Annotated in this window: 54 protein-coding genes (1 of these 54 only partly in view); 31 read left to right on the top strand and 23 right to left on the bottom strand. The window is 70.7% G+C overall.

The genetic code is table 11. The features are described 5' to 3' along the window. On the bottom strand, positions 1 to 769 hold the 5' portion of the coding sequence (locus tag AB0H93_RS10390; RefSeq protein WP_358570459.1) for a leucyl aminopeptidase. 725 nt of this gene lie to the left of the window's left edge; 769 of the gene's 1,494 nt are visible here — the first part of the coding sequence; it begins with the start codon at positions 767 to 769; the stop codon falls past the left edge of the window. Positions 770 to 966: 197 nt separating this feature from the next. Here AB0H93_RS10390 and AB0H93_RS10385 point away from each other — a divergent pair, with 197 nt between their 5' ends. Then, the gene (locus AB0H93_RS10385; RefSeq protein WP_358570456.1) at positions 967 to 2,214 is read left to right on the top strand and encodes an amino acid permease; all 1,248 of its coding nucleotides are present in this window, start codon (positions 967 to 969) and stop codon (positions 2,212 to 2,214) included. Positions 2,215 to 2,222: 8 nt separating this feature from the next. Beyond that, a complete protein-coding gene (locus AB0H93_RS10380) occupies positions 2,223 to 2,897 on the top strand; it encodes a DUF402 domain-containing protein (protein WP_358570453.1) in 675 nt (224 codons plus the stop codon). A 56-nt stretch (positions 2,898 to 2,953) separates the two neighbouring features. Here AB0H93_RS10380 and AB0H93_RS10375 read toward each other — a convergent pair whose 3' ends face one another. Next, the gene (locus AB0H93_RS10375) at positions 2,954 to 3,250 is read right to left on the bottom strand and encodes a hypothetical protein (RefSeq protein ID WP_132482717.1); all 297 of its coding nucleotides are present in this window, start codon (positions 3,248 to 3,250) and stop codon (positions 2,954 to 2,956) included. A 156-nt stretch (positions 3,251 to 3,406) separates the two neighbouring features. Here AB0H93_RS10375 and AB0H93_RS10370 point away from each other — a divergent pair, with 156 nt between their 5' ends. Next, positions 3,407 to 4,510 carry a branched-chain amino acid aminotransferase gene (locus tag AB0H93_RS10370; RefSeq protein ID WP_358570449.1) on the top strand — a complete coding sequence of 368 codons (1,104 nt, stop codon included), beginning with the start codon at positions 3,407 to 3,409 and terminating at the stop codon, positions 4,508 to 4,510. A 130-nt stretch (positions 4,511 to 4,640) separates the two neighbouring features. Here AB0H93_RS10370 and cobS read toward each other — a convergent pair whose 3' ends face one another. From cobS to AB0H93_RS10350, 4 genes are all read right to left on the bottom strand, one after another. Then, complete coding sequence (gene cobS, locus AB0H93_RS10365; RefSeq protein WP_358570446.1) at positions 4,641 to 5,396, bottom strand: adenosylcobinamide-GDP ribazoletransferase; 756 nt, start codon at positions 5,394 to 5,396, stop codon at positions 4,641 to 4,643. Further along, complete coding sequence (cobT, locus tag AB0H93_RS10360; RefSeq protein ID WP_358570443.1) at positions 5,393 to 6,490, bottom strand: nicotinate-nucleotide--dimethylbenzimidazole phosphoribosyltransferase; 1,098 nt, start codon at positions 6,488 to 6,490, stop codon at positions 5,393 to 5,395. Before cobT ends, cobS begins: the two co-directional genes overlap by 4 nt. A gap of 18 nt (positions 6,491 to 6,508) precedes the next feature. After that, positions 6,509 to 7,054: a bifunctional adenosylcobinamide kinase/adenosylcobinamide-phosphate guanylyltransferase gene (cobU, locus tag AB0H93_RS10355; protein WP_358570440.1), complete on the bottom strand. Its 546-nt coding sequence runs from the start codon at positions 7,052 to 7,054 to the stop codon at positions 6,509 to 6,511. A gap of 111 nt (positions 7,055 to 7,165) precedes the next feature. Further along, a complete protein-coding gene (locus AB0H93_RS10350) occupies positions 7,166 to 7,804 on the bottom strand; it encodes a DUF3043 domain-containing protein (RefSeq protein ID WP_358570437.1) in 639 nt (212 codons plus the stop codon). A gap of 227 nt (positions 7,805 to 8,031) precedes the next feature. On the opposite strand from AB0H93_RS10350, the gene AB0H93_RS10345 reads away from it, so the two are divergent. Beyond that, positions 8,032 to 8,397: an iron-sulfur cluster assembly accessory protein gene (locus tag AB0H93_RS10345; protein ID WP_093277650.1), complete on the top strand. Its 366-nt coding sequence runs from the start codon at positions 8,032 to 8,034 to the stop codon at positions 8,395 to 8,397. Positions 8,398 to 8,460: 63 nt separating this feature from the next. Here AB0H93_RS10345 and AB0H93_RS10340 read toward each other — a convergent pair whose 3' ends face one another. Both AB0H93_RS10340 and AB0H93_RS10335 read right to left on the bottom strand, forming a co-directional pair. Then, complete coding sequence (locus tag AB0H93_RS10340; protein WP_358570434.1) at positions 8,461 to 8,793, bottom strand: glyoxalase superfamily protein; 333 nt, start codon at positions 8,791 to 8,793, stop codon at positions 8,461 to 8,463. A gap of 29 nt (positions 8,794 to 8,822) precedes the next feature. After that, positions 8,823 to 9,425, bottom strand: coding sequence for a TetR family transcriptional regulator (locus tag AB0H93_RS10335; protein WP_358570431.1), 603 nt, complete (start codon positions 9,423 to 9,425; stop codon positions 8,823 to 8,825). Between the two features lie 182 nt (positions 9,426 to 9,607). On the opposite strand from AB0H93_RS10335, the gene AB0H93_RS10330 reads away from it, so the two are divergent. Beyond that, positions 9,608 to 11,107, top strand: a complete 1,500-nt coding sequence (locus tag AB0H93_RS10330; RefSeq protein ID WP_358570428.1) for an APC family permease — start codon at positions 9,608 to 9,610, stop codon at positions 11,105 to 11,107. Next, a complete protein-coding gene (locus tag AB0H93_RS10325; protein ID WP_358570425.1) occupies positions 11,104 to 12,705 on the top strand; it encodes an amidohydrolase in 1,602 nt (533 codons plus the stop codon). Before AB0H93_RS10330 ends, AB0H93_RS10325 begins: the two co-directional genes overlap by 4 nt. Positions 12,706 to 12,772: 67 nt before the next feature. Here the strand turns inward: AB0H93_RS10325 and AB0H93_RS10320 are convergent, their stop codons facing one another. Then, on the bottom strand, positions 12,773 to 12,985 hold the full coding sequence (locus tag AB0H93_RS10320; protein ID WP_132482729.1) for an RNA-binding S4 domain-containing protein: 213 nt from the start codon (positions 12,983 to 12,985) through the stop codon (positions 12,773 to 12,775). A gap of 369 nt (positions 12,986 to 13,354) precedes the next feature. Here AB0H93_RS10320 and AB0H93_RS10315 point away from each other — a divergent pair, with 369 nt between their 5' ends. Continuing rightward, complete coding sequence (locus AB0H93_RS10315; protein ID WP_358570421.1) at positions 13,355 to 14,803, top strand: alpha-amylase family protein; 1,449 nt, start codon at positions 13,355 to 13,357, stop codon at positions 14,801 to 14,803. 225 nt (positions 14,804 to 15,028) lie between these two features. On the opposite strand, the gene AB0H93_RS10310 is transcribed toward AB0H93_RS10315, so the two are convergent. From AB0H93_RS10310 to AB0H93_RS10290, 5 genes are all read right to left on the bottom strand, one after another. Next, positions 15,029 to 16,228 carry a sialidase family protein gene (locus AB0H93_RS10310; RefSeq protein ID WP_358570418.1) on the bottom strand — a complete coding sequence of 400 codons (1,200 nt, stop codon included), beginning with the start codon at positions 16,226 to 16,228 and terminating at the stop codon, positions 15,029 to 15,031. 123 nt (positions 16,229 to 16,351) lie between these two features. Next, positions 16,352 to 17,251, bottom strand: coding sequence for a homocysteine S-methyltransferase (mmuM, locus tag AB0H93_RS10305; protein ID WP_358570415.1), 900 nt, complete (start codon positions 17,249 to 17,251; stop codon positions 16,352 to 16,354). Positions 17,252 to 17,354: 103 nt separating this feature from the next. Then, complete coding sequence (locus AB0H93_RS10300) at positions 17,355 to 18,251, bottom strand: carbohydrate ABC transporter permease (RefSeq protein WP_358570412.1); 897 nt, start codon at positions 18,249 to 18,251, stop codon at positions 17,355 to 17,357. A gap of 1 nt (position 18,252) precedes the next feature. Continuing rightward, a complete protein-coding gene (locus AB0H93_RS10295; protein ID WP_358570409.1) occupies positions 18,253 to 19,176 on the bottom strand; it encodes a sugar ABC transporter permease in 924 nt (307 codons plus the stop codon). 226 nt (positions 19,177 to 19,402) lie between these two features. Continuing rightward, positions 19,403 to 20,635, bottom strand: coding sequence for an extracellular solute-binding protein (locus AB0H93_RS10290; protein WP_358570406.1), 1,233 nt, complete (start codon positions 20,633 to 20,635; stop codon positions 19,403 to 19,405). A 193-nt stretch (positions 20,636 to 20,828) separates the two neighbouring features. Here AB0H93_RS10290 and AB0H93_RS10285 point away from each other — a divergent pair, with 193 nt between their 5' ends. The 3 genes from AB0H93_RS10285 (at position 20,829) to AB0H93_RS10275 (ending at position 24,602) form a co-directional block, all read left to right on the top strand. Then, a complete protein-coding gene (locus AB0H93_RS10285) occupies positions 20,829 to 21,851 on the top strand; it encodes a LacI family DNA-binding transcriptional regulator (RefSeq protein ID WP_132482741.1) in 1,023 nt (340 codons plus the stop codon). Positions 21,852 to 22,107: 256 nt separating this feature from the next. Beyond that, positions 22,108 to 23,694 carry a glycoside hydrolase family 13 protein gene (locus AB0H93_RS10280; protein ID WP_358570402.1) on the top strand — a complete coding sequence of 529 codons (1,587 nt, stop codon included), beginning with the start codon at positions 22,108 to 22,110 and terminating at the stop codon, positions 23,692 to 23,694. 62 nt (positions 23,695 to 23,756) lie between these two features. Beyond that, positions 23,757 to 24,602: a M23 family metallopeptidase gene (locus AB0H93_RS10275; RefSeq protein ID WP_358570399.1), complete on the top strand. Its 846-nt coding sequence runs from the start codon at positions 23,757 to 23,759 to the stop codon at positions 24,600 to 24,602. Between the two features lie 149 nt (positions 24,603 to 24,751). On the opposite strand, the gene asnB is transcribed toward AB0H93_RS10275, so the two are convergent. Continuing rightward, on the bottom strand, positions 24,752 to 26,680 hold the full coding sequence (gene asnB / locus AB0H93_RS10270) for an asparagine synthase (glutamine-hydrolyzing) (RefSeq protein WP_358570397.1): 1,929 nt from the start codon (positions 26,678 to 26,680) through the stop codon (positions 24,752 to 24,754). 276 nt (positions 26,681 to 26,956) lie between these two features. Between asnB and coxB the strand changes: the two genes are divergently transcribed. The 3 genes from coxB to AB0H93_RS10255 all read left to right on the top strand — a co-directional run bounded on the left by coxB (position 26,957) and on the right by AB0H93_RS10255 (position 28,733). After that, positions 26,957 to 27,895, top strand: a complete 939-nt coding sequence (gene coxB / locus AB0H93_RS10265; protein WP_358570395.1) for a cytochrome c oxidase subunit II — start codon at positions 26,957 to 26,959, stop codon at positions 27,893 to 27,895. A gap of 42 nt (positions 27,896 to 27,937) precedes the next feature. Next, entirely contained in the window at positions 27,938 to 28,336 is a 399-nt protein-coding gene (locus AB0H93_RS10260) for a cytochrome c oxidase subunit 4 (protein ID WP_132482754.1), read from the top strand. 112 nt (positions 28,337 to 28,448) lie between these two features. Further along, positions 28,449 to 28,733 (top strand): Lrp/AsnC ligand binding domain-containing protein, encoded by a 285-nt coding sequence (locus tag AB0H93_RS10255; protein WP_132482756.1) that lies wholly within the window; start codon positions 28,449 to 28,451, stop codon positions 28,731 to 28,733. 114 nt (positions 28,734 to 28,847) lie between these two features. On the opposite strand, the gene trpD is transcribed toward AB0H93_RS10255, so the two are convergent. From trpD to AB0H93_RS10240, 3 genes are all read right to left on the bottom strand, one after another. Then, positions 28,848 to 29,906, bottom strand: coding sequence for an anthranilate phosphoribosyltransferase (gene trpD / locus AB0H93_RS10250; RefSeq protein ID WP_358570391.1), 1,059 nt, complete (start codon positions 29,904 to 29,906; stop codon positions 28,848 to 28,850). Between the two features lie 126 nt (positions 29,907 to 30,032). After that, positions 30,033 to 30,440, bottom strand: a complete 408-nt coding sequence (locus tag AB0H93_RS10245) for a hypothetical protein (RefSeq protein ID WP_132482761.1) — start codon at positions 30,438 to 30,440, stop codon at positions 30,033 to 30,035. 103 nt (positions 30,441 to 30,543) lie between these two features. Next, positions 30,544 to 30,927 carry a hypothetical protein gene (locus tag AB0H93_RS10240; RefSeq protein ID WP_358570388.1) on the bottom strand — a complete coding sequence of 128 codons (384 nt, stop codon included), beginning with the start codon at positions 30,925 to 30,927 and terminating at the stop codon, positions 30,544 to 30,546. Between the two features lie 148 nt (positions 30,928 to 31,075). On the opposite strand from AB0H93_RS10240, the gene AB0H93_RS10235 reads away from it, so the two are divergent. The 5 genes from AB0H93_RS10235 to AB0H93_RS10215 all read left to right on the top strand — a co-directional run bounded on the left by AB0H93_RS10235 (position 31,076) and on the right by AB0H93_RS10215 (position 35,893). Further along, positions 31,076 to 31,687, top strand: a complete 612-nt coding sequence (locus tag AB0H93_RS10235) for a heme-copper oxidase subunit III (RefSeq protein ID WP_093265192.1) — start codon at positions 31,076 to 31,078, stop codon at positions 31,685 to 31,687. Positions 31,688 to 31,793: 106 nt separating this feature from the next. Beyond that, on the top strand, positions 31,794 to 32,600 hold the full coding sequence (locus tag AB0H93_RS10230) for a cytochrome c (protein ID WP_358570385.1): 807 nt from the start codon (positions 31,794 to 31,796) through the stop codon (positions 32,598 to 32,600). Next, on the top strand, positions 32,597 to 33,721 hold the full coding sequence (locus tag AB0H93_RS10225; RefSeq protein ID WP_358570382.1) for a ubiquinol-cytochrome c reductase iron-sulfur subunit: 1,125 nt from the start codon (positions 32,597 to 32,599) through the stop codon (positions 33,719 to 33,721). Before AB0H93_RS10230 ends, AB0H93_RS10225 begins: the two co-directional genes overlap by 4 nt. After that, complete coding sequence (locus AB0H93_RS10220) at positions 33,718 to 35,370, top strand: cytochrome bc complex cytochrome b subunit (RefSeq protein ID WP_358570379.1); 1,653 nt, start codon at positions 33,718 to 33,720, stop codon at positions 35,368 to 35,370. Before AB0H93_RS10225 ends, AB0H93_RS10220 begins: the two co-directional genes overlap by 4 nt. Positions 35,371 to 35,467: 97 nt before the next feature. Beyond that, positions 35,468 to 35,893: a PPOX class F420-dependent oxidoreductase gene (locus AB0H93_RS10215; protein WP_132482773.1), complete on the top strand. Its 426-nt coding sequence runs from the start codon at positions 35,468 to 35,470 to the stop codon at positions 35,891 to 35,893. A 9-nt stretch (positions 35,894 to 35,902) separates the two neighbouring features. On the opposite strand, the gene AB0H93_RS10210 is transcribed toward AB0H93_RS10215, so the two are convergent. Further along, positions 35,903 to 37,621, bottom strand: coding sequence for a DEDD exonuclease domain-containing protein (locus tag AB0H93_RS10210; protein ID WP_358570376.1), 1,719 nt, complete (start codon positions 37,619 to 37,621; stop codon positions 35,903 to 35,905). Positions 37,622 to 37,753: 132 nt separating this feature from the next. On the opposite strand from AB0H93_RS10210, the gene AB0H93_RS10205 reads away from it, so the two are divergent. The 3 genes from AB0H93_RS10205 to AB0H93_RS10195 all read left to right on the top strand — a co-directional run bounded on the left by AB0H93_RS10205 (position 37,754) and on the right by AB0H93_RS10195 (position 41,863). Continuing rightward, positions 37,754 to 39,070: an NYN domain-containing protein gene (locus AB0H93_RS10205; protein WP_358570373.1), complete on the top strand. Its 1,317-nt coding sequence runs from the start codon at positions 37,754 to 37,756 to the stop codon at positions 39,068 to 39,070. A gap of 451 nt (positions 39,071 to 39,521) precedes the next feature. Next, positions 39,522 to 40,493: an NlpC/P60 family protein gene (locus AB0H93_RS10200; RefSeq protein ID WP_358570370.1), complete on the top strand. Its 972-nt coding sequence runs from the start codon at positions 39,522 to 39,524 to the stop codon at positions 40,491 to 40,493. 104 nt (positions 40,494 to 40,597) lie between these two features. Next, positions 40,598 to 41,863 (top strand): basic secretory protein-like protein, encoded by a 1,266-nt coding sequence (locus tag AB0H93_RS10195; protein WP_358570366.1) that lies wholly within the window; start codon positions 40,598 to 40,600, stop codon positions 41,861 to 41,863. Positions 41,864 to 41,872: 9 nt separating this feature from the next. Here the strand turns inward: AB0H93_RS10195 and AB0H93_RS10190 are convergent, their stop codons facing one another. Further along, positions 41,873 to 42,790, bottom strand: coding sequence for a LysR family transcriptional regulator (locus tag AB0H93_RS10190; protein WP_358570363.1), 918 nt, complete (start codon positions 42,788 to 42,790; stop codon positions 41,873 to 41,875). Positions 42,791 to 42,927: 137 nt separating this feature from the next. On the opposite strand from AB0H93_RS10190, the gene AB0H93_RS10185 reads away from it, so the two are divergent. Together AB0H93_RS10185 and AB0H93_RS10180 are read left to right on the top strand one after the other, a co-directional pair. Further along, positions 42,928 to 44,235, top strand: coding sequence for an MFS transporter (locus AB0H93_RS10185; RefSeq protein WP_358570360.1), 1,308 nt, complete (start codon positions 42,928 to 42,930; stop codon positions 44,233 to 44,235). Further along, positions 44,235 to 45,884, top strand: a complete 1,650-nt coding sequence (locus AB0H93_RS10180; protein ID WP_358570357.1) for an amidohydrolase — start codon at positions 44,235 to 44,237, stop codon at positions 45,882 to 45,884. The genes AB0H93_RS10185 and AB0H93_RS10180 overlap by 1 nt, the downstream gene beginning before the upstream one ends. A 70-nt stretch (positions 45,885 to 45,954) precedes the next feature. Here AB0H93_RS10180 and AB0H93_RS10175 read toward each other — a convergent pair whose 3' ends face one another. After that, positions 45,955 to 47,763, bottom strand: a complete 1,809-nt coding sequence (locus AB0H93_RS10175; protein WP_358570354.1) for a long-chain fatty acid--CoA ligase — start codon at positions 47,761 to 47,763, stop codon at positions 45,955 to 45,957. 244 nt (positions 47,764 to 48,007) lie between these two features. On the opposite strand from AB0H93_RS10175, the gene AB0H93_RS10170 reads away from it, so the two are divergent. The 5 genes from AB0H93_RS10170 (at position 48,008) to AB0H93_RS10150 (ending at position 51,845) form a co-directional block, all read left to right on the top strand. Then, complete coding sequence (locus AB0H93_RS10170) at positions 48,008 to 48,796, top strand: metallophosphoesterase (protein ID WP_358570577.1); 789 nt, start codon at positions 48,008 to 48,010, stop codon at positions 48,794 to 48,796. Between the two features lie 64 nt (positions 48,797 to 48,860). Further along, positions 48,861 to 49,304 (top strand): SRPBCC family protein, encoded by a 444-nt coding sequence (locus AB0H93_RS10165; RefSeq protein WP_358570351.1) that lies wholly within the window; start codon positions 48,861 to 48,863, stop codon positions 49,302 to 49,304. An 11-nt stretch (positions 49,305 to 49,315) separates the two neighbouring features. Beyond that, positions 49,316 to 50,533, top strand: a complete 1,218-nt coding sequence (locus AB0H93_RS10160) for an ArsA family ATPase (protein WP_358570348.1) — start codon at positions 49,316 to 49,318, stop codon at positions 50,531 to 50,533. 14 nt (positions 50,534 to 50,547) lie between these two features. Then, positions 50,548 to 50,916: a hypothetical protein gene (locus AB0H93_RS10155; RefSeq protein WP_358570574.1), complete on the top strand. Its 369-nt coding sequence runs from the start codon at positions 50,548 to 50,550 to the stop codon at positions 50,914 to 50,916. Next, positions 50,910 to 51,845 carry an ROK family protein gene (locus AB0H93_RS10150; protein ID WP_358570345.1) on the top strand — a complete coding sequence of 312 codons (936 nt, stop codon included), beginning with the start codon at positions 50,910 to 50,912 and terminating at the stop codon, positions 51,843 to 51,845. The genes AB0H93_RS10155 and AB0H93_RS10150 overlap by 7 nt, the downstream gene beginning before the upstream one ends. Before the next feature lie 124 nt (positions 51,846 to 51,969). Here the strand turns inward: AB0H93_RS10150 and AB0H93_RS10145 are convergent, their stop codons facing one another. Beyond that, positions 51,970 to 52,449: a DUF308 domain-containing protein gene (locus AB0H93_RS10145; protein WP_358570342.1), complete on the bottom strand. Its 480-nt coding sequence runs from the start codon at positions 52,447 to 52,449 to the stop codon at positions 51,970 to 51,972. Further along, complete coding sequence (locus tag AB0H93_RS10140) at positions 52,446 to 53,213, bottom strand: alpha/beta fold hydrolase (protein ID WP_358570339.1); 768 nt, start codon at positions 53,211 to 53,213, stop codon at positions 52,446 to 52,448. The genes AB0H93_RS10145 and AB0H93_RS10140 overlap by 4 nt, the downstream gene beginning before the upstream one ends. 198 nt (positions 53,214 to 53,411) lie before the next feature. Here AB0H93_RS10140 and AB0H93_RS10135 point away from each other — a divergent pair, with 198 nt between their 5' ends. The 3 genes from AB0H93_RS10135 (at position 53,412) to AB0H93_RS10125 (ending at position 55,900) form a co-directional block, all read left to right on the top strand. Next, the gene (locus AB0H93_RS10135; RefSeq protein ID WP_358570336.1) at positions 53,412 to 54,161 is read left to right on the top strand and encodes a lysophospholipid acyltransferase family protein; all 750 of its coding nucleotides are present in this window, start codon (positions 53,412 to 53,414) and stop codon (positions 54,159 to 54,161) included. Positions 54,162 to 54,206: 45 nt separating this feature from the next. Then, positions 54,207 to 54,707: a polyadenylate-specific 3'-exoribonuclease AS gene (locus tag AB0H93_RS10130; protein WP_132482799.1), complete on the top strand. Its 501-nt coding sequence runs from the start codon at positions 54,207 to 54,209 to the stop codon at positions 54,705 to 54,707. Between the two features lie 167 nt (positions 54,708 to 54,874). Then, positions 54,875 to 55,900: a 6-phosphofructokinase gene (locus AB0H93_RS10125; RefSeq protein ID WP_358570333.1), complete on the top strand. Its 1,026-nt coding sequence runs from the start codon at positions 54,875 to 54,877 to the stop codon at positions 55,898 to 55,900. Positions 55,901 to 56,084: the final 184 nt, after the last annotated feature.

Below are 56,084 nucleotides of genomic sequence, written 5' to 3'. Positions count from 1 at the left end.
CGACCTTCTTGGCGGCCTTCGGGCCCTTGTGCCGCAGCCGCACCAGGCGCGGCGGGCGGGAGGAACCGGCGCCGACGCCGAGGATGCCGCCGAAGCCCTGCTTGCGCAGCGCGTTGTCGTCGAGCACCTCGACCTCGAGGCCGGCGGAGCGCCCCAGCTCGGCGGCGCGCTCGGCGAAGGACGCCGGGAACAGGTCGTTGGGCGGGGTGTTGATGAAGTCGCGGGCGGTGTTGACGGCCTCGCCGATCGCGGTGGCGCCCTTCAGCGCGTGCACGTTCCCGTCCGCCTTGGCGTCGGCGACCAGGAAGTCCACCTTGGACACCGGGGCGTCGCCCGACTGCGACTTGTACGCGGTGTAGCCGTAGGCGCCCATCACCGTGCCCTGCACGGCGGCCGAGAGGTCCACAGCGGACAGCGTGGTGGCGGCGTGCTCGACGCCGCCGAGCGTGCGGGCCGCGGCACCGGACGCCCGGCGCACCGCCTCGCCGGAAACCCCGCCGTTGGCCGCGGGCTTGCCCAGCCCGACCGCGACCAGGATGCCGGCGCGCAGCTTGCCGCCCGCGGGCAGCTTGACGACCTCGTCCGCCTTGCCGGTCGCGCCCAGCGAGACGAGGACCTTCGCCAGGTCTCCGTCGTACGCGGCGGCGACCTGATCGGTGCCGGGCGCGAGCTGCAGGCCGTCGGTGCCCTGGACGGTTCCGACGACGAGCGCGTCCGCGGTCAGCTTGGCCACCGCCGTGTCGGTGAGGGCGAGTTTCGGGGTCGTCACGTGGTCATCCTCCGGGTAACGCATCAACGCTGCGGTGTCAGCAAAGCTCTTCGCACTCTAGAACGCTCGGCAACCGGGAATCAGACCAGGACATCGGTCGGCGTTGCGGTGCGCTCGGGCACCCCCCGGTCGTGACTGCCCTCGCGTCAGCCGACAGGCGGCTGCACGCATCGGTGTTCGTCTGTAAGGGTGGTCCCGTGGCCCAACAGGTTGAATCGGCCGGCCGGCTCGCATCCGGTGCCGGTGCGGTCCCGCTCGCGCTCGGCGGGATGCTCGGTGCCGGGGTGTTCGTGGGACCGTCGCCCGCGGCCGCCGCGGCCGGGCCGTGGCTGCCGTTCGGGCTGCTGATCGCGCTGGCGGCCGTCGTGTGTTCGGCGTCGTCGACCGCGTACCAGTCCGAGGCCTACCGCGTGCCAGGCGCGGCTTACGTGTGCGTGCGGGCCCGGGTGGGCGTGGTGCCGTCGCGGGTCGGGGCCAGCGCGTACCTGGCCGGACAGGTCGCCGGGATGGCCGCGATCGCACGGGTGCTGGGCGACTTCTTCCTGCCCTCGGCCGCGCCGCAGGTCGCCGCGGCGGCGCTGCTGCTGGTCGTGCTCTCGGCGACGGCGGGGCTGCGTATCCGGGGCGCGGCCGCCTGGATCTGGCTCGCGCTGACCGTCGCGGTGCTCGGGCTCGTGGTGGTCACCTGCTTCGCGATCGAACCCGTGCCGCCGATCCCGGCCGGGCGCCCGCTGTCCGACAGCGCGGTGGGCATCATCGGTGCCGCCGCGGTGCTGTTCTTCGCGTTCCTCGGCTTCGAGCGGTTGACCGCGCCCGCCGCCGAGCAGGACCGGTTCGCCTGGTCGTCGATGAAGCGCGGCCTCGTGATCTCGCTGGTCGCGCTCGTCGTGGTGCTGTCGGCGGTGACCGCTGCACTGGTCCACCAGCTGGGCTGGTCGCGGCTGGCGTTGTCGCCGATGCCGATCCGCGAGGTGCTGACCGCCGCCGCGGCCGCCGATCTCGCGCCGCTGGTCGGCGTCGGCGCGGCGGTGGCGCTGCTGCCGGTGCTGCTTGGCGCGCTGGAGTCGTTCCGCGGGACGGCGCTGGCCCTCGTGCACGACCGAGACCTGCCGAGCCTCTTGGGACGCACCGGCAGCGCCGGAACGCCATACGTGCTGGACTTGGTCGCCGGCGTCGCCGCAGCGGCGGTTGCACTGCTGGTGGAGCCCATTCCGGCGATGGCGTTCGCGGCCTGTTGCCTGCTCGTGCACTACGCCTTCGCGAACGCCGGTGCCCGGCTGCTGCTGACGGACGGCGGGACCTGGCCGATGCGCGGGGCGTGCCTGGGGATGGGGCTCTCGGTCGTACTGGCTATGAGCATGCCGATTTCTGCGATGCTTGCGACGCTTGTTGTCGTTGTTGTCGGTCCTTTGGCGACGGGAGGTGTGTCCCGTCGCTGGAGATGAGGCGGGTCATGCTCAAGACGAGTGTTGCCAACATTTCCCTGAAATCCACCACCGAATCGCACAAGTGGGCGCCCGGCGACGAAGTCCACTACAACTTCTGGCGGCTGGACGGTTCGCTCGGCACCGTCCACCCGGCACGGGTGGTCGAGGACGACGGTGCCCACCTGCTCTGCTGGGTCCTGGACGGGACGCCGATCCGGGTCACCACCTCCCCCGACGGCCGCTCGCCGCGCCAGATGCCGTTGGCCGAGCGCTTCAACGGACCGCGGGTGCCGGCCAGGTCGACCTGGCGCGGCACTTCGACGCTGCGCCTGGTGTACGAGCACCGCTGGGCGTCGGTCTGGTGGTTCTTCGAGCCGGACGGCACCTTCCGCAACTGGTACGTCAACCTCGAAGTGCCGTTGGGTCGGGACGCCACCGGCGTCCGGCGCGTCGACGGCGTGCTCGACGTCGAGGTGTTCCCCGACGGGTGCTGGTCCTGGAAGGACGAACACGAGTTGGCCGACGCGCTGGCCGCCGGCCGGTTCGACGAGCAGCACCTGGACCGGCTGCGGTCGGAGGGTGAGCACATGATCGCGTTGGCCGAGGCGGGCCGGTTCCCGTTCGACGGGACCTACTGCGACGCCACGCCCGATCCGAAGTGGGCACTTCCGTCCCTCCCGGAGGGACTGCTGATCGCCTGATGCACCGGGGCCGGGTGCCTTCCGGGTCGCCCCGGAAAAGCACCCGGCCCGCGGTGTCAGAGCGAGATGAACAGCAGGATGCCGATGACGGCGACCAGGGCGCCGATCCCGCCGACCGAGCCGCCGCGCAGGTCCTTCGGGAAGAACGTCTTGTGCTTGTTGCGCCACCAGAAGGCCCAGCCGGCCGCTCCGGCGACGCCCAGGATCAAGCCGAAGATGTCGAGCCACGAGTAGCCGAGCATCACCAGCATGCCGCCGCCCAGCGGCAGCAGCGCCGCCAGGGTGGCGGCCAGCGCGTCTTGCGACGTCGTCGTGGGCCCCGCCGGGACCGGGGTGTTCTGGGCGTGCGTCATGGTCACATCATAGGCGTCGGCCGGTCCGGCTCCACCGCCTCGCGTCACGAACTGTGGCGTTCCTTCAGCGTTGAGTAAGCGGACGACGGATATTTGGACGACCAAGTTCCGTAGATCGGGTTTCCACTGCTCCGAGGCGCGCGATACGGTACGCGCATGACTGGAGCACTGTCGTTCACCCGGACCCCCAACCCGCAACCGGCCAGCGACGAGCGCCGCGCGGAAGTATTGGCGAATCCGGGATTCGGACGGTACTTCACCGACCACATGGTGACCATCAAGTGGTCCGAGGAACGCGGCTGGCACGACGCTGCCGTGGAGCCCTACCACTCGCTGCAGCTCGACCCGGCGACCTCGGTCCTGCACTACGCGCAGGCGATCTTCGAGGGGCTCAAGGCGTACCGCCAGCCCGACGGTTCGATCGCGGCGTTCCGGCCCGACGCGAACGCGCGGCGGTTCCAGCGTTCGGCGCAGCGGATCGCGATGGCCCAGCTGCCCGAGGAGCTGTTCGTCGAGTCGCTGCGCGAGCTGATCGCGGTGGACGGCGCCTGGGTGCCGAGCGCCGAGGAGAGCTCGCTCTACCTGCGGCCGTTCATGATCTCCACCGAGATCGGCCTCGGGGTCAACAACCCGGCCAACGCCTACCTCTACGCGGTGATCGCCTCCCCGGCCGGCTCGTACTTCGCCGGCGGCATCAAGCCGGTCACCGTGTGGTTGAGCCACGAGTACGTGCGCGCGGCCCCCGGCGGCACCGGTGCGGCGAAGTTCGCGGGCAACTACGCGGCGTCGTTCGCCGCGCAGGCCGAAGCCGTGGAGAAGGGCTGCGACCAGGTGGTGTGGCTCGACGCGTGCGAGCGGCACGTCGTCGAGGAAATGGGCGGCATGAACCTGTTCTTCGTGTTCGGCTCGGGTTCGGACGCCCGCCTGGTGACCCCGGCGCTCAGCGGCAGCCTGCTGCCCGGCGTGACCCGCTCGTCGCTGCTGGAGCTGGGCAAGGAGCTCGGCATGCAGGTGGAGGAGCGGAAGGTCACCGTCGAGGAGTGGGAGAAGAAGGCCGCGACCGGTGAGCTCACCGAGGTCTTCGCCTGCGGCACCGCCGCGGTGATCACCCCGGTCGGCCACGTCAAGCACCGCGACGGCGAGTTCACCGTCGCCGACGGCAAGCCGGGAGAGGTGACGATGAAGCTGCGCGAGCGCCTCACCGGCATCCAGCACGGCACGGTCGCCGACACCCACGGCTGGATGACCAAGCTCGGCTGACGGCCCAGGTCCGCAATTTCCATTGAAATTGCGGGAGTTGTCCACAACCTTCGGCGTGTCGGGTGGCCGGCACGCCGAAGGTCCGCAATTTCCATTGAAATCGAACCTTCGATTTCAATGGAAATTGCGGTCAGGCGATGGCCGTGGTGGCGAGGACCGCCGTGGTGGCGAGGACTGTGGTGGTCGCGAGTTCGGAGGCGGCGCCCAGGACGTCTCCGGTGATTCCGCCGAAACGGCGCCGGGTGTGCCAGGTGAAGGCGAGCAGCAGGGCCGCGGCGAGGACCACGGCGAGGGCCGCGTGCCAGCCGAAGCCGACAGTGGCCACCGCGAGCAGCGCGAGCCACCAGGCGGCGACGAGCCACGTCGGTTGGCTGCCCGCCACGAGCGCCCCCATGCCTTCCGGGCGCGCGGCAGGCACGCCGGTCCGGCAGCACAGCACGAATCCGGCGCGGCCGACCGCGCAGGCCAGGACGAGCGTCAGCGGCGCATTCGCCAGCTCGGCGAGGCTGGCCGCCTGGACGCCGAGGACGAGGATCAGCGCGACCACCGCGAACGGTCCGGCCCCGCCGTCGCGCATCACGGTCAGCGCGCGCTCCGGCGGCCCGTAGCAACCGAGACCGTCCACCGTGTCCGCCAGGCCGTCCACGTGCATGCCCCGCGTGACCAGCACCAGGACGCCGACGGTGAGCAGCCCGGCCAGCAGCGGGGGAGCGCCGAGCGCGGTCAGCGCCCAGAGCACGGCGGCGCCGAAGGCGCCGACCAGCGCGCCGACGAGCGGAGCGAAGGAGATCGCCTGGCGGCAGGTGCGGTCGTCGACGCGCTGCGCGGGCACCGGCAGCACGCTCAGCCACGACACCGCCAGGCGCAGGCCGTCCAGCACCGTCACACCGTCGGGCCGGTGGCCTCGGCCTCGGTCGGACCGACGACGCCGGCCTCGGCGAAGGTGGCCATTTCCCGCAGCACCCGCACCGCGGCGGTGACCACCGGCAGCGCGGTGAGCGCCCCGGAACCTTCGCCGAGCCGCATCTGCAGGTCGAGGATCGGGGTGAGGTCGAGGTGGTCGAGCACCAGCGGCCCGCCCGGTTCGGCGGAGCGGTGCCCGGCGAGCCACCACTGCCGGGCGCCGGGCGCGAGCTCCTCGGCGACCAGCGCCGCCGCGCCCACCACGACGCCGTCCAGCAGCACCGGCGTGCGCCGCACCGCCGCCTGCGCGAGGAATCCGGCCAGCGCGGCGATGTCGGCGCCGCTGGAGGTCCGCAGCAGCGCCACCGGGTCGTGGAGCACCTTCCTGGCACGGCGCAGCGCGTCGCGGATCGCGGCGGTCTTGCGCATCCAGGCGTTGTCGTCGATGCCGGTGCCGCGGCCGACGACCGCCACCGGCTCGGTCCCGGTGAGCGCGGAGATCAGCACCGCGGCCGGGGTGGTGTTGCCGATGCCCATGTCCCCGGCGATGAGCAGGTCGGCGCCGGAGTCGATCTCCTCGTCGGCGATGGTGCGCCCGGCGTTGATCGCGGCGTCCACCTCGGCGGCGGTGAGGGCGTCCTCCCGGTCGATCGAGCCCGACCCGCGCCGCACCTTGTGCGCGCTGACCACCGGAGGTGTGTCGGTGTTGACCGCCATGTCCACCACGCGCACCGTCGCGCCGGACCCGGCGGCCAGCGCGTTGACCGCCGCGCCGCCGCTGAGGAAGTTGCCGACCATCTGGCCGGTCACGTCGCTGGGGTAGGCCGAGACGCCGTGCGCCGCGATGCCGTGGTCCCCGGCGAAGACGATCACGCGGGGGCGGGCGAACGGGCGCGGCGGGCACGCGCCCTGCCGGGCCGCCACCCAGACGCCGAGTTCCTCCAACCGCCCCAGCGAGCCGGCGGGCTTGGTGAGCTGCTCGTGCCGGGCGACAGCCTGCCGGCGGGCCTGCTCGTCGGGCGCCGGTACCGCCGGGAACCCGATCGGGCCGGACTGGTTCTGGTCGTCGGTGGACAAGCGAAAACCTCCGTTGAATCAGCGCAGCCGGAGCGGGAGCCCGGCGACGAGCAGGACGACCTCGTCGCAAACCTCGGCCAGCCGGGCGTTGAGCGAGCCGAGTTCGTCCCGGAACAGCCTTCCAGACCTGGTCGCGGGAACGACCCCGAGGCCGACCTCGGCGGAAACGAGCACGACCCGCGCGCAACACCGGGCGACGGCCTCGACGAGCGCGGCGCAGTGCCCGGCCACGACGTCGAGCGCGGCCGGATCCCGATCCCACGCACCGGCGTCGTCGAGCACCCCGGTCAGCCAGGTGGCCAGGTCATCGACCAGCACCGTCGCTCCGGGGGATGCCCCGGTCAGCGCGTGCAGCAGTGCATCGGCGTCCCCGGCCTCGACGGTCCGCCAGGTGTCGGGCCGGCGGGCGACGTGCGAGGCGATCCGCTCGGCCCACTCGAGGTCCTCCGGATCCCGCCGCGCGGTGGCGACGTAGGTGACGGGCGCAGCGGCCGGCACCAATCCCTCGGCATGCGCGGACTTGCCGGACCGAGCCCCACCGAGCACCAGAGTGCGCCCACCCACCAGGAAAACCTCCGGTCCCCGTGCCTACGACGTCGCCGCGACGCTACCCGGAACCGGACGTGGAAGATCGATTCGCCCCGGCCGGGTGCGGCGCCCGCGGAAGTGCCGGGATCAGGCGATCTTGGCGATGTCCTTGGGGGTGTAGCGGGGGCGGGGGACCCGGAGCTTGCGGATCTGCATCGCCCGGGTGAAGGCGTACCAGCCCAGGGAGAACGGGCGGTCCTTGGCGTCCGGGAACTTCGCGCGCACCCGCTTGTTCACGTAGCGGCCGAGCAGGGTGCCCTCGACGACCATCATCACCAGCAGCACCATGCAGAACAGCGTCGCGTACTGCTGGACCACCAGGTTCTGCGCCAGCGTGGTGGCGAACACGATCAGCACCAGCGGCATGAACAGGCCCATCAGGTGCCGCCGGGTGTCGACGAGGTCGCGGACGTACGCGCGCACCGGGCCCTTGTCGCGGGGCATCAGGTAGCGGTCGTCGCCCTGCATCATCCGCTCGCGGCGTTCCTTCGCCGCCTGGCGGCGCTCGTCCTTGTTGCCGCGTGCCCGCTTGACCGCCTCGCGCTGGGTCTTCGGCGGCGGCGGGACCGGGCCACGTCGCTTGCCTTCCGCTTCCCGGCGCTTCGGCGTCGGCTTCCCCTTCTTGGGGGTGTGATTGGGGGCATGCTCCGCCGCAGCCGGACCGGTCTCGGTGTCGGACTCGGTGGTGGCGGTCTGCTCAGCGCTGTTACGGCGAAGGAACCTCACTCCAACAGGGTATTCGACGCCACTGCCGGGGCTGCAGCAGACCGGACACCTGCGGCGGAACAGACATCGGGCGGCCACATCACACCAGCTAGGCGGGTGGCTGTGCCACCATGGGCGGAGGAGACAAGACACAGCTCCCCCGGGCGGCGCCCGTGGGAATAGCCCGAGCCCGGGTGGGGTTGCACCTCACGCCGGAATCGGATGAGCGAGACCTCTAGGGAGAGTCCATGACCGCCCCGAACACCACGACCGAGAGCGAGGCGCCCGCCCACGGTGTCACGTTGACCGACTCGGCTGCTCACAAGGCCAAGGCCCTGCTGGAGCAGGAGGGCCGCGACGACATGCACCTGCGCATCGCCGTGCAGCCCGGCGGTTGCGCGGGCCTGCGCTACCAGCTCTTCTTCGACGAGCGGAGCCTCGACGGCGACGTCCGGCGCGACTTCGAGGGCCTGGGCGTGGTCGTCGACCGGATGAGCGCTCCCTACCTGCAGGGCGCTGTGATCGACTTCGTCGACTCGATCGAGAAGCAGGGCTTCACCATCGACAACCCGAACGCCGGCGGGTCGTGCGCCTGCGGCGACTCGTTCCACTGATCGAGCAAGCCGATCTGGCATGAGGCCGGTGCCCGCGGGCACCGGCCTCCTTGCTGTCCGGGCTCATGCCGGCGGCGCGCCCACCCGCAGCCGGTTGCCGTCGGGATCGTGCAGTTCGATCTCGCGCCCCCAGTCGGCGTGCTCGATCTGGACGCCGAACGCGTCCGCGATGGCATCCAGGTCGCGGACGCGGAGGTACACCAGCGTGTCGGGGCGGGCGTCGCCCTCGTGCTCGGACAGGAACAGCTTCAACGCGCCGCGGGCCACCTCGACGAAGGCGGGCAGCCCGGGTTCGAAGCGGTGTTCCCACTGCGCGGCGAAGCCCAGCCGCTCGTACCAGGCGACCGCGGCGGCGGCATCCGCGACGCGGAGGATCGGGATGACTTCCTCGTTCATGCCGCCATCGTCCCAGCCCGCACCGCCGGTCACGCGGGTTCGGGCAGGCCCGCGATGTAGGCCGTGATGGCGTCCCGGAACGCTTCGGCGTCGACCTGCGCCGCGTCGACGGCGCGGACCGCGGTGCGCAGGGCCGGGTACTCGTCGCCGGGCGGTTGGTCGAAGCCGGGGGAGAACGGCGCGAGGATCGAGCCGAGGACCACGTAGTCGATGCCGAAGGCCACGCGCAGCGCGGCCGCGTGGGTCCAGCCCACGGCGGTGAGCATCTCGATCACGTCGTCGTAGGCCTTTCGCGAATCGCTGATCGTCACCGCGCGGCGGGCGATGATCGCCACCGCGTTCGGGTGCTTGGCGAACGCCGTCCGGTAGCCGGTCGCCCAGTGCAGCAGGCCGCCGCGCCAGTCCTGCGGGCGCAGGTCCGATGGCGGGATGTCCGCGACGATGATCTCGGTGACCAGTTCGAGGATGTCGTCCTTGCCGTCGACGTGCGTGTACAGGGACGGGGCCTGGACTCCGAGTCTCGCCGCGATGCGCCGGACGGTCAGCGCCTCGGCGCCTTCCTCGTCGATCACCGCGAGCGCGGCGATGCCGATGTCCTGCCGGGTCAGCGCGCCGCGCTTCCTCTGGGTCACCAGCTCCTCCTCGAGTCGTCGCGGTCATTTTCCCCGAACCTGTGCGGCCGGATCCGGGCGGTTGATCGGGTGGGTCGCGCCGGTCGGATCCTCGGTTCCGCGGTCTTCCCAAACGGTCCGGTGGACGTCTGCAGTCCCTGCCTAACTTAGTTAGGTGCGCCCGTCCGAGGGAGGACGCAGGCATGAATTCCCCGACACCGCAGCAAGATCCGGACGCCGACGCCGATTCCGCGCGGTTGCGCGAGCTCGGCTACGAACCCGAGCTCCGCCGCGGGCTCGGCGTCCTCGGCAACGTCATGATGGGCTTCGCGACGATCTCCCCGGTCGTCGGGCTCTACGCGGTGGTGCTGGTCGGCGCGACGATCGCCGGGCCCCGCTGGGTGTGGGCGCTGCCGGTCTGCCTGGCCGGGCAATGCCTGCTGCTGGCGCTCTACGCCGAGCTCTCCTCGGAATTCCCGATCTCCGGCGGCGCCTACCAGTGGACCCGGCGGCTGCTCGGCCCGTCCTACGCCTGGCTGACCGGCTGGATCTCGTTGTGCTCCAGCCTGCTCGCCAACACCACGATCGCCTACCTCGCCTCTCCCTGGGTGTTCACCCTCGTCGGCGTCGTCCCGACGCCGAACCAGCTGGTCGTCGCGGCGGCGGTGTTCGTAGTGGTGTGCTCGCTGGTCAACATGCTCGGCGTCGACGTGCTGCGCCGCGCGCTGGCGGTCGGCGTCGTCGCGGAGGCCATCGCGTCGGTGCTGGTCGGCATCGCGCTGCTGCTGGCGTTCCGGTCGCAGCCGTGGTCCATCCTCACCGACGGGTTCGGCACCGAGGAGCTGTTCGGCGGGTCGGGCTTCGCCGCGTTCGTCGCGGCGCTGGCCGTCGGCGGCTGGGCGTTCATCGGGTTCGACGCGTGCGTGTCGACCTCGGAGGAAACCCGCAACGCGACCCGGCACGTGCCGCGCGCGATCTGGATCGCGCTGCTGAGCGTGGGCGGGCTGGTCATCCTCAACGCCTTCGCGGTCGTGCTCGCGCACCCCGACCCCGCGAGCGTCGTGGCCGGCGCCGACCTGGACCCGGTGACCACCGCCGTCGTCGCGTCCTTCGGCGACTGGACCGCGAAGCCGTTCGTTCTCGTGTTGCTGATCGCGTTCCTGGCCTGCGGCATGGCGGCGCAGGGCGCGACGGCGCGGGCGCTGTACTCCGTCGCGCGCGACGGCGTGCTGCCGATGTCGAAGTTCCTGCGGAAGGTCAGCCGGAACCAGGCGCCGGTCGGCGGCGCGGTCGCGGTGACCGTGGTGGCCTGCGTGGGCCTGCTGCTGGCGCTCAACAGCGCCGCCATCGGCAGCGTCATCACCTTCGGCACCTCCGCCTTCTACCTGACGTTCCTGATGGTCGCCGCCGCCGCGCTGGTGGCGCGGCTGCGCGGGGCCTGGTTGCCGGGCGGGCGCGTCCGGCTGGGCAGGCTGGGCACCGCGCTGAACTTCGGCGCGGTGATCTGGCTGGCGTTCGAGTTCGTCAACATCACCTGGCCGCGCGAGCTGCTCGCGCCGCCGGGCGCGCCGTGGTACCAGGTTTGGGCCGCGCCGCTGGGCACCGCGTTGATCATCCTCATCGGACTGGTCTACTTCGCGGTCGCCAAGCCGCGCGACCGGGTTGTCGTCAGCAGTGCTTTCGCGGATCGGAGTGCATCTTGACCATCGCGGACCTCGTCATCACCGGCGCCCGAGTGGCCACGATGGACGGAACGCGGGCGAGCGCCGTCGCGGTGCGGGACGGTCGCATCTGCGTCGTCGGCGATGACGTCACCGACCACATCGGACGGCGCACGCAAGTGATCGACGGAACCGGGCGGACCGTGACGCCGGGGCTGGTCGACTCCCACCAGCACCCGGTGCACGGCGTCGCGGACATGCGGGGCCTCGACCTGACCGGCGTGGTGGATCTGGCCGAGCTGCGGGCGAAACTCCGCGCGGAGAGCGCCCGGCTCGGCAGCGGCGAATGGCTGATCGGATACGGCCTGGAGTACAACGCCTTCGTCCCGGACTGGCTGCACCGCAGGCACATCGACGACGCGATCGGCGACCACCCGGCGATGCTCACGCTGATCGACGCGCACACCGCGCTGATGAACACCAACGGCCTGCAGCGGGCCGGGATCACCGGCGCGGTGGAGTTCGCCGACCGCTCGGCGGTAGTGGTCGATCCGGACGGCACGCCGACCGGCGAGCTGCACGAGACCTCGGCGGTCATGCTCGGCAGCGCCGCTGTGCCGCAGCTGGAGATCGACGAGCTCGCCCGGCGGGTGGCCGATCTGCACCGCGCGCAGAACGCCGTCGGCATCACCGGCGCGCACATGCTGGACCTGGCGTTCTGGCCGGGCACCGACAAGGTGTTCGAGCTGCTCGACGAGCGCGACGAGCTCACCGTGCGGACCATCCTCGCGCCGTGGAGCCTGCCGGGGACGATCGCCGACACGCTCGACATCGTCCGCTCGCTGCACGACCGGCCCGGCCGGATGTGGCGCACCTCGGCGGTGAAGTTCATCCTCGACGGCACCATCGACGGCGGCAGCGCCTGGCTGTGCCACCCCGACTCGCGCGGCGAGGGCACCGCGCCGGTGTGGCGGGAGCCGGGGGAGTACGCCGAAGCCGTGCGCCGGGTCGTCGCGCACGGCTTGCCGTGCTGGACGCACGCGATCGGCGACCGGGCGGTTTCCTTCGCGCTCGACACCTACGAGCAGGTCGGGCCGGTCCGCGGCGGGCGGCACCGCATCGAGCACGTCGAGCTGCTCCAGGACCGCGACGTCGCGCGGTTCGGCGAGCTCGACGTGGTCGCTTCCATGCAGCCGACCCACATGGACTGGACGCTGCCCGACCACACGGACAACTGGTCGACGCGCATCGGCGCGGAGCGCTGTGGGCGGGCGTGGCGATATCGCGACATCCTCGCCGCGGGCGGCCACGTCGCGCTCGGCTCGGACTGGCCCATCGCGGCCTTCGACCCGCGGGTGATCATGGCGGGCGCTCGGCTGCGCCGCCCGGTCGCCGAGCCGGACCGGGCGCCCGTGCTGCCCGGCCAGGCACTTTCCGCGCAGCAGGTGCTCGCCGGGTACACCACCGAGGCGGCCTACGGCGCCGGCGAGGAGGACGTGGCCGGGCGCGTCCGGGTGGGCATGCGGGCGGACCTGGCCGTCTTCGACGGCGACCCGCTCACCTGCGCCCCGGACGAGCTGCCGGATCTCGGGGTGGCCTGCACCATCGTCGGCGGCCGCATCGTGCACGAGGCGCTGTGACCTGATGAGCGAAGGGCGCCTTCGCCGAAGCTCGGCGAAGGCGCCCTTCCGCCTGCGGTGGCGGCCGTCAGCGGGTGACGACCCGGACGACCTCGCCGCCGAGGACCACCTCGTCGCCCTCGACCAGCTGCTTGCCGCGACGGGTCTCGACCGCGCCGTTGACCTCGACCTGGCCGTCCTCCAGCAGCTCCTTCGCCTCCGCTCCGTGCTCGACGAGGCCCGCCAGCTTCAACAGCTGTCCGAGCCGGATCATGTCGTCCCGGATCTCCACTTCGCGCATGCCGCCATTGTCCGCCGCGTGCCCGGTGCGCGGCCGGGCCGGGCACGGCGCTGCGCTCGGTGCACGGACGGTCACCCGGTGCTTCCGGTTCGCCGCTGGATGACGTTTTGCCTGATCAGGGGTCGTGAGTGTTGTGGGTCGCCATAGCGCCCCGAAACGCTCGCGGGCGATCACCTGCGGAAACGATGCTCCCCTCGCGTTGCATTGACCAGGATCGATCCGTCGCGTGTCCACATCGGATCTGTGGAGATCTCTTGCAATAATTTGCAAGGATTTGAGCAGGTGAATGCTGGTGCAGATGGTGTATTGACTTAACATCTGCAAGAAAATGTGATCGTAGGCGACCCACTCGACGCAGAGGAGGTTGTCATGCGAATGCCGTTGTTGCTGCTGGCCGCGGTGCTCGGCGGCACGGCCCTGGTGCCCGCCGCGGCGGGCCTGCCGGCGGAGCCCGCCGCCGCGCCGGTGCGCGGGCCGATCATCCAGATGTTCCAGTGGCCGTGGGATTCCATCGCGCAGGAGTGCACGAGTTTCCTGGGCCCCAAGGGATTCGGCGCGGTGCAGGTGTCGCCGCCGCAGGAGCACGTCGTGCTCGCCGACGCGGGCCACCCCTGGTACCAGGACTACCAGCCGGTGAGCTACCAGCTGCAGTCCCGGCGCGGCAACCGGGAGCAGTTCGCCGCGATGGTGCAGACCTGCAACGCCGCGGGCGTGCAGATCTACGCCGATGCCGTGGTCAACCACATGAGCGGCACCGGATCGGCCGGCAGCGGGCCGGGCAGCGGCGGCTCGTCCTACTCGAAGTACGACTACCCGGGCGTCTACTCGGACGCCGACTTCCACGGCTGCCGCCGGGACATCGCCAACTACAACGACAAGTGGGAGGTGCGCAACTGCGAGCTCGTCGGGCTGGCCGACCTCGCGACCGAGTCCGAATACGTGCGCAACACCGAGATCGCCTACCTCAACGACCTGGTGGGCCTGGGCGTTTCCGGGTTCCGGGTGGACGGCGTCAAGCACATGCCGCCGGAGGACGTCGGCGCGATCTTCGGGGCTCTGCAGAACGTGCCGGGGACGGGCGCCAAGCCGTACGTCTTCCAGGAGGTGATCGCGGACGGCACGACGACGGCGGGGGAGTACGCCGGCAACGGCGACGTCACCGAATTCGCCTACTACGGCACGGTCGCCAACGCGTTCAAGAACGGTTCGCTGGCCGGGCTGGCGAACCTGCCGGACCAGATGCCGCTGCCGAGCGAGCAGGCCGTGGTCTTCATCGACAACCACGACACGCAGCGCAGCTCGCCGACGCTGACCTACAAGGACGGCGTCACCTACGACCTGGCCGTCGCGTTCGAGCTGGCCTATCCGTACGGGACGCCGCAGCTGATCTCCAGCTTCGCCTTCGACAACCCCGACGCCGGTCCGCCCGCCGCAGCGGACGGCACGACCGAGGCCGCCAGTTGCGACAACTCGGCGTGGGTGTGCGAGCACCGGCGCGCCATCATCGCGGGGATGGCCGGGTTCCACGCCGCGGTGCAGGGCGAGGAGCTCACCGGCTGGTGGGACAACGGCAACGGGCAGATCGCGTTCGGGCGCGGGGACGCCGGGTTCGTCGTGATCAACCGGGAAGGCGGCGAGCTGTCGCAGGCCTTCCAGACGTCGCTGCCGGCGGGGACCTACTGCAACGTGATGACCGGCGAGCTCTCCGGCGGGTCGTGCACCGGCGATGCGGTGGAGGTCGGCGGGGACGGCAAGTTCACCGCCACCGTCGCCGCCAACTCCGGTGTCGCGTTGCACGCGGGCGCGAAGCTCGGCTGATCTTCCCGAGCCCCTGGTGCAGTCCCGGCCGATATGTCCGCAGTGGATGCGGGGCGCCTGCGAAGGCGCCCCGCGTTCGTGACTCCGGCGGGGGCCGGTCGTGGTCGGCGGTCAGCGGGCCTCGACGTCCCGGAAACTCGCCTGGCGCAACCACTCCCGGATCTCCGGGACGGGATGGCCGTCGCGGACGATGGACGGCCACCACCGAGCCGTGCCAACGGATTCTCAGCGCGCCAGGTCGTTCTCGCTGAACCTCGCGTAGCGGATCGTCTGGTTCGCGTCGCCGGAGCTCGGCGAGCCCGCCTCGTAGAGCAGGCCGGCCCAGCCGCCGCCCAGGTTGATCAGGTCCGAGTAGGCCGACCAGGTCGCGTCCACGACCGTGCCCACCTCCTGCCAGGTCGCGCCCTCGTCCGACGACGTGCGGATGCGCATCGTGTGGCGGCGGTGGTCCATGTCCGGATTCGTGTTGTACGGCCCGGAGAACAGGATCAGGTTGCGCGGGTCGCCCGCCGTCGTCGCGCGCAGGCGCACCACCGAGCCCTGCACGACCGGGCCCTTCAGCTGCGGCACGACCTCGAACGGCGCGCGGAACGTCGCCCCGCCGTCCGCGCTGACCGCGTGCGCCCGGTTGCCCTCGGCGATCGTCGTCCCGGAGTTGTCCTGGTTGCGGGCCGCCGCGTAGATCTCGGCGTCGACCGTTTCCAGCAGGCTCAGCTCCTGCGGCTTGACGGCCTTGCCGGTCCGGTCGTCCAGCGCGCCGAGCCGCCAGTTGGTCCCGCCGTCGTCGCTGTAGACGATCCCGGCGCCCTTCACGCCGCCCTCGCCCTCGAAGTTGATGCCCGCCACCATGCGGTTCACGTGCTCGCCCCGGGTCATCTGCAGGCCGTGGCCCGGACCGGTGGCGTACCAGGTGTTCCACTCCGGCTTCGTCAGCTGCGGCTGGGCCACCGGCTTCGTCCACTGTGTACCCTGCGGGTTGGTGCTGTGCTGCAGGAACGGCGTCCGGTTGCAGCCGTTGCCGTTGCACTGCGGGCCCGGGTTGTGCGTCGTCAGCAACGAGATCCGGCCGGTGGCTCGGTCCACGATCGGCACCGGGTTGCCGCGGGTGTCGCCCGCGCCGTCGGTGACCAGCTCCAGCGGCCGCCACGTCTCCCCGTCGTCCGTCGAGCGCTTGAGCACCACGTCGATGTCGCCGGTGTCGTCGCAGTTGTTGTGGCGGCCCTCCGCGAACGCCAGCAGCGTGCTCCGGTCCTGCGTGCGCACCAGGGCCGGGATGCGGAAGCAGTTGTAGCCGCCCTCGCCCTTCGTGAAGATCGTCTTCCCGGCTATCGCCAGGGGCTCGCTGGTCGCGGTCGTCTGGGCGGCGCCCAGCAGTAGCAGCGCGGCCCCGGCTGCCGCCCCCGCGAGCTTCGTCATCCGGCGCATGCGCGTCCTTTCGCCGACGAACGGATAACGCATTGCACCGCAGATCCGGCATGTCGGAAAAGAACTTGCCGTTGAACTGTCCGGTAAATGTTTGGCGGGGATGGCGATCGGCCCAGCGCCGGCTCAGTCGGCCGGATCAACCAGCGCGTCCGCCACGGCCGCGATGTCCTCCGGGCGCACCCGGCAGCAGCCGCCGATCACCTGGGCGCCCGCCGCGCGCCAGCCGCGGGCCTCCTCGGCCGACAGCCGGGCGCGGCCGGTCCACGCGCGCCGCTGCGCATCCCAGCCCTCGCCGCTGTTGGGGTAGACGACGATCGGCTTTTCCGTTGCGGCCCGGGCGATCTCGATCGCGGGCAGCACGTCGTCCGGCGCCGAGCAGTTGACGCCGACGGCGATGATCGCGTCGCTGCCCGCCGCCACGGCGAACGCCTCCGCCAGCGGCTGGCCCGCACGGGTCCGGTCGCCGCTGATGGTGAACGACAGCCAGGCCGGGACGTCCAAGCCGTCGATCGCGTCCACCAGCGCTTCCGCCTCGTCCACGTCCGGAACGGTCTCCAGCGCGAAGACGTCGGGGCGGACCTCCGCGAGCACCTCCAGCCGCGGCCGGTGGAAGTCCTGCAGTTGGCGCTTCGTCAGGCCGTAGCGGCCCCGGTATTCCGAGCCGTCGGCGAGCATCGCGCCGTACGGGCCGATCGACGCCGCCACCCAGCGGTGCCGGCCCGGCTCGACGTCACCGGCCAGCCGCGCCAGCTCCACGCTCCGCTGCATCAGCCTCGCCGCGTCGGCGCGTTCGATGCCGCGCTCGGCGAACCCTTCGAAGCTCGCCTGGTAGCTCGCCGTCGTCGCGATCTCCGCGCCCGCCCGGAAGAACGCGGCGTGCGCCGCGACGATCTCCTCCGGCGCGTCCGCCAGCAGGCGTGCCGACCACAGCGCGTCGGACAGGTCGTGGCCCTGTGCTTCCAGTTCGGTGGCCAGGCCGCCGTCCAGGATCATCGATGCGCCGCTGAGGCTGAACGCGTTCATGCACCCACCCTAGTGCGGATCGGGCCGCAGGCCCGACAAACGATCACGCTCCGCACCCGGCGCCACGTTCCGTCACCCGGAGCCCGCGCCCCGCCCGGGTGGCTCAGCCCTTGACGCTGCCCGCCGAGAGGCCGCTGACGAGGAAGCGCTGGACCAGGTAGAACACGATCACCGCGGGCACCGCCACCAGCACCGACGCGGCCGCGAGGTGGCCCCACTCGGCGCGGTTCTGCTGCACGAACACCTGCAGGCCGACCGCCAGCGTCTTCGACCGGTCGCCGGCCGACAGGAACGCCGACGCGAACGCCACCTCGCTCCAGGCGACGATGAACGAGTAGAACGCCGTCACCGCCAGCCCGGGTTTGGCCAGCGGCAGCACCAGCCGCCAGAACACGCCGAACGGCGACAGCCCGTCCACCCGGCCCGCTTCGTCGATGTCGCCGGGGATCCCGTCGAAGTAGCCCTTCAGCATGTAGGTGCAGAACGGGATCGCGGTGCTGCAGTACACCAGCACCAGCCCGAACGCGCTGCCCTGCAGGCCCAGGCCCAGCAGGATGTTGTAGAGCGGCACGATCAGCACCGCGAACGGGAACATCTGCACCACCAGGAACGACAGCAGCAGCCAGCGCCGCCCCGGGAAGCGGAACCGGCTCGCCGCGTAGGCGGTGGTGGCCGCCAGCAGCACCCCGAGCACCGTCGTCAGCGCCGCGATGAGCACCGAATTGCCGAACCAGCTCAGGAACGCGCCCTTGGCGCCGGCGAGCACGTCCCGGTAGTTGTCCAAACTGGACTCGTTGAACAGCGTCGGGGTGGCTTCGATCGCCTTGGCGTTCGGCTTGAACGAGACCACCACCACCCAGAACACCGGGAACACCGCGATCAGCGACGCGACGATCAGGGCCGAGTGCAGGCCGATGCTCGCCGCGGTGGACCTCCGGCGCCCCCGGCCCGGCTCGGCGGCCGCGGACGTCGCCTGCAGCGATGCTGCGTCGATGGTCATCTCAGAGCACCTCTCCCCGCCGGGCCATCGCGCGGCGGTAGATCGTCGCGAACACCAGCAGCACCGACAGGATCAGCACGCCGTAGGTGGAGGCGATCGCGTAATCCCGGGTCGCGCCGGCGAAGAAACGCTCGAAGGCGTAGCTGACCAGGATCCTGGTGTGCGGGTTGTTCCCGGTGATCAGGTAGATGACCGGGAACATGTTGAACGTCCAGATCACGCCGAGCAGCACCACCGCGCCGGACACCGGCCTCAGCCCCGGCAGCGTCACGTGCACGAACCGGTGCCACGGCGACGCGCCGTCCATCTCCGCGGCCTCGTACAGGTCCGCCGGGATGGCCTGCAATCCGCCCAGCAGCGCCACCATCATGAACGGCACGCCCAGCCACACGTTCACGACGATCACCGACACCAGCGCCAGGTCCGACTGCCCGAGCCACACCTGAGCGGGCAGCCCCACCGACTCGAGCGCCCAGTTGATCAGCCCGTACTCGGCGTTGAACAGGTACCGCCAGGCGAACGCGCTGATGAACACCGGCACGGCCCACGGCAGGATCAGCAGCACCCGGTACAGCCCGCGCAGCCGCATCCGCCGGTTGAGCAGCAGCGCCAGCGCCAGCCCGATCCCGTAGTGGCAGACCACGCACGCGGAGGTCCAGATCAGCGTGCGCACCAGCGTCGACCAGAACGAGCCGTACGCCGGATCGCCGGAGAGCACGTTCAGGTAGTTGGCCGGCCCGACGAACTCGTAGCTCGCCTCGCGGTCCAGCACCGGGTTGGCGATGTTGGTGTCGTTGATGTCGGTGAATGAGAAGAACAACCCCTGCAGCAGGGGGAACACCACGAGCAGCGCGAGCACGGCGACGACCGGCGAGATCATCGCGTAGACGAACCAGTGCCGCGCCAGGAGATTCCGCAACCGCATTGAAGCCGCCTCAGAACTTTGTTGGTGGATTCGGATCCGGTCCTCGCCCCCGACGCGCCCCCGACGACGCCGGCCGCACGCCCGCGGAGCGCGCAGCACAGCCCCGACGCCGCGTGCCGCCGCAATTTCAATGGAAATCAGAGGTTCGATTTCCATTGAAATTGCGTCCCGACACCCCTCTGGGGGACGCCGCATCGCACGCGGAGCGCGAAGAACGGTCCGGGTTTCAGCGCAGCGCGTAGTCGGTCAGGACCGAGGTCTTGTAGGTCTGCGCCGTTTCGTCCAAGGCCTTCTGGACGTCCTTGCGCCCGGACAGGATGTCGGCGTAGGAGGTCTGCAGCGGTTCGAGGAGCTCGCTGTTCTCCGGGATCCACGGCCGGGAGTGCGCGTTGGTCGCCAGCGGCCGGAACGCGGACACCACCGGGTTCTGCGCCACGGCGGGGACGTCGTAGGCGGACTTGCGGGTCGGCAGCAGCCCGAGCTTCTCCGCGACCTTGGCCTGGTTCTCCGCGCTGCTCATGCACTGGACGAACTTCACCGATGCCTCGGTGGCGTCGCTGCCCTGCCGGATCACGTAGTCGTGCCCGCCCACCGGCGACGGCGTCGCGGAGCCCGGAACCGGGGCGATGCCGAGGTTCGACAGGTCGGCGAACGGCTCCGATTCGGTGAACTCCGAGACCGCCCACGGCCCGTCGATGACCATCGCGACCTCGCCGCTGGTGAACGCCGCCTTCATGCTGCTGTAGGAGTTCGGCTGGTCCAGCGCGGTGCGGGCGGCCTTCGCGTCGATGAGGTCCTTGGCGACCTGCACCCCGCGCACCGCTTCCGGCGCGTTCACCGTGATCAGCCGCGCCTCGGTGTCCACGAGGTCGCCGCCGAAGGTGTAGATGAACGGCAGCGCGTAATACTCGTCGTTGTTGATGAACAGTGCTCGGTCGCCACCGAGCTTCGGCGCGACGGCCTTCAGCTCGTCCCAGCTCTTCGGCGGGGTCACGCCGGCCTCCGCGAGCTGCTTCTTGTTGTAGAACAGCGCGAGCGCGTCGGTGACCTGCGGGACGCCGTAGGTCTTGCCCTGGAACTTGGTGGATTCCAGTGGTGCGGCGAGGAAGTCGCCGGTGTCGGTGGCCAGCGGGGTGCCGGAGAGGTCCTGGATCAGCCCGGCCTGCGCCAGCTGCGCGACCCAGCCGACGTCGGCGCGCAGCACGTCGGGGCCCTGCCCGCCCTGCGCCGCGGTCTTGTAGTTGTTCAGCGCCTGGTCGAAGGCGACCGCCTCGACGCGCACCTGGTAGCCGCCGGTGCGGCCGCATTCGGCGGCGATCTCGCCGAACACCGGGCTTTCCGCGGATCCGCTGGTGTCCCAGAAGACGACCTCGCCGGCGTTCCCGGCGTCGCTCCCGCAGCCGGCGGTGAGCGCGCCGACCAGGCCCAGGGCGGCGGCGACCGTGGCCCTTGATCTCATGTCCGGACCTCCTATTTGCAAAAATTTGCGAACGACTGGCGTTAAATTCCATACCCGAAATGTGACGCAAGTCAAGGTGTTCAGGTATAAATGGGTCGCGGAGCGGCGAGCTGAGTTGCGCGACGATTGCAAAATATTTCGGCCGTGTGCAGGATTGTGGCGGCAGACGGTCCCGGTGCGGAGGAGCGGAGCAGTGGCGGGTCTGGCCGATATCGCCCAGGCGGCAGGGGTGAGCGTGTCCACGGTGAGCCGGGTGCTCAACCGCAAGGCCGGCATCAAGGAGGAGACCCGGCAGCGCGTGCTCGAAGTGCTCAGCCAGATGCCGCACACCGCGCGCGGCGTCGGCGCGCTGCGCCGCACCGGTGTCGTCGGCCTGCTGGTGCCGGAACTGTCGAACCCGGTCTTCCCGGCCTTCGCCGAAGCCCTGGAAAGCCGTGCCGCGCTGGCCGGTTACGCGACGCTGCTGTGCAACACGCGCGCCGCGATGACCGAGCGGGAGTACGTCCGGATGCTGGTGGCGCGGGGCGTCGAGGGCATGATCTTCGTGTCGCCGGAGATCGCCAACCCGGACAACGACGAGCGCAAGAGCCGCAACTACTACGAGGAACTCGGCGCCGAAGGCGTCCGGATGGTGTTCGTCAACGGCGGCGCGCCGAGCCTGGACGTCCCGGACATCACCGTCGACGAGCACCTCGCGGGCTACGCCGCCGCGACGCACCTGCTCGAACTCGGCCACCGGCGGATCGGCTTCGTCAGCGGCCCGGCCCGCGCGCTCCCGTCCCGGCTGAAGCGGGCCGGCTGGGCCGCGGCGCTGGAGGAAGCCGGCGTCGAACCGGTCGCGGAGCTCGTCGCGAACGCGCCGTTCGGCGCGGAGGGCGGCGCCGAGGCGATGGGCCGACTGCTCGACGGCCCGCGGCCGACCGCGGTGCTCTGCTCGTCGGACGTCATGGCGCTCGGCGCGATGCGCGAAGCCAAGCGCCGCGGGCTGAGCACTCCCGAAGACCTCTCGGTGGTCGGCTTCGACGACATCCCGCTGGCCGCCTACTGCCAGCCCGCGCTCACCACGCTGGCGCAGCCCATCCACGACATGGCGGCTGCGGCGGTCGACGAGCTCGCGCGGCAGCTCGACCCGGACGAGCCGGGGCGCGGCTCGGCGGGCTTCAGCCGCATGTTCCGCCCGACCCTCATCGCCCGGGAATCCACCCGGCGGATCTGAGATGGCCCCCGGAACGAAGCTGCCGAGCGCCAAGGCCGCAAGTTGTCGTCAGGCAAGCGGCGCAGCTGCTTTCTTTTTCGCCACGCACGCAACTTGCACCGCCGCGGGTTCTCAGGCGTCGTCTGGCGAGGACAGCCCCGATGCCGCGTATTGGTCATACGTAAGTCGGGGCTCCCACAGTCCAGGCGGCGTCTGAGGTTCCGCCACCCGCACCGCTACGGAAATTGACCACATACGTCAAAAGACGGGAGCAGAGATGTCTCAGAACTGGTGGCGGGACGCCGTCGTCTACCAGGTCTACGTGCGCAGCTTCGCCGACAGCGACGGCGACGGCATCGGAGACCTGGCCGGGGTGCGCGACCGGTTACCGCACCTGGTGCTGCTCGGCGTCGACGCCGTGTGGCTGACCCCGTTCTACCCGTCCCCGATGGCGGACGGCGGCTACGACGTGGCCGACTACTGCGACGTGGACCCGATGTTCGGCACGATGGCCGACTTCGACGAGCTGCTCGCGCAGGCGCATTCGCTCGGGCTGCGGGTCCTGGTCGACGTGGTGCCCAACCACACCTCCGACCGGCACACGTGGTTCGCCGAGGCGCTGGCGGCCGCCCCCGGCGCCGCGGCCCGGGACCGCTACGTCATCCGGGACGGGCGGGGCGCGGACGGCGAACTCCCGCCCAACGACTGGGAATCCATCTTCGGCGGTCCGGCGTGGACCAGGCTCGCCGACGGCCAGTGGTACCTGCACCTGTTCGCGCCGGAGCAGCCCGACCTGAACTGGCGCAACCAGCAGGTGCGCGCGGATTTCCGGAAGGTGCTGGCGTTCTGGCTGGACCGCGGCGTCGACGGCTTCCGGATCGACGTCGCGCACGGCATGATCAAGCACCCGGACCTGCCGGACACCGGGCTGGACAAGCAGATCTCCCTGCTGGGGCGCGGCGAACTGCCGTACTTCGACCAGGACGAGGTGCACGAGATCTACCGCGACTGGCGGCAGCTGTTCGACTCCTACGAGGGCGCGCGCATCGGGGTGGCCGAGGCGTGGGCGTCGACCAGCGAGCGGCTGGCGCGCTACGTCCGGCCCGACGAACTGCACCAGGCGTTCAACTTCGCGCTGCTGGAAGCGCCGTGGTCGGCGGCCGGTTTCCGGACCGTGGTCGAGGAATCGCTGGCCACCACCGCCCGGGTCGGCGCCACCACGACGTGGGTGCTCGGCAACCACGACGTGCCGCGACCGGTGACCCGCTACGGCGACGGCGAGCCGGGGACGCGGCGGGCCCGCGCCGCCGCCCTGTTCAGCTTCGCCCTGCCCGGCTCGGTGTACGTCTACCAGGGCGAGGAACTCGGCCTGCCCGAGGTGCTGGACCTGCCCGACGAGGTGCGGCAGGACCCGATCTGGGAGCGCTCCGGCCGCACCGATCGGGGCCGTGACGGCTGCCGGGTGCCGATCCCGTGGTCCGGCGATCGGCCGCCGTTCGGCTTCAGCTCAGCGGACGGCTGGCTCCCGGCGCCGGAGGAATGGGCGGAGTCGACTGTGGCCGCGCAGGACGCCCGCGACGGCTCGGTGCTGCGGACCTACCGCGACGCTTTGGCCCTGCGGCGCGGGAATCCGGCGCTCGGCGACGGCACCTTGCAGTGGCTCGATGCGCCAGACGACGTGCTGATCTTCCGCCGGGAACCGGACTTCGCGTGCGCGGTGAACTTCGGCGCCTCGCCCGTCGAGCTGGACCTGCCGGGAGACCTGCTGCTGCGCAGCGACGGCGCGGCCGACTGGAGCGGGACGCTGCCCGCCGACACCGCGGTCTGGCTGGCGACGGGAAAGATTAACCACGAATCCTCCTAATAGGTCTGTTCTTGCCCGACCCGCCGTGATCGCATGAATCCCCCTGGTACAGGAGGTGGTTCATGTTTCGACGATTAGGCACGGGCCTGGCGGCGGTGGTGCTCGCCGCGCTCGGCGTGGTCGGGTTCGGGCAGGCGCCCGCGTCCGCCGCACCGAACTTCCAGGTCCCATTCCAGTGCGGGCAGACCCTGACGGCCGCGACCTTCAGCGGTCACAACCCGCAGTACTCGGTGGACTTCCAGAAGTCCGGCATCACCGGGATGCCGGTGCTGGCCTCGGCGGCCGGCACCGTGACCCGGGTGGCGAACGAGGGCAACGTCAGCTACGGCCGCTGGATCGAGATCGACCACGGCAGCGGCTGGCGGACCCGCTACGCCCACCTGTCCACCCAGAGCGTGTCGGTGGGGCAGAAGGTGAGCCTCGGCACGAAGATCGGCACGGCGGGCGCGACCGGCGGCGTCACCGGTCCCCACCTGCACTACGAACAGCGGCTCAACGGCGCCGTGGTCAAGGCGACGCTCAACGGCGTCGCGGTGCCCTACTACGGCCACACGTCGTTCACCAGCAAGAACAACTGCAACGGCAACCCGCACTCGCCGACCGAGGTGTGCGGGTCCGGCTACAGCGTGATCGACGAGGCGGGCCTGTCCGGCGCGGGCACGGTCTACCTGCTCTACAACGCCTCGAACAAGAACAACTGCGTCGTGACGCTGAAGGCGACCTCGCTCGGCACCGCCTCGCCGACGGCGGCGTTCCTCGAGGTGCAGGGGAAGGCCCGGGCGACCGACTCCGGCAACTTCACGTACTACGCGGGCCCGGTCCGCCAGGAGGCGGGCACGACCTGCGTCAAGTGGGGTGGCTCGGTGGGTGACAAGTCCTACACCAGCCCCTTCGAACACTGCGGCTGACGCAGCGCACGACCCGTGCGCGCTTTGTCCTGCTGTGGTGACACAAAGCAGGCACGGGCCCCAGCCAGGCGGAACGTTCATCCGCCCCGGCACCGAAAACCGGAACGGCCCGCCCACCACGAGGTGAGCGGGCCGCTTCGCGGAAGCCGTCAGAGGCGGACCGGGTAGTGGGGCTCCGGGACCTCGGGGGACAGGCGGCCCTCGATGAAGATCCCGTGCCAGAGCATGAACACCAGCAGCGCCCACAGGCGGCGGCTGTGGTCCAGCACCCCGGAGCGGTGCTCCTCCAGCAGCTGCAGCACCGCCGTGCGGTCGAGCAGGTGGTCGGTCTGCGACTGCTGGATGATGTTGCGCGCCCAGTCGTGCATCTCGTCGCGCAGCCAGTGCTTGATCGGCACCGGGAAGCCGAGCTTGCGCCGGTTGATCACGTGCGCGGGCACCACCTGGTACATCGCCTGGCGCAGCGCGTACTTCGTGGTCTCCCGGGTGATCTTCTGCTCCAGCGGGATGGTGCTGGCGACCCGGAACACCTCCGGGTCCAGGAACGGCACCCGCAGCTCCAGCGAGTTGGCCATCGTCATCTTGTCGGCCTTGACCAGGATGTCGCCGCGCAGCCAGGTGAACAGGTCCACGTGCTGCATCCGCGTCACCGGGTCCCAGCCCGCCGACTGCCGGTACGGGCCTGCCGTGACGTCCTTGTGCGACACGCCCGGGTCGAAGCTGCGCATCACGTTGCGGAGCTGGTCGTCGCGGAAGATGCGCGCGTTGCCGTAGTAGCGCTCCTCCAGGCTCAGCGCGCCGCGACGCAGCAGGTCCTTGCCGCGCACGCCCTCCGGGATGGCGGTGGAGACCTTGCCCATCGCCTTGCGCAGCGCGCCCGGCACCTTCTCGAACGGCGCCAGCGACAGCGGCTCGCGGTAGATCGTGTAGCCGCCGAACAGCTCGTCGGCGCCCTCGCCGGAGAGCACCACCTTGACGTGCTGGCGCGCCTCCCGGGCGATGAACCACAGCGGCACCAGCGCCGGGTCGGCCACCGGGTCGTCGAGGTACCAGATGATCAGCGGCAGCGTCTCCATCATCTCCTCGGCGGAGACGGTGCGGACCACGTGCTTGACGCCGATCGCCGCGGCCGACTCGGCGGCCACGTCCACCTCCGAGTAGCCCTGCCGCTCGAAGCCGGTGGTGAAGGTGATCAGGTTCGGGTTGTGCTCCTTGGCCAGCGCCGCGATGGCCGTGGAGTCGATGCCGCCGGAGAGGAACGAGCCGACGGTGACGTCCGCGCGCATGTGCTTGGCGACGGAGTCGCGCATCACGTTGACGATCTCGTCGTGCAGGCGCCGCGCGTCGGCGTCGGTGTTGACCGGCCGGGACTGGAAGTTCGGCTGGAAGTACCGCTCGGTGACCAGCTGCCCGCCCGGGGACACGGTGAACGAGGTGCCCGACTCGATGCGGCGGATCTGCCGGTGCAGCGTCTCCGGCTCCGGCACGTACTGCAGCACCATGTAGTGCTGCAGCGCCTTGTGGTCCAGCTCCTCGGCGATCCGGAGCGTGCTGGCCAGGCTCAGCAGGCTCTTCTTCTCGCTGGCGAACGCCACGCCGCCCGGCCCGGCCGCGTAGAACAGCGGCTTGATGCCGAACGGGTCGCGCGCACCGAAGACCACCTTGCGCTCGTTGTCCCAGATGAGGAACGCGAACATGCCGCGCAGCCGGCCGACCACCGAGGTACCGAGGTAGTGGTACGCGGCGACGATCACCTCGGTGTCGCCGTCGGTGCTGAACCGGGCCCCGAAGCGCTCGATCAGCTCGGCGCGCAGCTCCAGGTAGTTGTAGATCTCACCGTTGAAGTTGATGGTGTAGCGCTGCGGGGTCTCCGGCGGGCCCCAGGTCAGCGGCTGGTGCGAATGCTCCAGGTCGATGATCGACAGCCGGTTGAAGCCGAAGACCACCTCGCCGCCGTGCCAAGTGTCGCTTTCGTCCGGGCCCCGGTGTCGTTGACACGGCAGCGCATTGGCCACCGCGTTAACGGCGAAGCCGGCGTTCTCTTCGGTGGGACAAATGAGTCCAAGCAGGCCGCACACGCGTCTGGTGCACCTCTTCGAATCGGCGGTGTCGTCTTCAGCCCCCCACAGCTGGCCCCAGTATGCCGTCCGTCCGGCCGCGCGCTGCACGCGCGGGGGCCCGCGGAGGCTGTGCTCGCGCGCCTGGCAGCGATCTACGCCCCCGGAGCAGTATCGCGGCTACACCTGGGCTAGGCTCTGCGCAGGATTCCGGCGGCAGATCCCCGGTGTCGTCTCAGGACGAGGCCGTGATCACCAGGCCGCAGTGGAGAGCTTTGCACGAGGAGGCGTCGCGCAGTGGGCCTGAAGGAGGGGACCCGAGTGCCACGGCTGGTCAAGGTCGCTGGTCTGATCGGCCTGGTTGGTGTCGCGGCCACGGGCTGCACGACCGACGAGGTCCTGCGGTTCGGCTGGCCAGAGGGTGTCACCCCGCAGGCCGAGGCGATGCGGAACCTGTGGACCTGGTCGGTCATCGCGGCACTCGCGGTCGGTGTGATGGTGTGGGCGCTGATCTTCTGGACAGTCGCCTTCCACCGCAAGAAGAAGAACGACGAGGAGCTCCCTCGGCAGTTCCAGTACAACCTGCCGCTCGAGCTGATCTACACGGCGATCCCGTTCGTGATGGTCGTCGTGCTGTTCTACTTCACGGCGGTCACCCAGAACACGGTGCTGGCCAAGCCGGCCAACCCGGACCAGCGGGTGAACGTGGTCGCGTTCCAGTGGAACTGGGAGTTCAACTACCCGGAGTACAAGACCCCGGACGGGCAGCCGGTGCGCACCATCGGCAGCAGCAGCGAGATCCCGCTGCTGGTCGTCCCGGTCGACGAGCGGGTCGAGTACAGCATCTCCGCGACCGACGTGATCCACTCGTTCTTCGTTCCGGAGTGGCACTTCAAGCGGGACACCTTCCCGTACCCGGACAAGAACAACCAGGACAACATCTTCCAGAACACCATCAACCGCGAAGGTTCCTTCGTCGGCCGGTGCGCGGAGCTGTGCGGCACGTACCACTCGATGATGAACTTCGAGGTGCGGGCGCTGTCCCAGGACAAGTTCGACCGGTACATGCAGCTGCGGACGCAGGTCAACCCGCAGACCGGCCAGCCGTACACCGCCGCCGAGGCGCTCGGCTCCATGAACTGCGGCGAGCTGTGCACCCCGCACGCGGTGACCGGCGTTCCGTTCAACACCGAGCGCACCGGCGGCGTGCCGTCCGGTCAGGTCGGGGCCAAGTAGGAGTGCCCTCGGCAGGGCGTACGGCGTGAGAGCGAGGACTCCATGAAGGTCGAATCCAAGATCTTCAACTACATCACCATCTTCTTCTTCCTGTCCGCGATCGTGTACGGGGTCTGGGCCAAGGAGCCGGTCGGCACCGTGGCGCTGATCCTGGTCGGCGGTCTGTCCCTGATCATCGGCAGCTACTTCTCGTTCGTGGCTCGCCGCATCGAGGACCGGCCGGAGGACAACCCCGACGCCGAGATCAGCGACGGCGCCGGCGAGCTGGGCTTCTTCAGCCCGGGCAGCTACTGGCCGGTGGGCCTGGCGGCCTCCGCCGCCTTCGCCGGCCTCGCCCTGGCGTTCTTCCACGTGTGGATGATCGTCATCGCCGTCGGCTTCGTGCTGATCATGGTCGCGGGCCTGGTGTTCGAGTACCACACCGGCCAGAGCGACCACTGACGACCGCACCGATCGCAGGCCCCCGCGTCCACCGGACCCGGGGGCCTGCGCCGGTTTAGGATCTTTTCCAGCGCCCTTCGAGGCCGCGAACCCGCAGCAGGAGGTTTTTGCCGTGATCACCGCGATCGTGCTGATCCAGACCGCCGCCGACCGCCTGACGGAGGCGGCCCAGGAAATCGCCGACCTCGACGGCGTGGACGAGGTCTACTCCTGCGCGGGCGACGTCGACCTGATCGCGATGCTGCGGGTGTCCCGCCACGAGGACCTGGCCGAGATCGTGCCGGGCCGGATCAACAAGGTCGAGGGCGTCCTGGGCACCGACACCCACATCGCGTTCCGCTCCTACTCCCGCAAGGACACCGAGGCCGCGTTCTCCATCGGCCTCGAAGACCAGTGATCGCCCCTCGCGAGCGTTCGTTCCGGTAAGAACCGGCTTCAGCGCTCACGACCGGCCGAGACGACTCGTGAGTGCCGACTCCGGTTCCAACCGGAGTCGGCACTCACGAGCGTTTCAGGCGCCGAGCTGGGCGCGGAGAGCGCTGGAGCGGGCCGCCCAGCGGTCGAGGAGGTCCGCGGCGGCACCGGAGTCGATCGCGTTCGCGACGCGTTCCAAACCGGCGCTGAGCTGGCCGCTGAGATCCGTTCCCGGCCCGTCGTAGGCCACCGCCCCGCCGGCCGCGTTGAGCAGCACAGCGTCCCGCACCGGGCCCTTGGCGCCCGCCAGGAGGTCGCGGACCGCCTTCGCGTTGACCACCGCGTCGCCGCCCTGCAGGTCCTCCGGGCGGCTGAGCGGGATGCCGAAGTCCCGCGGGTCGAGCCGGTCCTCGCGGACCGTGCCGTCGTGCACCGCCCACACCGTGCTGGCGGCCGTGGTGGTGATCTCGTCCATGCCGTCGTCGCCGCGCACCACCAGCGCGGAATTGCCGCGGGCGGCGAACACCTCGGCCACCACCGGCGCCATCCGCGGGTCGGCGCAGCCGATCAGGCCGGCCGCCGGCCGCGCCGGGTTGGTCAGCGGCCCGAGCACGTTGAACGCCGTCGGGATGCCGATCTCGCGCCGGGGCCCGCCCGCGTGCTTGAACGCCGGGTGGAACACCGGCGCGAAGCAGAAACCGATGCCGACCTCTTCGATGCAGCGCCGCACGCCCTCGGGCACCAGGTCGATGGCGACGCCGAGTTCCTCCAGCACGTCCGCCGTGCCGCACTTCGACGAGGCGGCCCGGTTGCCGTGCTTGACCACGGTGACGCCGGAAGCGGCGAGCACGATCGCGGCCATCGTGGAGATGTTCACGCTGCCGGTGCGGTCGCCGCCGGTGCCGACGATGTCCACCGCGCGCTGCGTGATCTCCAGGGGCCGGGAGTGCGCGAGCATGGCGTCGGCCATGCCGCGGACCTCGGCGGGCGTCTCGCCCTTGGCGCGCAACGCGACCACGAAGGCCGCGATCCGCGCCGGGCTGGCCTCGCCGGACATGATCAGGTCCATCGCCCAGGCGGTGTCCTCCGCGGAGAGATCCTCACCCGCGACGAGGCTGCTCAGCAGTCCCGCCCAGTTTCCCGCCTTGGTTCCCACGTTCTTCACTCCGTCTTCAGCGAGCGGGTCTTCAGCGAGCGGCGGCCCGGGGCCGCGCGCCCCGCAGCGGCGATGCCCCCCGCCCGGATGGCCGCGCCGCTGTCCAAATCATCCCGCAACGCGCGGTCAGGCGGGTACCGGCTTGCCCTGCGAGCGCAGGACCTCAGCGACCGTCTCCGCGGCGGCGAGCGGGTCCAGGGGGTGCACCAGGACCGCGTCGGCCTGGGACCAGGTCGCCAGCCATCGGTCGTCCTTGCGGCGCACCGCGACCACCACCGGCGGGCACTGCTCGATCTCGTTCTTCAGCTGCCGCGACACGCCCATGCCGCCGGTCGGCTGCGCCTCGCCGTCCAGGATCACCAGGTCCACGCGTCCCGCGTCGACCTCGCTGAGCACGTCCGCGACGGTGCCGGCCTCGACGTAGTGCAGCCGCGCGAGATCCGGGGCCGGGCGGCGCCCGATCGCTGTGATGATCGCCTCCCGGACCTCGGGGCGATGGCTGAACACGAGAACGTTCGTGGTCGGTGTGCTCATCACTAGCTCCTCGCTGGTCGGCGCAGGATGGGTCCGTCGGATGCTATCGGCCCGACCGGGGCGAACAGTAGCCGCCCGGGCAAATCGATCAACCGGAAGTCGATCAGCTCGGCCGGTCCGCGGCGGGTTGCAGCGCGTCCCAGCCGAAGGATTCGCCGCCGTGCCGCTGGGCGAGACCGGCCATCCGGGAGCTCTCCTGTGAGCAATGCAACGCATCGAGTTGCTGGACACGGAGCGCGATCAGTGCGGCCAGGCCCGGTGCGGCGTGCTCGTCACCGCGCCCACCAGGGCGAACGGACCAGCCGTCGGCGTCCAGCAGGGCCCGTGCCGACTCGATCGAGTGATCCGGGAGGGCCAGGTGGTGGCGCAACACCGCAGGTAGTCCGGGGTGCCAGCGGGTCGACCGCGCGAGGACGGCCGAGGCCGCCTCGGTTTCGTCGAACGCGGTCACGACGATCTCCAGGCCGGGGTCGTCGATGCTGATCACGGGCCTGTTCCGGGCGCGGCGGCCCGCTCTGAAGGCCGACCAGCTCGCGCGGATGCCTTTCACGGTGCGTTACCTCCGGGTTGCAATCCGATCACCCTCCGGCGGACGGCCGGACCCGAGGGCGCGACGGGAAAACGTGCAAGACATAATGCGTCGCGTGACAACGGCAGCGCCCTCAATCAGTCAACGCGTGCATTCGCTGAACCGGCCGAACATGGTCAGCGTAGGCACCATCGTTTGGTTGGCCAGCGAGCTGATGTTCTTCGCTGGGCTCTTCGCCATGTTCTTCACGGTGAAGGCGCAGAACGAGGGCGAGTGGCCACCACCGCCCACCGAGCTGAACCTCCCGTACGCCCTCCCGTTCACGATCATCCTGGTGGCGTCCTCGTTCACCTGTCAGTGGGGCGTGTTCGCGGCGGAGCGCGGTGACGTCTTCGGTCTCCGCCGGTGGTACGTGATCACCCTGATCATGGGCACGATCTTCGTGCTCGGGCAGGCCGGTGAGTACTACACCCTGGTCACCGAGCACGCGACCACGATCGCTTCGTCTGCGTACGGCACGGTCTTCTACATGACGACGGGCTTCCACGGGCTGCACGTCATCGGTGGGTTGATCGCCTTCGTCTTCCTGATCATCCGGACGAAGCTCAGCAAGTTCACGCCGGCCCAGGCCATCGCGGCCATCGTGGTGTCGTACTACTGGCACTTCGTGGACATCGTGTGGATCGGGCTGTTCGCCGTGATCTACCTCGTCCCCTGATGGATGAAGCAGGGGCTTGGCCCATGAAGCAAGGTCCCTGTGATCGGCTTCTCGAACGAGGTCGAAACCGAACACCCCGAACCGGACAGCAAGGGTTGCCGCTCTCATGACCACCAACAAGAAACGGAACCGCGCGGGCTCGAAGCTTAAGCGGCGGATCTCCGGTGTACTGGCGTTGGGCATCGCGCTGGTGGGTGCCGGTGGGCTGTACACCGTCGTGACTCCCGAGCCGCAGACCGCGCACGCCGCTGCGGACCCGGCTTTGGTGAGGCAGGGCGAGCAGCTCTACAACAACGCCTGCATCTCCTGCCACGGCTCGAACCTGCAGGGCGTCCAGGACCGCGGTCCGAGCCTGGTCGGCGTCGGCGAGGCCGCCGTGCACTTCCAGGTCGCCACCGGCCGGATGCCGATGGTCCGCCAGGAAGCGCAGGCGACGCGCAAGCCGCCGAAGTTCAACCCGGAAGAGATCGACGCGCTCGCCGCCTACGTGCAGACCTACGGCGGTGGGCCGGAGTCGCCGAAGAAGACGGGCGAGGCGCTGCAGGGCAGCAACACCGCGCGCGGCGGCGAGCTCTACCGGCTCAACTGCGCGTCCTGCCACAACTTCACCGGGCGCGGCATCGCGATGTCCTCCGGCAAGTTCGCGCCGAACCTCCACGAGGCCACCGAGCGCGAGATCTACGAGGCGATGCTCACCGGCCCGCAGAACATGCCGAAGTTCTCGGACCGGCAGCTCACGCCGGAGGAGAAGCAGGACATCATCGGCTACATCAAGTCGGTCACCGACGGAAACAACAACCCGGGTGGCAACGACCTGGGCGGCTACGGGCCAGGGCCGGAAGGCGTCATCGCCTGGGTGGTCGGGCTCGGCGCGCTGATCGGCCTCACCCTGTGGATCGGAGCCAGGGCATGAGTGAGCAGAAGAAGGAATACACAGAGGCCGAACTGGCCGAGATGAGCCGCGACGAGAAGGTCCGGCTGGGCCTGGCGCTCGACGACGTCGAACTCGTCGAGTACCGGGACAACTTCCCCGTCCAGGGGACCCGGGCCGAGCGCCGCGCGGAGCGCGCGGTCGCCGCCTGGTTCACCCTCGCCGGGCTGTCGGCGCTGGCGTTCATCGCGGTCTTCGTGTTCTGGCCGTGGAGCTACCAGCCGCCGTCGGACGAGCGCGCGCACTTCATCTACTCGCTGTACAACCCGCTGATCGGTTTCTTCTTCGGCCTGTCGATCCTGGCCGTCGGCATCGGCGTCGTGCAGTACCAGAAGAAGTTCATCCCGCACGAGGTCGCCGTCCAGCAGCGGCACGACGGTCACGGCTCCGACGAGGTCGACCGGCAGACCACCGCCGCGCTGCTCGCCGACTCGGGCGTCCGCAGCGGCATCTCCCGCCGGTCGATGATCCGCCGCACCGCGGGCTTCGGCGCCGGTGCGTTCGGCGTCGGCGCGGGCGTGTTCGCGATCGGCGGCCTGGTCCGCAACCCGTGGGCGACCGAGGGCCCGGAGTCGCTGCAGCACACCGAGTGGCTGTCGGAGAACGGCGAGAAGACCTACCTGCGCCGCAACACCGGCAACCCGCACGAGATCTCCCTGCTGCGGCCGGAGGACATCGACGCGGGTGGCTTCGAGACCGTCTTCCCGTTCCGCGAGTCCATGCGGCACGACGAGCACGAGCTCGAGGCCTCGATGAAGAAGGGCGACGCGCCGGTCATGCTGATCCGGCTTCGCCCCGGCAGCCAGCCGGTCAAGCGCAAGGGGCAGGAAGACTTCAACTACGGCGACTACTACGCCTACTCGAAGATCTGCACCCACGTCGGCTGCCCGACCTCGCTGTTCGAGCAGCAGACCGGGCGCCTGCTCTGCCCGTGCCACCAGTCGCAGTTCGACGTGGTCAACACCTACGCCAAACCGGTGTTCGGTCCGGCCACCCGGGCACTGCCCCAGCTGCCGATCGCAGTGGACGAAGAGGGCTATTTCGTGGCCAAGGGCGACTTCATCGAACCGGTCGGCCCGGCATACTGGGAGCGTAACGCATGAGTTCGATCACTCGACCTACGAAGTCGGAGAGCGCTGCGTACCGCAAGGTGGCCACCGCGGCCGACGAGCTCGACTCGCGGTACCAGCTGGCCAAGGGCATGCGGCGGCAGCTCAACAAGGTCTTCCCCACGCACTGGTCGTTCCTGCTCGGGGAGATCGCGCTCTACACGTTCATCATCCTGATCGTGACGGGCGTCTACCTGACGCTGTTCTTCGACCCCTCCATGGAGGAGGTCGTCTACAACGGCGTCTACCAGAACCTCCAGGGCGTCCCGATGTCCCGGGCGATGGAGACGACGCTGAACATCTCGTTCGAGGTGCGCGGCGGCCTGTTCATCCGCCAGCTGCACCACTGGGCGGCGCTGCTGTTCGTCGCGGCGATGGCGGCGCACATGTTCCGGGTGTTCTTCACCGGTGCCTTCCGCCGCCCGCGCGAGAGCAACTGGACCATCGGTGCCCTGCTGTTCATGCTGGGCATGTTCGAGGGCTTCTTCGGCTACTCGCTGCCGGACGACCTGCTCTCCGGCACCGGTATCCGGGCGACCCTGTCCGGCATCGTGCTGTCGATCCCGGTGCTCGGCACCTGGATCCACTGGGCGCTGTTCGGCGGTGAGTTCCCGGGCACGGAGATCATCCCGCGGTTGTACGTGCTGCACGTGCTGGTGATCCCGGGCGTCATGCTCGGCCTGGTCGCGGTGCACCTGGCGCTGGTCTGGTACCAGAAGCACACCCAGTTCCCCGGCGTGCGGCGCAAGGAGAACAACGTCGTCGGCGTCCGGATCATGCCGGTCTTCGCCCTCAAGGGCGGTGCGTTCTTCGCGCTGGTCACCGGCGTCTGCGCGATCCTGGCCGGCGTCTTCCAGATCAACGCGGTCTGGAACATCGGCCCGTACAACGCCTCCCAGGTGTCGGCGGCCTCGCAGCCCGACTGGTACCTGATCTGGGCGGACGGCATCCTGCGGATCTGGCCCGCGTGGGAGCTCTACCTCGGGCCGTACACGGTTCCGCCGGTGTTCTTCGCCGGTGTCATCGGCATGGGCATCCTGTTCACGCTGCTGATGACCTACCCGTTGATCGAGCGCAAGCTCAGCAAGGACAACGCGCACCACAACCTGCTCCAGCGGCCGCGTGACGCGCCGGTCCGCACCGGCCTCGGCATGATGGCGCTGACGCTGTTCGGCGTGCTGATGATCTCGGGTGCGAACGACATCGTCGCGTTCCAGTTCAACATCTCGCTGAACGCGATGACCTGGGCCGGCCGCATCGGCCTGCTGGTCCTCCCGCCGCTGGCGTACTACATCACCTACCGGGTCTGCCTGGGCTTGCAGCACAGCGACCGCGAGGTGCTGGACCACGGCGTGGAGACGGGCATCATCAAGCGCCTGCCGCACGGCGAGTTCATCGAGGTCCACCAGCCGCTGGGCCCGGTGGACGACCACGGCCACCCGGAGGCGCTGCCCTACCAGGGCGCTCCGGTGCCGAAGAAGATGAACAAGCTCGGCGCGGCCGGCCGCCCGGTGAAGGGCAGCCTGCTCACTCCGGACCCGTCCGAGGAGACCGCAGCGCTGGAGCGCGCTCGGCACGACGACGTGGCCCGCGACGCGGAGCGCGAGCTGACGGCGGGCAAGCCGCAGCAGCCCACCGAGTAAGGCGAGCACGCACGAGGCCCGGTACCCGAGAGGGTGCCGGGCCTCGTCGTTTTCGGAGCGATCGCGCGGCGGGCGAGGGGCGACTACGTTCTCCGGCGTGGCAACGATCAGGGATCCAGAAATCCGCGCCTTCCTCGAAGCGGGCACCCGCACCGGCAAGCTCGGCTTCACCGCGAGCGACGGGCGACCGCTGGTCGCACCGGTGTGGTTCGTGCTGGACGGCGACGAGGTGGTGTTCAACACCGGCAAGGACACCGCGAAGGGCCGTGCGATCGCCCGCGATCCGCGGCTCGTGCTGTGCGTCGACCTGCCCGAGCCGCCGTACGCCTTCGTGCAGGTGCAGGGCGTCGCGGTGACGTCCGAGGAGCCCGGCGAGCTGCTGCGGACGGCGACCGAGATCGGCGGGCGCTACATGGGGCGGGACCGGGCGGAGGAGTTCGGCCGCCGCAACGGGGTGCCCGGCGAGCTGGTGGTCCGCATCCGGCCGACGAAGGTGATCGCCGCCCTGGACATGACCGGGTGAGCTCGGCCGTCAGTCGATGGCGGCGTAGGGGGTCCGGCCGGTGGTGGCCTTCTCCAGCCAGGTGCGCCAGGACCCGGCGGCACCGGCCGGTTCGGCCCACGGGATGCTGCACCGGACCATGCGGGTGCCTCCGGTGGTCAGCCAGCGGTAGACGACGCGAGCCTCGTCGGCGGTCGTGCCGTGCAGCGGCCCGACTCCTGGGATGACGGTCTCCGCCGATGCCTGCAGCAGGTCGACGATCGGCATCGGCGGAACGCCGCGCCGCGCGTTGCCCGCGGCCGCGAGCCGGCCGTGCCGGATCACCGACAGTTGCCAGCCGCCGCGGCCGTCCGGCCGGGCCGCCACGAGTTCGGGCACGCCGGTCAGGGCGGCCAGCCGCTGCCCGCGGTCCAACGACCGCACGAGCGCGGCCAGCTGGTCGCGGTGCACTGCGGCGTCTTCGAAGCGCTGTGCCTCGGACAGCCGGTCGAGCTCGCCCCGCAGTTGCTCCAGCAGATCGGAGCTGCGGCCGCGGATGACGTCCTGGATGGAGATCACCGCGGGCTCGTACTCGGCGGCGCTCTGCAGCCCCGCGCAAGGCGCTCCGCAGCGCCCCAGCTCGTACAGGGCACATGGGCGGCCGCTGGGTTCGCGCGCCGAGATGCGTTCGGTGCACCGGCGCACCGGCGCGGCGGACTGCAGCGCCTCGACGGCGGCGGCCGCCGCCTGGCGGGAGCCGAACGGCCCCAGCGCATCGGGTTTCGGGACGCGCACCACCGACAGGCGGGGGAACGGTTCGTCGGTCAGCACCACCCACCAGGCGCGTTGCGGGAACTTCGAGCGCCGGTTGTAGCGGGGCTGGTGCGCGGCCAGCAGCCGCAGCTCCCGCACCTCGGCCTCCAGCGGGTGAGCGCACTCCACGTGATCGACCCGCTCGGAGATCAGCACCATCTCCTTGACGCGGCTGCGCCGCTCCCCGGCGGTGAAGTACTGCCGGACGCGCCGCCGCAGGTCGGTCGCCGTGCCCACGTAGAGCACCTCGTCCTTCGGCCCGCGGAAGAGGTAGACGCCCGGCGAGTTCGGCAGCCCGTCGGCGAGGCCGCGCTTGCGCCGCTGCTGCGGCGCGACGTCGGGCAGGTGACCGAGCAGGTCCTCCAGCGTTCGCACCCCGAGCGCGCCCACCCGCTCCAGCAGGGCGTGCAGCACGTCCACGGTGGCGCGCGCGTCGTCCAGCGCGCGGTGCACCGGAACGGTGCGTGCGTTGAGCACCCGGGCGAGGGTGCCGAGCTTGTGGTTGGGCGTCTCGTCCCTGGTCAGCACCCGGCGGGACAGCCGCACGGTGTCCACCACCTGCGGCTTCGGCCACCGCAGCCCGAGCCGCTCGCAGTTGGCGCGGAGGAACCCGATGTCGAACGGCGCGTTGTGGGCCACCAGCACGCTGCCGCGGCTGAACTCCAGGAAGGCGGGCAGGACCGTGTCGAAGCGGGGCGCTTCGACGACCATCGCCTCGGTGATGCCGGTGATCGACACGACCGCGGGCGGGATGCCGCGCTCCGGGTTGACCAGCGTGGCGAACTCGCCGAGCACTTCGCCGCCGCGGACCTTGACGGCGCCGATCTCGGTCACCGCGTCCTCGTTGCGGTCACCGCCGGTGGTCTCCAGGTCGACGACGACGAAGGTCACCTCGTGCAGCGGGACTTCCTCGGCGGTGAGCAGCTCGTCGAAGGACAGTTGCGGGTGCGCGGACATCGGCGATCACGTTACGTCCCGCTACCGACAGGCCCGGCGGATGCGGGGTTCTGGGACCTGGGCCATTAGCCTGTGGGGGTGGTACCGCCGAAGCCAGGGGCAACCGACGCCCCAACGCCCGACGAGTCTGCTGTGGACAGTGCACAGCAGGCCGGCGGTGGCCCGCCCGTCGACTGGGACGCGCTGCCCGGTCCACTGCGCCTGCGGCTGGCGGAACTGGCGGCCTGCTCGCTGGGCGAGATGCGCGCGTCGGACGTGCCGGCCCAGCTCCGCCCGGTGGTCCGCTTCGCGCCGGCCAAGCGGGCCAAGCTCGGCCAGTCGGCGCTGATCGCGGCGCTGCGCGACTCCGGGGTGTTCCGCACCGCGGTCGTGGACTGGTGCGGCAACCACCGCCCGGAGGCGCTCGCCCTGGACGACCCCGATCCGGTCGTGGTCGCCGCGGCCGCAGTGCTGCTCGGCTCGCCGATCGCGCCGCACTACGTGGAACTGATCGCGTTCCGCGCGGAGCAGGGCCAACTGCGCGGCGAGCGCGACTCCGCGACGGCGCGGGTCGAGCGGCTGACCGCCGACGTCGGGCGCCTGCGCGGAGAGCTTGCCGAGGCCAAGCACGCTGCCGAGCGCGTAGGCGACGAGAACAGCTCGGAGGCGGACCGGCTGCGCAAGCGCCTGCGCGAGCAGGGCGTGCGGCTCAAGGAAGCCAAGGACGCCGCGGAGCACGCACGCGGCGAGCTGGAGAAGATCCGTGCGGAGCACGAGGCGGAGATCGAGGAGATCGCCGCGGAGCGCGACCGCGAGCGGACGCGAGCGCAGGAGGAGCGGCGGCGCGCGGAGCGCGCGAGCTCCGAGGTCGAGGTGGCGCGGCAGTCCGCCCGAGAAGCCCGTCAGGGCGACGAGGTGCGGTTGGCGCTGCTGCTGGAGACGCTGGAGGGCGCCGTAGGCGGCCTGAGGCGCGAGCTGGGGGCGAGCGGGAGCGGGCCTCGGCCCGCGGACGTCGTGCAGCGCGTCAGGGCGCATTCCGGCGCGACCGGTGAGGTGCCGGACGTCGCCGCGCTGGACCGGTTGCTGGCGCTGCCCGCCGTGCACCTGATCGTCGACGGCTACAACGTGACCAAGACCGGGTATCCGGAATTGCCGCTGTCCGATCAGCGTGATCGGTTGGCGCACCAGCTCGCCGCGTTGTCGGCGCGGACCGGCGCCGAGGTCACCGTCGTCTTCGACGGCGCCGACGTGCTGGCGGTGCCGACCGCCGGGCCGCGCGGGGTCAGGGTGCTGTTCAGCGAGCCCGGGGTGCAGGCCGACGACGTGATCAGGGACCTCGTTTCCGCCGAGCCGAAGGGGCGGCAGGTGGTGGTCGCGACCTCGGACCGGGCCGTGGTCACCTCGGTCCGCCGGCGCGGCGCCTACGCCGTTTCGTCCGCGATGTTGCTGGCCCGGCTCAACCGCGTCTAGCAGCTTGCCGACGCAATCGACCGCCTGGCGATCCGCGGGCACGTGGCCGATGTCATAACCGATCACCAGCGTGTCGTGCGTCTCTCGATCGAGTGGGTTCGAATACAACAATTCCAGGTGACTGGCCTGCATGCTCCGTCACCGTGAGCGCATGACTCTCGTCCGTTAGAGGTCTTGTGCACGAAGGCACAAATTTTTGGACCCACTTCTGGACCTTGCGGCTCACCTTTCGTAACCTACTCGGGACCTCGTGGCGATCAGTTGCCCAGACCGGGCGGCCCGCGGGGCACCGTTGAACCGGCTTGTCGGGGAGTCGGGCCGTGTCGGGCAGGGGGCAACCGACCGGTAAGCGGGCGAAGCAGAAGGAGCAGTGCGCGACGTGGAGTCGCACCGACTTAAGCGCTCTTTGCGAGGTGCCCTGGCCGCAACCGCGGTCGCAGCCGTCGTTGGCATGACCTCCGGGCCGGCGCTCGCAGACCCACAACTCCCGAACAACGCGTCGGACGCGGCGAAGCAGGTGCAGGAGCTCCAGCACCAGGCCGAGCAGCTCACCGAAGAAGCGAAGAAGGCCGAAGACGACCACGACGCCAAGAAGGCGGAGCTGGATCGGGCGAACCAGGAGGCCGGTCAGGCCGAGCAGGTCGCCAACCAGGCCCGCGCCGAGGAAGAGCGGTTCCGCGGCCAGGTCGACCAGCTCACCCACGCGTCCTACCAGGGTGCCCGGCTGAACAAGCTGTCGGCGCTGCTGGTGAGCGAGACCCCGGAAGACTTCCTCAACCGCGCGTCCGCGCTGGACGCGCTGGCCAAGGACAACAACGACGCGGTCAAGGCGCTGTCCACGGCCCGGCAGCAGGCGGAGACCGCCGAGCGCGCCGCGCAGGACGCCCGCAACCGCGCCGTGCAGGCCGAGTCCGATGCCGCGCGCATCGCCGACGAGCTGGACCAGAAGACCAAGGCGATGAACGACCAGATCGCCAAGGCCAGGCAGCGCTACAACCAGCTCAGCAGTGCGGACCGCGACTCGCTGAAGTCCGACGGAGAGACCGGCGTCGGCTCGATCGCCGGTGCCGGTGCGGCCGTCCAGGCGGTCAACGCCGCGCTGGGCAAGCAGGGCTCTGACTACGTGTGGGGCGCCAAGGGGCCGTCGACCTTCGACTGCTCCGGGCTGACCTACTGGGCTTACAAGCAGGCCGGCGTGACGATCGGCGGCTCGACCAAGACCCAGGTCACCGAGGGCCGTAGCGTGTCGGCGAGCGACCTCAGGCCGGGCGACCTGATCTTCTACTACAGCCCGGTCAGCCACGTCTCCATGTACATCGGCAACGGCAAGGCGGTGCACGCCCCGACCGAGGGCGACGTCGTCAAGGTGGCCGACTACAAGAAGATCGGTCCGGTGACGGCGATCCGCCGCGTCGCGGGCTGAGCTGACGTTCCGCATTCGGGGCCGGCGCCACCAGGTGCCGGCCCCGAACGCATGCCGGGGGACCCGAACGGGCCGCCGATGTGATCGGGAATACCATGCGCCCCGTGCATGCACCGGGGGTGTTTCGGGCGTGGCTGGCGGTAGTCGCCGCCGGCGCCGTGCTGGCCGGGGTTTCCACGATTCCGGTGCCGTTGCCGGACCTTCCGCGCACCGCGTCGGTGCGAGCCGGCTTCGCCGTGCCGGCGACGCCGGACGCGGCGGTGCGGGACCTGCTGGAGCGGCGGGCCGCCGCGGTCCGGGCCGGTGACGAGGCTGCTTTCGCGACCACAGTGGACCCCCAGGCGCCGCCGGACTTCCAGCGGCGCCAGCACGAGCTCTTCCGCAACCTCGCGACGATCCCGGCGACCGAGTGGACCTACGAGCTCGACGGCGCGGCCGGTGACCGGCCGCCGGTGCCCGCGGCGGACGAGACCTGGGCCCCGCGGGTGGTGCTGCGCTACGCGCTGACCGATGTGGACGGTGCGCCGACCCGGCGGACGCTCGGCTACGTGTTCGCCCGGCGCGGCGCTTCCTGGTACCTCGCGGACGATGCCGGCGCCTGGCGGGGCCCGTGGGACTTCGGCCTCTGCCACGTGCGGCGCACCGCCACCGGCATGGTCATCGGCCACGACCCGGAACCGGTGGAGCGGGTCTCCCGGCTGCTGGACGCCGCCGTGGCGGACGTGACGGAGGTCTGGGGGCCGGACTGGCCCCGGCGCGTGGGCGTGCTGGTCCCGGCGTCCCAGGAGGAGCTGCGCTCGCTGGTGGGGCCGGAGTTCGCGGTGGACGGCATCGCGGCCGTCGCGGTGGCCGACCGGGTGGACACCGACGCTCGCCGGGCGGAGGGCCAGCGGGTGGTGCTCAACCCCAAGGCGGCCGACCGGCTCTCCGACCAGGCCCTGCGCGTGGTGCTGCGGCACGAGATCACCCACGTCGCGGCCCGCGCGGACACGGTGGCCGACGCTCCGATGTGGATGCTGGAGGGCTTCGCCGACTACGTCGGTTACCGCAACAGCGGGGTGGCGCCGAAGGACATCGCCCCGGACCTCATCCGCAGGCTCCACGAGGCCGGGCCGCCGGCGAGGCTGCCCGACGACCGCGAGTTCCACCAGGCCGGACGTCGCCTGGACCTGGCCTACCAGCAGTCCTGGTCGGTGGTGAGCCACCTCGCCGACCGGCTCGGCGAACGACGCCTGGTGGACCTCTACCGCCGCGTGGCGGCCACCGGCTCACCGGCCGAAGTGGACGATGCCCTGCGCGAGGCGACGGGCCTCACCAGGGCCCAGCTGGTGGCCGGCTGGCGAGCCGACCTCCGTCACACCTTCGGTTGATCTCTTGGGCTAGCTGAGGTTGGTCAGGGTGTCGTCGGCGATCCGCATCGCGGGATCGGATCGGTTCGACCGCGCCCAGTCGGCCAGTTCGCCGACCATGGCGTCGATCTCCGCCGCCGCGAAGTGCGATGCGTCCCAGGCGGCGTGCAGGGTGACGCTCAACGGTCTTCCGCCGCTGCACAGGTTCGCCGTGCGCAGGCCGAATCTCGGTGACTCGATGACCACCGCGCAGCCGTGGCCGGCGGCGGCGAGGGACTGCGACACCGTGCTGGAGTCCGTGGTCCGCACCGCCGTGGGCGACAGCCCGGCGTCGTGCGCGGCCTCGTCGAGCGCCTGGCGGATCGCGCTGCCGCGCCCGGCCACCACGAGCCGCTCGTCGACCAGCTCCGCCAGCTCGACCTCGCGCCGGTCGGCGAAGCGTTCGTGCCCCGGTGGGAACTGCACCAGCATGGGGAGGTCGATGATCGTCCTCGCCGCGAGCCCCGGCGGGGGTTGGCGGCTGTTGACCGCCAGGTCTGCTCGGTGATCGGCGAGGTGGCCGTAGATCTCGTCGGGCAGTGCGTCCGCGATGTTGGTGATCGGTGCGCCGCAGGCCGCGACGAACGGGGCGAGGATGTAGATCATCGTCGTCGTCGGGCAGACCGCCGTCAGTTCGAGGGTGCCCTCGGTGGAGAGGGACCGCATGACGGCGCGGCCCTGCTCGACCCTGCCCAGGATGTCCCGGGCGATCGGCAGCAGGCGCCGGCCGGCGGCGCTGAGCCGGAGTCCCTTGGAAGACCGCTCGAACAGCTTCACGCCGAGTTCGGCTTCGAGCGCGGCCAGCTGGCGTGAGATCGCCGGCTGGGTCACGTGGCAGACGGCGGCGGCTCCCGTCACCGAGCCTTCGTCGGCGACGGCCACGAAGTAGCCCAGCACGCGGTTCTCCATGCGGCCACTTTATGCCTCCTGGTAATGGATAGTCGCCGACATAGGCATTGGACGGTAATGCCGCACCGGGCGAGACTTGTGCGCAGTCCTTCTCAAGCCCGGCCTTCGGAGCTGTGGCGAGTCTTGGAGCAGCATCGATGAGCAGCAGTCTCAAATCACCGCCGGCGGATCGGGCGCAGCGCGCCCGTGCGGCGACCGTCGCCGCGTTCATGGGGACGGCGATCGAGTGGTACGACTTCTACATCTTCGGCACCGCAGCCGCTTTGGTGTTCGGCAAGGTCTTCTACCCGGACGTCGCGGCCGGATCCGCGCTGATGGCCTCGTTCGCCACGTTCTGGGTGGGATTCCTCGCCCGGCCCATCGGCGGGGTCGTCTTCGGGCATCTCGGCGACCGGATGGGCCGGAAGAACACGCTGGTGATCACCCTCCTGATGATGGGTTGCGCCACCACGTTGATCGGCCTGCTGCCCGGATACGCCCAGATCGGCGCGCTCGCGCCGGTGCTGCTGATCGTGCTGCGCGCGCTGCAGGGCATCGCCGTCGGAGGCGAATGGGGCGGCGCGGTGGTGCTGGCGACCGAAAGCGCCGAGGGGAAGCGCCGGGGCCGGGCCGGGATGTGGGTGCAGCAGGGTTCGCCGGCCGGTTCGATCCTGTCCACATTGGTCTTCCTGGCGGTGGGCCAGCTCCCCACCGAGCAGTTCATGTCGTGGGGCTGGCGGATTCCGTTCCTGCTGTCGGCCGTGCTCGTGGTCGTCGGGCTGGTCGTGCGGCTGAAGATCGAGGAGTCGGACGATTTCGCGCAGGCGCGCGAGCGGCAGGCGGTCGTCCGCGCTCCGGTAGTGGAGGCGTTCCGGTCGGCGCCGAAGATCGTGTGGCTGGGCGTGGGCGCGTCGATCATGGGCATCTCTTCGGCCTACTTCAACAACACCTTCACGCTCTCCTGGGCGACGGCGGATCTCGGCGTGCCGCGCCAGACGATGCTGAACATCCTCCTGGTGACCGCGATCCTGCAGTTCGCGTGGCAGCCCGTGGCGTCCAGGCTGTCGGCCGCGCGCGGTGAGGCGCGGGTGATGCTCTTCGGGCTGTGCTTCGCCGCCATCCTGGCGATCCCCAAGTTCCTCGCCCTGATGAGCGCCGATCCGTTCGCCATCGTCGTCACGCTGGGTCTGTCCACCTTGGGCACGACGGCCTACTACGCGATGCTCGCGAGCTTCCTGGCCCGGGCCTTCCCGACGAACATCCGGTACACGGGCGTTTCCCTGTGCTACCAGCTCTGCGCCACGTTCGTGGGCGGTGCCACGCCGTTGGTCGGCCAGTGGATCCTCAACGCCACGGACGGCTCGCCCTGGGCGGTCGCCTGCTTCTACGTGGCGCTGCTGGCCGCGACCGGGGTCAGCGTGTTCTTCCTGAACCGGGCCCGGGCGACTTCGGTGGAGGAGGCGTGATGCTGAAGATCGACGCGATCTTCCGGAACGGGCGCATCCGCACCCTCGATGCGGGACGGCCCACCGCGCACGCGCTGGGCGTGCACAACGGTCGGCTGATCGGATTCGACGAGGAACTCGACGGCGTCACCGCCGAACGCGTCCACGACCTCGCGGGCGCACCGGTGCTGCCGGGGTTCAACGACGCTCACCAGCACGTGTCGCGCCGGGGGCGGACCCTGGCGACCCTCGACCTCCGCGCGGAGCAGGTGAACTCGCTCGACGGGCTCTACGCGGCGGTCCGGCGCTACGCCGCGGGTCTCGGCGCGGACCAATGGGTCTTCGGTTGGGGATACGACCAGAACAAGATCGGCGGGCATCCCACCGCGGCGGCGCTGGACCGCGCGGCCGGCGGCCGTCCGGTGTGGCTGGACCACGTCTCGGGGCACATGGGCGTGGCGAACATGATCGCATTCGAGCGGGCCGGTTTTCCCGGCGGTCTCGGCGTGCCGGACGTCGGCGGTGGACACGTCGTGCGGCTGCCTGACGGGCGGGCGGAAGGGCTGCTGCAGGAGCGCGCCAAGTCACTGATCCAGCGGATCACCCGCCCGGTCCCGGTGGACGAGGTGCTCGACTACCTGAAGCTGTCGTCGGACCGGGCTCTGTCGGAAGGTCTCACCAGCGCGACCGAGCCGGGCCTGGCCGCGCACCAGCACATGGGCTTCTCGCCGGCGGATTTCCACACCTTCCAGCTCGCCCGCGAACGCGGCCTGCTGCGCATCCGGATGACGGTGATGCCCTACATCACGGCGCTCCACTACCTGGACGGCTTCCGGGAAGCGACGGAGTGGTTCGGGCTGGACACCGGGATCCGGACCGGTTTCGGCGACGAGCGCCTCCGCGTCGGCGCGGTCAAGATCCTCACGGACGGTTCGCTGATCGGGAAGTCCGCCGCGATGAAGTGCTGCTACCACAGCGAACCCGACAACCACGGGTTCATGCTCTTCGACCCGGACGAGATCCGCGAGCTCGTCGCCGCAGCCCACCGGTCGGGCTGGTCCGTCGCCGCGCACGCCATCGGCGATGCGGCGGTGGACCTCGCCCTGGACGCCGTCGAGGCCGCTCAGCTCGACGCTCCGAGACCCGATGCGCGACACCGAATCGAACACTTCGGGGTCACCTCCGACGAGCAGGTCGCCCGCCTGGTGCGGCTGGGCGTGGTGCCGGTGCCGCAGGGCCGGTTCATCTCGGAACTCGGCGACGGGATCATCAGGGCCCTCGGTCCCGAGCGGAGCCGCCAGGCGTACCGGATGAAGTCCCTGCTGGACGCGGGGGCAGTGCTGCCCGGCAGCAGCGACGGGCCGGTCGTGCACGCGGCGCCGCTGCTGAACATCCACGACATGGTCAACCGCCGCACCGCCGCCGGCGAGCTGCTGAACGCGGACGAGTGTCTGACGGTGCCGGAGGCGGTGCGCGCCTACACGTACGGATCCGCTTACGCGGCAGGGGAAGAAGCGCTCAAGGGCACGTTGAGGCGCGGGAAGCTCGCCGACTTCGTCGTGCTGTCGGACGACCTCTGGGAGGTCGACCCGGCGGGGCTGAAGGACGTCGCGGTGGGTGCCACCGTCGTCGGCGGCGTTCCGGAGTACGACGACGGAGCACTCGCATAGCCGGGCCAGGAGCACCGAGGGCCGCCGATTTCGCAGGAAATCGGCGGCCCTCAGCGCTGCAAAGAGCCGGTTACGAGTAGATCGCCTCGATGGTGGCCGCGTGGTTCTCGGCGACCTTGTTCCGCTTGAGCTTCATGCTCGGCGTCAGCTCGCCGGTGGCCTCGGTGAAGTCCTCCGGCAGGATCCGGAACTGCTTGATCTGCTCCGCCCGGGACACCGCCTTGTTGGCCTCGTCGACGGCCTTCTGCACCTCGGCGCGCAGGTCCGGGTCGTCGATCAGCTCGGTCGCCGGGGTGTTCTCCGGCCGGGAGTTGTTCGCCAGCCAGGACGGCAGGAACTCCGGGTCGAGGGTGATCAGCGCGCCGATGAACGGCTTCTGGTCGCCGACCACCATGCACTGGCTGATCAGCGGGTGCGCCCGCAGCGCGTCCTCCAGCATCGCCGGGGCGACGTTCTTGCCGCCTGCGGTGACGATGATCTCCTTCTTCCGCCCGGTGATCTTCAGGAAGCCCTCGTCGTCCAGCGAACCGAGGTCGCCGGTGTGGAACCAGCCGTCCTCGAGGGACTCCTTGGTGGCGGTCGGGTTGTTCCAGTACTCCTTGAACACCACGTCGCCCTTGATCAGCACCTCGCCGTCCTCGGCGATGCGCACCGACGTGCCCGCCACCGGCTTGCCGACGGTGCCGACCTTGAACGCGCTCTCCACGTTCACCGCGGCCGCGGCGGTCGTCTCGGTGAGCCCGTAGCCCTCCAGCACCGGCACGCCGACGCCGCGGAAGAAGTGCGCGAGCCGCTCGCCCAGCGGCGCGCCGCCGGATACCGCCGCGATGCAGCGACCGCCGAGGGCCGCCCGGAGCTTGCCGTACACGAGCTTGTCGAACAGCGCGTGCTTGAGCTTCAGCCCCAGGCCCGGGCCGCCCTCCTCCTGGGCGCGGCTGAACGCGACCGCGGTGTCCTCGGCGACGTCGAAGATCCGGCCCTTGCCGCTGCCGTGCGCCTTCTGCTTGGCGGTGTTGTAGACCTTCTCGAACACCCGCGGCACCGCGAGCACGAACGTCGGCCGGAACGAGCCGAGGTCGGCGACGAGGTCCTTGATGTCGCTGGTGTGGCCAAGGGTGACCCTGCCGTACACGCACATCACGGTGATCGCGCGGGCCAGCACGTGCGCCATCGGCAGGAACATCAGCATCGAGTTGCCGGGCCGGGTCAGCTGCGGGAAGGCCTCGATGTCCGCGCGCACCTCGGCGAGCATGTTGCGGTGCGTGAGCACGCAGCCCTTGGGGCGGCCGGTGGTGCCCGACGTGTAGATCAGCGTCGCGACGTCCTCGGCGCGCACCGCGCGGCGGCGCAGGTGCACGTCGCGGTCCTCGACCTCCGCGCCGAGCGCGGTCAGCTCGTCGACCGCGCCGGCGGCTCCGCCGCTGGTCGGGCCGTCGATCTGCCAGACGTGGGAGACCTCGGAGAGCCGGCCCACGACCTTGTCCACCTCGGCGCGGTGCGCCTCGCTCTCCACGATCACGGCCTTGGCCGCGGAGTCGGTGAGGATCCACTCGACCTGGTCGGCCGCGGACGTCTCGTAGATCGGCACCGTGACGCAGCCGGCCGTCCAGATCGCGAAGTCCAGCAGGCTCCACTCGTACCGGGTCCGCGACATCAGGCCGACCCGGTCACCGGGCTCCAGGCCTGCGGCGACCAGGCCCTTGGCCACGGTCAGCACCTGCGCGGCGAAGTCGGCGGCGGTGACGTCGACCCAGGTGCCGTCCACCCGGCGCCGGAAGCTCACCGTGCTCCCGAAGCGCTCCGCGTTGGCCCACACCATGTCGGTGAGGTTCTCGTCCTCGGCCACAGTCGTTGTGGCGGGTGCGCTGAACTCTCGCACGTCGAAACCTCCGAAAACACACCAGTCAGTGGGGCACAACCTAACGCTGATAGTTACTGAGCGGTAGTCCCCGTTGTGCGCCCGCTCCAGTCAACACAGCGTAGTTGCCCCGATGATCGGCATGGTGCCGCCGGTTGGCGGCTTGCGCCGCTCGAACGGTGCAGGTGGGCATCGGGTGCTCCCAAAGCGGCCCTCGAACGGATTAGGTTCGAGGGGAGGAGTTGTCGGCGGAGGGGAGTTGGACTTGCGCGTCCACGTCGTTTCGGACGTCCACGGCAACGTCGAGGACCTCAAGCGGGCCGGGGACGGCGCCGACGCGCTGGTGGTGCTCGGTGACCTGATCGACTTCGTCGACTACCACGACCACGGCAAGGGCATCCTCGGGCGGGTGTTCGGCCCGGAGAAGGTGGCCCGGTTCGCCGAGCTGCGGCGCAGCCAGCGCGGCCCGGAGTTCGGCGCCTACGTGCGCTCGCTGTGGGCTGGGCTAACCGATCCGGCGGCGGTGGTCGAGGAAGCCGTGCGGGAGCAGTACGCCGAGCTGTTCGCGGCGCTGACCGCGCCCACCTACGCCACCCCGGGCAACGTCGACGCGCCGCACCTGTGGCCGGAGTTCGTCCGCGACGGCATCCGGGTGCTCGACGGGGAGAGCGCCGAAATCGGCGGCCTGACCTTCGGTTTCGTCGGCGGCACCGTGCTCCCGGCGGGTGCGACGCTGCGCCGCCACGCCGCCTGGGTGCCGTACCTGCGGCCGGAGGACGAGTACGACGCGGCCGTCGCGGCGCTGCCCGAAGTGGACGTGCTGTGCACCCACCTGCCGCCCGCCGTGGCGGAGCTGACCTACGACGTGGTGGCGCGGCGGCCGGAGAGCGGCTCGGCCGCGCTGGTCCGACGGATCGCCGCCGACCGGCCGCGGTGGTCGCTGTTCGGGCACGTGCACCAGCCGCTGGCGCGGCGCATGCGGATCGGGCGCACCGAGTGCGTCAACGTCGGGCATTTCCAGCGCACCGGGCGGCCCTACGTGCTCCGCTGGTGAAGGTGAGCAAAAACCCTGCTCCTCCACGCCGCTACCGCTGCCCGCACCCGGTAACCTGCGGCGCATGGTCGATCAGTCCACCCAGTCCATCGTGATCGAGGCGCCGGCCGCGCAGATCATGGCAGCCATCGCGGATTTCGGCGCCTACCCGGAGTGGGCGGAAGCGGTGAAGGAGACCGAGGTGCTCTCGCAGACCTCGGGCGGTGATGCGGAGCGGGTGCGCTTCGTGCTGGACGCCGGCGTGGTCAAGGACACCTACGTCAACGTCTACGACTGGGCGGGCGACGGGCTGTCGGTGAGCTGGAACCTCGTCGAGGGCCAGGTGCAGAAGGCGCAGCGCGGCAGCTACCGGCTCAACCCGCTGTCCGGCGACCGCACCGAGGTGACCTACAGCCTGGCGGTGGACCTGGCGATCCCGATGATCGGCCTGTTCAAGCGCAAGGCCGAGAAGATGATCATGGATACGGCGCTGAAGGAGCTCAAGCGCCGCGTCGAAGGCACGAAGTAAGCAAGCATCCGTTGCGAATCCTGCTGTTCACCGGAAAAGGCGGGGTGGGCAAGACCACCCTCGCCGCCGCCACTGCTGCCCGCGTCGCCGGGCACGGCGGCAAGGTGCTCGTCGTCTCCACCGACCCGGCGCACTCGCTGGGCGATGCGCTCGACGTCGAACTCGCCGCGTTGCCGCGCGAGGTGCGGCTGGACGGTTCGTGCGCGGTGCTGCACGCCGCCGAGGTGCAGACCCGCGGGCTGGTCGACGGCGCCTGGCGCGAGCTGCGCGAACACCTGCGGACCATGCTGCAGGGAGCCGGTGTCGACGAGGTCGACGCGGAAGAGCTCACGGTGCTGCCCGGTGTGGAGGACCTGCTCGCGCTGTCCGAGGTGCACCGGCTGGCGGTGAGCGGTCCGTGGGACACCGTGATCGTCGACTGCGGGCCGACCGCCGAAACGCTGCGCCTGCTCGCGCTGCCCGAATCGCTCTCCGGCTACCTGGAGCGGCTGTTCCCGGCGCACCGCCGGGCCGTGCGCGGCCTGCTCGCCGGCATCGCCGGTAGCGAGCAGGTGGAGCGCTGGGACTCCGTCGCCGACGGGCTCGGGCGGCTCGCGGAGCGGCTCGCGGACCTCAAGGACATGCTCGGCGACGCCGGGACCAGCGTCCGGCTGGTGCTCACCCCGGAGACGGTGGTGGCCGCCGAAACCCGCCGGACGCTGACCGCTCTGGCGCTCCAGCAGATCCGGGTGGACGGCCTGGTGGCCAACCGCGTGGTGCCGCACCCCGGATCGGCCCGCGGCGCCGCGGCGGGCTGGTTGCGCACCCGCCGCCACGAGCAGGAGAAGGTGCTCGACACGTTGCGAGCGGCGACGGATCTGCCTCTGCGCGTGGTCGAGCACCGCGCCGCCGAACCGGTCGGCGCGGAGGAACTGCTGGCGCTCGGCGACGAGCTCTACGCCGACGCCGATCCGCTGGAGAACCCGCCGAACCCGCCGTCCATGCAGGTCACCGGCGGTGGACGCGCGCTGGACGCGGAGTATTCCCTGCGGATCGCGCTGCCGCTGCACCCGGCGGCGGAGCTGGACCTGGCGAGGATCGGTGACGAGCTGGCGATCACCGTCGACGGCCGCCGGAGGCTGATCGCCCTGCCCGCGGTGCTCCAGCGGTGCGCCGTGACCTCGGCGGTCGCCGGCGACGACGGGCTGACGGTGCGGTTCCGACCCGACCCAGAGTTGTGGATGCGGTGAGACCGGTGGACGAGATGCGCGACGAATCCCGGCACGACCAGCTACTCGACGAGCTCCGGCAGCTGCTCGACGTGATCGCGGGCAAGGCGGAGGACTACCTGAGCAGCTGCGACCAGGGCGCCGAGCCCGGCAGCGGAACGGGCTGCGGCTGGTGCCCGCTGTGCGCGGCGGTGGCGCTGCTGCGCGGTCGCCGCCCGGAGCTCAACGACCAGCTCCTCGGGATCGTCCAGTCGCTGCGGCAGATGCTGTCCGATCAGCCCCCGGCCGAAGCGCCCGAGGAGTCCGAAGAGGACGTTCCGGCGCCGTCGAAGGTGCAGCGGATCGGGGTGCGGCGGGTCGCCGGCCCGGTGCTGGCGGACGGCGAGGCCGCGTCGAGGTGCTGACCATCGGAGTGGACGTCGGCGGAACCAGCGTGCGAGCCGGCGTGGTGGATCAGCACGGCGAGATCCTGGAAACCCACCGCGTGCCGACGCCGGCCACTGGACCCGAGCTGAACGCGGCGATCGCGGACACGGTTCGCGCGCTAGCCGACCGGTACCCGGTCGCCGGGGTGGGTCTGGCCGTCGCCGGCTTCGTCAGCGAGGACCGCAGGGTGGTGCGCTTCGCGCCGCACCTGGCCTGGCGGCACGTCGCGGTCGCCGACGAGCTCGCCGAACGGCTCGGGTTGCCGGTCGTCCTGGAGCACGACGCGAACGCTGCGGCCGTCGCGGAGCAGCGCTTCGGCGCGGCCGTCGGCGCGCGGGTGGCCGCGCTGGTGGCCATCGGCACCGGCATCGGCGGCGCGCTGGTGATCGGCGGCGAGGTGTTCCGCGGGGCCTACGGCGTCGCCCCGGAACTGGGGCACCTGCGGGTCGTCCCGGACGGCAGGCCGTGCTCCTGCGGCAAACGAGGCTGCTGGGAGCGGTACTGCAGCGGCACCGCACTGGCGGCCACGGCGCTGGAGCTCCGCCGGGAGGCGGGGGAGCCGGTGCTGGTCGAGCCGACCGGCGTCGACGTCGCGCACGCGGCGGAAGCGGGCGACCCGCTAGCCCTCCGCGCGGTCGCGGACCTGGCACGCTGGCTCGGCGAGGGCTTGGCGCTCGTCGCGGACGTCTACGACCCGGAGGTCGTGGTGATCGCGGGCGGGGTCTCCGACTCGGCGCACCTGTTCCTCGACGCCGCCCGAGAGCACTACGCCCAGGCGGTCACGGGAGCCGGCCACCGCCCGCTGGCGCGGATCGCGGTGGCCCACTACGGGGATTCGGCGGCCATGATCGGCTCGGCGGCCCTGGCCCGAGAACACGTCCTGACCGAAGCCCCGCACCTGACCTGACGCAATTTCAATGGAAATCGAAGGTCCGATTTCCATTGAAATTGCGGAAGTTGTCCACAGGCTCCGGTGTGTCGGGCCCCGACACGCCGGAGGTCCGCAGTTTCCATTGAAACTGCGGGACGCCTCAGACCTGGGCGCCGTCGTCGTTGCCGGTGTTCGGCGGCGGGCCCTGCCGCAGCCTCAGCAGGAGCCAGCCGATGCCCGCGCTGATCAGCACCAGGCCCAGCGGCATCGAGAGCGAGCTCGACATCCCGGCGAGGCCGGGCACCAGCAGGACCAGCACCCCGACCGCGATCACCGCGATCCCGAGCAGCGTCGTCGGTCGCGGCGTGGGCAGCGGCGGCGGCTCCGGCGGGACGAAGTGCTCTTCCTCCTCCTCGGGCCCCGGCACCCAGTCCCGCGGCCCCGCGTCGCGCGCGGCCTTCGGCTCGACCTCGGCGACGTCGGCGACCGCGCTAGCGGTGCCCGCGGTGTCGGTGGTCTCCCCGGGGGCGTCCTCGGGCCACCGCGCGAACGTCGAGTCCCGCTCCAGATCGGCGACGATCTCGGCGAATGCGGCGTCGATGTCCTCCGGCCCGTCGGGGTTGTCGCGGCGCGTGTTCATACGACTTCCTCGGCCCGTTCGCTGTGGATGCGTTGCAGGAATTCGACGCTGCCGCTGAAGATCGCGGGCGCGTCGTGGTCAAGCGTCGCCACGTGGAAGCTGTCGGCCAGCACGACCTCCGCGAGATCACCGCTGGCGACCCCGTCCAGCACGAGCGCGGAGTTGACCGGCTCGACGATGTGGTCGACGGCCGACCGGAAAAGCAGCAGCGGCTGGCGCACCCGGCCGAGGTCGGCGCGCACGACGCCCCAGAACTCCTGCAGGCTGGCCATCGCGCGCAGCGGCAACCGCTGGTAGGCGAGCTCGAACCCGCCGGATTTGGCGATGTCACCGGGGATCCCGCCGATCGCGGGCCACACCCGGCTCAGCAGCGGTAGCAGCCGGGCGCCCCTGCGCAGCGTCGTCACCGACGGGTTGACCAGCACGATCCCGGCGATGTCGGGATGCTGCTCGGCCAGCCGCAAGGTGAGCGTGCCGCCCATGGACTGGCCGAACACGAACACCGACCGGCAGCGCCCGCGCAGTTCGGCGAGCCCGGCCTCCGCCGCGGCGTACCAGTCCCGCCAGCTCGTCCGGTTCAGGTCCGGCCACCGGGTGCCGTGACCGGGAAGCAGCGGGCAGCGGACCGTGAACCCCTCCGCCGCCAGGTGCTCGCCCCAGGCGCGCATGCTCTGCGGGGTGCCGGTGAACCCGTGGCAGAGCAGCACGCCGATGTCCTCCGATCCGTTGTGCGTGAACGGTTCGGCACCGGGGAGCACGGGCACCGCGGCCTCCCAACAGCATCGGCGAGCCAGTACCGCTTCATCGTCGCATGCGCGGCCGACATGTGGGGCGGATTGGCGGTGCCGTCGTGATCGCTCCAGGGAGAGCGCGAGATCGCCACTTCGAGGCCGCATTGTGCCCGATGTCGCGGCTCCGTAGGCTGAGCAGGGAAGTCGGCGGGGCAAGGAGGCGGCAGCGCGGTGTTGTACTGGGTGATGAAGCACTTCTTGCTCGGGCCCTTGATGAAGCTGTTCTGCCGTCCGAAGGTCGAAGGCGTCGAGCACGTGCCGGCCACCGGCGGCGCGATCCTGGTCAGCAACCACCTGGCGGTCGCCGACTCGTTCTTCATGCCCCTGATGATGCCGCGCCGGGTGACGTTCCTGGCCAAGCGCGAGTACTTCACGGGCAAGGGCGTCAAGGGCAAGTTCAAGAAGTACTTCTTCTCCGGCGTCGGGCAGGTGCCGATCGACCGCTCCAGCGGCGCCGCCGCGCAGGCCGCGCTGGACACCGGCGTCCGCCTGCTGCGCGAGGGCAAGCTGCTGGGCGTCTACCCGGAGGGCACCCGGTCGCCGGACGGCCGGCTGTACAAGGGCAAGACCGGGGTCGCGCGGATGGCGCTGGAGTCGAAGGCGCCGGTGATCCCGATCGCGATGTTCGGCACCGACCGGGTCAACCCCATCGGGTCGAAGATGTGGTACCCGCACAAGGTCGTGGTGAAGGTCGGGCCGCCGCTGGACTTCTCCCGCTACGAGGGCATGGCGGGCGACCGGTTCGTGGAGCGGTCCATCACCGACGAGATCATGTACGCCCTGATGGAGCTCTCCGGCCAGGAGTACGTCGACGTCTACGCCGCCAAGGTGAAGGACGACCTCGCCGCGCAGGGCAAGCACGTCGCGGGCTGGAAGGCGCCGAAGCCAGCCGAGCGGCTCCCGGAGTCCAAGGCCGGCTGACGGCCCGCATACGCTGCTGGAACGGCGGGCACCTACCCTTGCCCGGTGCGGTACTTCTACGACTGCGAGTTCATTGAGGACGGACACACCATCGAGCTGGTGTCGATCGGGATGGTCGACGAGTCCGGCCGCGAGTTCTACGCGGTGTCCACCGAGTTCGACGCGTCTCGGGCCGGTGCCTGGGTGCGGCAGCACGTGCTGCCGCAATTGCCGCCGCCCGCCGATCCGTGCTGGCGCTCCCGCGCCCGGATCCGCGAGGACCTGTACTCCTTCCTGACCGCCCGCAACGGGAACGTCGAGCTGTGGGCCTGGTACGCCGCCTACGACCACGTGGCGCTGGCGCAGCTGTGGGGCGCGATGCCGATGCTGCCGTCGCGGATCCCGAAGTTCACCCGCGACCTGCGGCAGCGCTGGGAGGACGTCGGCAAGCCCAAGCTGCCGTCCGCGCCGGACAACGCGCACGACGCCTTGGCCGACGCCAAGCACAACCTCGAGCGCTGGAAGGTGATCGAGGAGGTCCGCCGCAAGCGCGGCTTCGTCTGGTAACCGCCTCGCGGACCTCGCACGTTCCCAGCTCCGCCGTCGCGACCGGTAACTTCCCGGATACTTGCTGCAACGATCCAGTTCGTGCCACGCTGTGGTCAGGGGGAGATGCAGATCACGTCCTTTCTGGGCTGAATTCGAGGAGGCGGCGAAAAGCGATGCCGGCTGGAATGCGTGTCGGAGTGCTCACCGGTGGCGGCGACTGCCCCGGGCTCAACGCGGTGCTCCGCGCGGTGACCCGCAAGGGGATTTCGGTGCACCAGCACGAGATCCTGGGATTCCGCAGCGGGTGGCTGGGCCCGGTGGAGGGCCTGACCATGCCGCTGACCCTCGACAAGGTGGAGGAGATCCTCAACCGGGGTGGCACCATCCTGGGCTCGTCGCGCACCAACCCGTACAAGGTCGACGACGGGATCGCCCGGCTCAAGGCGACCCTGGAGGAGAACCGGGTGGACGCGCTGATCGCGATCGGCGGCGAGGACACCCTCGGCGTCGCCGAGCAGCTCACCCACGACGGCGTGCCGGTGGTCGGCGTGCCCAAGACGATCGACAACGACCTCGACGCCACCGATTACACGTTCGGCTTCGACACGGCGGTGGACATCGCCACGGAGGCCATCGACCGGCTGCGCACCACGGCGGAGTCCCACCACCGGGCGCTGGTGGTCGAGGTGATGGGCCGGCACGCGGGGTGGATCGCGCTGCACTCCGGGCTGGCGGGCGGCGCGAACGTCATCCTCGTGCCGGAGCAGCCGTTCAGCGTCGAGAAGGTCTGCGCCTGGGTGGAGCAGCGCTTCGAGCGCCAGTACGCCCCGATCATCGTGGTTGCCGAGGGGGCGGTCCCGGAGGGCGGCAAGGAACTGCTGCTGACCGGCGAGAAGGACGCCTTCGGCCACGTCCGGCTGGGTGGCGTCGGAACCTGGCTGGCGGAGGAGATCGCGGCGCGGACGGGCAAGGAGTCGCGCGCGGTCGTCCTCGGCCACGTGCAGCGCGGAGGCACGCCGACGGCCTACGACCGGGTGCTGGCGACCCGCTTCGGCCTGCACGCGATCGACGCGATCACGGAAGGCGACTACGGCAAGATGGTGGCGCTGCGCGGCACGGACATCGTCCGGGTGCCCCTGAGCGAAGCGACGGCATCGCTGAAGACGGTGCCCCTGGAGCGCTACGCAGAAGCCGAAGTCCTCTTCGGCTGAAGCCCGGAGAAGGGGCGCCGCCCAGCACGGCGACGCCCCTTCGTCCGTGAGGTGTGCGAGTTCTTCCCCGGCTGTGCGCGGTCCTCGCCGAAAGCCGGCCGGATCAGCACTCATCTGATCCACTGTGGACGCCCTGGTTCCGACGTACCGGGATCTCGCCGACATCTGGCGCGAAGGCGTGCGC

Source organism: Saccharopolyspora sp. NPDC050642 (assembly GCF_040654735.1).
Classification (GTDB): domain Bacteria; phylum Actinomycetota; class Actinomycetes; order Mycobacteriales; family Pseudonocardiaceae; genus Saccharopolyspora; species Saccharopolyspora elongata.
Note: the sequence above shows the minus strand (reverse complement) of the source record. Positions and strands in the feature narration are given on the sequence as shown.

Excerpts from the sequence above, each read along its gene's own strand:
- AB0H93_RS10260 (WP_132482754.1), top strand. The coding sequence starts at position 27,938 with ATGAAGGTCGAATCCAAGATCTTCAACTACATCACCATCTTCTTCTTC.
- AB0H93_RS10290 (WP_358570406.1), bottom strand. The coding sequence starts at position 20,635 with ATGAGATCAAGGGCCACGGTCGCCGCCGCCCTGGGCCTGGTCGGCGCG.
- AB0H93_RS10310 (WP_358570418.1), bottom strand. The coding sequence starts at position 16,228 with ATGCGCCGGATGACGAAGCTCGCGGGGGCGGCAGCCGGGGCCGCGCTG.
- AB0H93_RS10230 (WP_358570385.1), top strand. The coding sequence starts at position 31,794 with ATGACCACCAACAAGAAACGGAACCGCGCGGGCTCGAAGCTTAAGCGG.
- AB0H93_RS10330 (WP_358570428.1), top strand. The coding sequence starts at position 9,608 with ATGAATTCCCCGACACCGCAGCAAGATCCGGACGCCGACGCCGATTCC.
- AB0H93_RS10235 (WP_093265192.1), top strand. The coding sequence starts at position 31,076 with ATGCGTCGCGTGACAACGGCAGCGCCCTCAATCAGTCAACGCGTGCAT.
- AB0H93_RS10190 (WP_358570363.1), bottom strand. The coding sequence starts at position 42,790 with ATGGAGAACCGCGTGCTGGGCTACTTCGTGGCCGTCGCCGACGAAGGC.
- AB0H93_RS10375 (WP_132482717.1), bottom strand. The coding sequence starts at position 3,250 with ATGACGCACGCCCAGAACACCCCGGTCCCGGCGGGGCCCACGACGACG.
- AB0H93_RS10320 (WP_132482729.1), bottom strand. The coding sequence starts at position 12,985 with ATGCGCGAAGTGGAGATCCGGGACGACATGATCCGGCTCGGACAGCTG.
- AB0H93_RS10280 (WP_358570402.1), top strand. The coding sequence starts at position 22,108 with ATGTCTCAGAACTGGTGGCGGGACGCCGTCGTCTACCAGGTCTACGTG.
- AB0H93_RS10340 (WP_358570434.1), bottom strand. The coding sequence starts at position 8,793 with ATGAACGAGGAAGTCATCCCGATCCTCCGCGTCGCGGATGCCGCCGCC.
- AB0H93_RS10180 (WP_358570357.1), top strand. The coding sequence starts at position 44,235 with ATGCTGAAGATCGACGCGATCTTCCGGAACGGGCGCATCCGCACCCTC.
- AB0H93_RS10185 (WP_358570360.1), top strand. The coding sequence starts at position 42,928 with ATGAGCAGCAGTCTCAAATCACCGCCGGCGGATCGGGCGCAGCGCGCC.
- AB0H93_RS10315 (WP_358570421.1), top strand. The coding sequence starts at position 13,355 with ATGCGAATGCCGTTGTTGCTGCTGGCCGCGGTGCTCGGCGGCACGGCC.
- mmuM (WP_358570415.1), bottom strand. The coding sequence starts at position 17,251 with ATGAACGCGTTCAGCCTCAGCGGCGCATCGATGATCCTGGACGGCGGC.
- AB0H93_RS10300 (WP_358570412.1), bottom strand. The coding sequence starts at position 18,251 with ATGACCATCGACGCAGCATCGCTGCAGGCGACGTCCGCGGCCGCCGAG.
- AB0H93_RS10345 (WP_093277650.1), top strand. The coding sequence starts at position 8,032 with ATGACCGCCCCGAACACCACGACCGAGAGCGAGGCGCCCGCCCACGGT.
- AB0H93_RS10275 (WP_358570399.1), top strand. The coding sequence starts at position 23,757 with ATGTTTCGACGATTAGGCACGGGCCTGGCGGCGGTGGTGCTCGCCGCG.
- AB0H93_RS10200 (WP_358570370.1), top strand. The coding sequence starts at position 39,522 with ATGACCTCCGGGCCGGCGCTCGCAGACCCACAACTCCCGAACAACGCG.
- AB0H93_RS10145 (WP_358570342.1), bottom strand. The coding sequence starts at position 52,449 with ATGAACACGCGCCGCGACAACCCCGACGGGCCGGAGGACATCGACGCC.
- AB0H93_RS10125 (WP_358570333.1), top strand. The coding sequence starts at position 54,875 with ATGCGTGTCGGAGTGCTCACCGGTGGCGGCGACTGCCCCGGGCTCAAC.
- AB0H93_RS10380 (WP_358570453.1), top strand. The coding sequence starts at position 2,223 with ATGCTCAAGACGAGTGTTGCCAACATTTCCCTGAAATCCACCACCGAA.
- AB0H93_RS10220 (WP_358570379.1), top strand. The coding sequence starts at position 33,718 with ATGAGTTCGATCACTCGACCTACGAAGTCGGAGAGCGCTGCGTACCGC.
- AB0H93_RS10370 (WP_358570449.1), top strand. The coding sequence starts at position 3,407 with ATGACTGGAGCACTGTCGTTCACCCGGACCCCCAACCCGCAACCGGCC.
- AB0H93_RS10155 (WP_358570574.1), top strand. The coding sequence starts at position 50,548 with ATGCGCGACGAATCCCGGCACGACCAGCTACTCGACGAGCTCCGGCAG.
- AB0H93_RS10165 (WP_358570351.1), top strand. The coding sequence starts at position 48,861 with ATGGTCGATCAGTCCACCCAGTCCATCGTGATCGAGGCGCCGGCCGCG.
- AB0H93_RS10295 (WP_358570409.1), bottom strand. The coding sequence starts at position 19,176 with ATGCGGTTGCGGAATCTCCTGGCGCGGCACTGGTTCGTCTACGCGATG.
- AB0H93_RS10245 (WP_132482761.1), bottom strand. The coding sequence starts at position 30,440 with ATGAGCACACCGACCACGAACGTTCTCGTGTTCAGCCATCGCCCCGAG.
- AB0H93_RS10210 (WP_358570376.1), bottom strand. The coding sequence starts at position 37,621 with ATGTCCGCGCACCCGCAACTGTCCTTCGACGAGCTGCTCACCGCCGAG.
- AB0H93_RS10225 (WP_358570382.1), top strand. The coding sequence starts at position 32,597 with ATGAGTGAGCAGAAGAAGGAATACACAGAGGCCGAACTGGCCGAGATG.